The organism is Paucibacter hankyongi (genome assembly GCF_037482915.1).
In the GTDB taxonomy this organism is placed as follows: Bacteria; Pseudomonadota; Gammaproteobacteria; order Burkholderiales; family Burkholderiaceae_C; genus Paucibacter_A; species Paucibacter_A hankyongi.
This window is the reverse complement of sequence record NZ_JBBHJX010000013.1, coordinates 1-57,671: the sequence shown is the minus strand read 5'-3', so window position 1 is coordinate 57,671 and position 57,671 is coordinate 1. Positions and strand designations below refer to the sequence as shown.

Below are 57,671 nucleotides of genomic sequence, written 5' to 3'. Positions count from 1 at the left end.
GCGAGCAAACGCACGGTACCCGCCGCGCGCGGCACCAAGCCACAAATGGCCCGCAGAATCGTCGACTTGCCCGAGCCCGATTCCCCCACCAGGCCCAGGCTTTCGCCGGGCTCCAAGCGCAGGCTTAGGCCGTGAATAGCGGTGAATTCACCAAAGCGGACCCGCAGCCCCTCGATGCTCAAACCCATGCGATATGACTCGCTCATGCAGCCCCCTTCCAGGCCTCTTGCCGCTGCAAGGTCGGCAGCGGGTGGCGCGGCTCCTGCAAGCGCGGCAGGCAATTCAACAAGCCTTGGGTATAGGGGTGCTGCGCCTCATGCAGACGGCTGGCGGCAATCTCTTCGACCACCCGACCGGCATACATGACCAGGATGCGGTCGCAAAAAGTCGAGACCAGGCGCAGATCATGCGAGATGAAGATCAGCCCCATGCCGCGCTGACTCACCAGCTTGTCGAGAATGCCCAGCACCTGCAGTTGCACCGTCACGTCCAGCGCCGAGGTGGGCTCGTCCGCGATCAAGAGCTGCGGCTCGGCAATCAGCATCATGGCCATCATGACCCGCTGGCCCATGCCGCCCGAGACCTCATGCGGGTAGAGGCGGCTGACGCGCGCCGGGTCCTCGATGGCAACATCGCTCAAGGCCCGCAAGACCCGCGCCTGCACCTCGGCCCGGCTGTAGCTGTGGTGGGCCAGCAAGGTCTCGGCGATCTGTTCACCAATGCGCATGACCGGATTGAGCGAGTACTTCGGGTCCTGCAAGACCATTGCAATGCGTTGCCCTCGCAGCGCGCGGCGCTCGGCCGGCTTGCAGCGCAGCAGATCGATGCCCTCAAAGCTCAGACGGTCGGCACTGATACGGGCCTCCGGGGCCGACAAGCCCATGATGGCCCGGCCGGTCTGCGACTTGCCCGAACCCGACTCGCCCACAATGCCCAGCCGCTCGCGCCCCAAGGTGAAGGACACGCCGCGCACCACCTCATTGACGCCGCCATCGCGCAGCGGAAAGGCCACGCGCAAGTTGTCTACGCTCAACATCGCTGCTTCACTCATCATTCACCCGCCTTGGGGTCGAGCGCATCGCGCAGGCCGTCGCCGAGCAGATTGAAGGCCAGGCTGACGATGAAGATGGCAAGACCTGGCCCCGCGGCCACCCACCATTGGTCCAAGACATATTGGCGGCCGGCCGCGATCATGGCGCCCCACTCCGGCATCGGCGGCTGCGCGCCCAGGCCCAGAAAGCCCAGGCCGGCGGCGGTCAAGATAATGCCGGCCATGTCCAGCGTGACCCGCACGATCACCGAAGGCAGGCACAGCGGCATGATGTGGCGCCAAACGATGCGCGCCTTGGAGGCTCCCATCAGCTGCACCGCTGAGATGAAGTCGGCATGGCGAATGCTCAGCGTCTCGGCCCGAGCAATCCGCGCATAAGGCGGCCAGGAGGTGATGGCGATGGCCAGCACCGCGTTCTCGATGCCTGGGCCCAATGCGGCAACAAAAGCCAGTGCCAGGATCAAGCGCGGGAAAGCCAGAAAGATATCGGTCACGCGCATCAAGACGGCATCCGCCCAGCCGCCCAGAAAGCCCGCCATCGTGCCGACCAATAAACCGATCGGCGCGGCCAGCAAGGCCACCAAGGTGACCACAAACAAGGTGATGCGCGAGCCATGCAAAAGGCGCGACAAGATGTCGCGGCCCTGGTCATCGGTGCCCAGCCAATGCGCGCTGGAGGGCGGCAACAAGCGGCTGCTCATCAGGTCCCCCACGTCGGGTCGGTAGGGCGCCAGCCAAGGTGCCAGCGCGGCCACCAGGGCCAAGCCCAGGATGATGAACAAGCCCAGCAGTGCCAAGCGGTTGCGCGCAAACGCGCACCAGCCGGCATAGGCCCGCCCCAGCGCGGCTTGGCGCCGCGAGGCCGGGCGCTCACTCATCAGCCAGTCTTTCAAGCCCGGCACAGCTTTGCTTTCCATCGTGGTCTTCATCGTGTGCGCGGATCCAGCAGTCGGTACAGCAGGTCGGACAAGAGGTTCAGCGCGATAAAGACCGAGCCCACCACCAGCGTGCCGCCCAGCACGGCATTCATATCGGCGTTCTGCAAAGAGTTGGTGATGTAAAGCCCCAGGCCTGGCCAGGCGAACACCGTCTCGGTCAACACCGAGCCCTCCAGCAGGCCGGCATAGCTGAGCGCAACCACGGTCACCAAAGGCACGGCCGCATTGCGCAAGGCATGGGCCCAGATGATGCGAGCCTCACTCAAACCCTTGGCGCGCGCGGCCACGATGTACTCCTGGCTCAGCTCCTTCAGCATGAAGCTGCGCGTCATGCGGCTGATATAGGCCATGGAAAAGTAGCCCAGCAAGCTTGCAGGCAGGGCCAAGTGCGCCAGCGCGCTACGCATGGCCTGCCATTCACCGGCCAGCGCCGCGTCCACCAGCAACAAGCCGCTGCGCGTCGGCACGCTGTAGGCGAAACCAATGCCGATGCGGCCCGGGCCGCCGACCCAGTCCAGCTTGGCATAAAAGATCACCAGCCCCATCAGGCCGAGCCAGAAGATCGGCACCGAATAACCAACCAGACCCATCACCCGCACCAGCTGATCGGCCAGGCGGCCGCGCCGCACCGCGGCCCAGACACCGAGCGGAATGCCCAGCGAGGCCCCGATCACGATGCCGACCGTGGCCAACTCCAGCGTGGCCGGAAACACACGGGCGATGTCGTCCAGCACCGGCCGCCCGGTCAACACCGAACTGCCAAATTCGCCGCGCAGCACCTTGCCCACATAGTCGCCAAACTGGCGCCACAGCGGCTGGTTCAGGCCCATGGCTTCGCGCATCTGCGCCATTTGATCCTCGGTGGCGCGGTCGCCCAACACGGCCAGCACCGGGTCCACCGGCACCACCCGGCCGATGAAAAATGTCACCGCCAGCAGGCCCAGATAGGTCAGCAACACCACCGGGATAAAACGCAGCGCGGCGGCGGCGAGGCCCTGCCAATGAGAGGTCTTGCTTGTGCTCATGCCTTGCTCACCGGCGCCATCAAGGTCGTGTCCGAAGTCGGCCCGATGCGAAAGCCCTGCACCTGCCGGCGCACGCCGGCCACCTGGGTTTGCTGATAAATCATCACAAAGGGACTGCTGCGCCGAAACTCGGCCTGCAAGGCCTCATACATCTGAATGCGGCGCTGCGGGTCTTGCTCCAGCACGGCGGCATCGCTCTGGCGGGTCAGTTCGGGAATCTCCCAGCTATTGCGCCAACTCAACGGCCGGTTCTTGGCGTCGTCGCGGTTGTCGGGGTTGCGGGTGAAGGTGTCGGCATTGGTGTGCGGGTCCCAATAATCGCAACCCCAGTCACCGATGAAGAGTTCATGGCGACGATTGCGGTACTTGGTCAGCACCTGCTTGCCATCACCGGGGATGATCTCGATCTGTATGCCTGCGCGTGCGGCGGTCTGCTGAATCGCCTCGGCAATGCCCTGCACCGGCTGCACCGTGCGCACATCCATGCTGATCTTGAAGCCCTGCGCCAGCCCGGCTTTGGCCAGCAGCGCGCGTGCGCGCTCCACATCCAATCGGAAGGGCTGCTCCTTGCTGGCTCCGAGCAGGCCCAGCGGCAGAAAGTTCTGATGCGGCACGCCAATGCCCTTGATCAAGGTGGCGCCGATGGCCTCGTAATCGACCAGCCACTTGAAGGCCTCGCGCACCTCGGGCTTGGCCAGCAAGGGATGGCGCTGGTTCAGGCCCAGGTAATAGAGCGAGCCCTTGGGCGTCTGCGTCAACTGGATGTTCGGGCTCTGGGCCAGCGCCAGCAAGTCCTGCGGCGCCAGATTGCGGGCAATATCGACATCGCCTTTTTCCAGCAGCAGGCGCTGGGTCGCGGCCTCCTTCACATGGCGGTAGATGACCCGGGCCAGGCTTGGCTTTGTCCCATGGAATTGTTCGTTACGCTCCAGCACCAAAATCTCATTGGCACGCCAGTCGCGCAAGGTCCAAGGGCCGGAACCCGCATGATTGAGCTTCAGCCAGGCCGCGCCCCAGTCCTCACCCTGGGCCTTGGACAAAAGCAATCGCTTGTCCACCACCGAGGCCACCGTGGCGGTCAGGCAGTTCAGCACAAAGCTGGGCGCAAAGGGTTTGGCAATTTGCAACTGCAAGGACAGCGGGCCGGTTTGGCGCACCCGCTCGCCCACATTCGTTTTGCTCAAACCAAGTTGGGTCAGGATGAAGGCTGGCGCCTTGTCCATACGCACCGCACGCTGCCAGGAGAACACCACGTCCTCAGCCGTCAAAGCATTGCCGGAGGCAAAACGCAGCCCTGGCTTGAGCACGAAGTTGAAGACCAGGCCGTCCTCTGACACCTGCCAGCTTTCGGCCAACACCCCGAAAACCTGGCCCGGCGCGTCCAGATTCAGTCCCACCAGGCGCTCATAAGTATTCCCCAGCACCTCGCCACCCGAGACCTCAAAAGAGGCGGCCGGGTCCAGGGTGATGATGTCGTCGAAGGCGAAGGCCTGAACCAGCGTGTCCTTGGGCGTGCCCACGTGGCTGCATCCGGCCCAGGCGCCCAGGCCCAGCAAAGCTGTGCTGGCAAGCAGGGCGCGGCGGTTGGGGTCTTGTGCGGGCATGGACGGGAGAGGTGGCGGGGAGGATGGAATTGAAACGCCCGCATTGTGCTGCAAGCGCAAGCCGGGCTCTCTTTTTGCGAACCCCTGTTCAGCAGGGCTCAACCCCGCCGGGGTCAGGTGTGAACCCGCCGGACCGAGGGATTCGCCGGCGCCGCGGCAAGCCGAGCTACATGCTCGAGATCAGGCATCGCCACTCATCAGGGCTGTTCAAGAAGATGTGACACCACCTCCGCACCGATCAGCATCGTCAGCGGTGCGGGCCGGTGCAGCAAGAAGCCTTGCGAGAAATCGACGCCGATCTCGCGCAAACGCTGCAGCACCGCCGGGTTGTCCACGTACTCGGCCACGGTTTGCATGCCCACCACCTGGGCCACATCGACAAAGCAGCGTACGGCAGCCTCATCCAGCGGATCGCTGACCAGGTCACGCACGAACTGACCGTCAATCTTCAGGTAGTCGACCTGCAGATTCTTCAAATAGCCAAATGAGGACGCGCCGGCACCAAAGTCGTCCAAGGCTCCTCGCACGCCGAGTGCGCGGGCCTGCTCGATGAACAGGGCCGCATCGGCCAAGCTGGTGATGGCCGCGGTTTCGGTGATCTCCAGGCACAGGCGGCCGCAAAGTTCCGGGCCAGCCTCGCGCAAGGCCTCCAGCGCCCAGCGATGGAAGGCCCGGTCGCCAATCGACTGCCCAGACAAATTGACGCTGAGCATCTCGACCTCATGCAAACGCGGCTCGGCGCGCATCCAGTCCAACACCCGGCTCAGCACCCAGCGGTCAATGCGGGTGGCGAGGTTGAAACGTTCGGCCGCTGGCAAAAATGCCCCCGGCAAAATCATCGCGCCATCGGCGTCCACCATGCGCAGCAAGACCTCGGCATGCAAACCCCGTGCAGGCGCTTCGTTCTCGCCCTGCAACTGCATGGTTTCGATGCGCTGCGCGAACAGCACAAACAAGTCTTCGTCCAAGGCGCTTTCGATGCGGGAGGTCCACTTCATCTCACCATGCCGTGCATGCATGGCCTGGTCGGTGTCGAACCAGGTGTGCACCCGGTTGCGCCCCGAGTCCTTGGCGGCATAACAGGCCGTATCAGCGGCCTGCAAAATCGCCGCCGTATTGGGCCAGCGCTTGTTGATGGGCACCAGGCCAATGCTGGCGCCAATACGGAAACGACGCTGGTCATGCACGAAGCGGAAGTCTTCCATGCGGTCACAGACCTGCTGCGCCACCCGCTGCGCCTGCGTCGGCGAGCAATGCTCCAGCAGCGCCGCAAACTCATCACCGCCCAAGCGAGCCAAGGTGTCGCGCGTGCGCACCGCCTCACCCAAGATGCGGGCCACCTGCTGCAGCAGCTGATCGCCCACCGCATGGCCGCAGGCATCGTTGACCAGCTTGAACTGGTCCAGATCGATGTAGAGCAGCGCATGTTGGCTGCGGTCGCCCTGCGCCTGTTCCAACACCCGACGCAGGCGCAATTCAAATTCGCCACGGTTGATCAAACCGGTCAGCGGGTCATGGGTGGCCCGGTAGGTCATCTCACCACTGAGGCGGCGCTGCTCGGTCACATCATGGAAGACCAACACCACGCCAAACACCTCGCCGCGCTCATTGCGGATCGGCGCCACCGAATCCTGCACGCCGTATTCCTGGCCTTCTCGGGAGATGAGCAGGCTATGGCGCGCCTGCGCCACCGTCTTGCCCTCGGCCAGACAGAGCTGCACCAGGTTTTCAGCCGGTGCGCGGCTGTGTTCATCGATGACGTGAAACACTTGCTCCAGCGGCCTGCCCCGGGCCTCATCGGCGCCCCAGCCGGTCAACCGTTCGGCGGTGGGATTCATCCAGACCACCTGCCCGGTCGCGTCGGTGGTGATGACCGCATCGCCAATGGAGCGCAGCGTTACCAACAGCAGCTCATGTTGCTCCGCCAACACGGCGCTCATGCGCGCCGCCATCTCCTCGGCCAGTTGGCGAATTTGGGTCAGATCCCAATTGGCCCCGACCATGCGCAAGGGGCGACCCTGCGCGTCGGACACCAGCCGCGCCGAGCCGCGCAGATGGTGGACGCTGCCATCCGGCCAGATCACCCGGAACTCCGTGTCAAAAGGCTTCAAGCCCTTGATGGCTTGTTGTACCTCTCGGTCGGCGCGCTGCAGATCATCGGGATGCAGGCAGGCCGCCCAACTGCCGTAGCTCATAGCTTCAGTGCGGGGCTCCATCCCGTAAAGGCGATGCATCCACGCATCCCAGACCAACGCTCCGCTGTGCAAATCAAGTTCCCAGATGCCGATATGGCCGCTGTCCAGGGCCATGTTGAGCCGGGCCTCGCTGGCCTGCAGCTTCTCTTGGGCACGCACCTGTTCGGTGATGTCTTCCACCGCGCCGACATGGCCGATCAACTCGCCGCCCTCACCGAGCACAGGCCGGCTGCGCGACAGAACATGGCGCAGGCCGCCCTGCGGCGACTGCACGCGGAACTCCTTTTCAAAGTCGCGCTGCGCGCGCGCGCAGTCCAGCCAATGCTTGAACACGCCGGGCTGGTCTTGCGGATGAATCGTCTGCGACCAGCCCTGCCCCAGGCTTTGCGCCAGGCTCAAGCCAAAGATCTCTTGCCAGCGCGGGTTGGTGTAGGTGCAAGCACCGCTGGTATTGGTATGGAAAACGCCGATGGGCGCGGCCTCACTGAGGGTGCGAAACCAGGCCTCGCGCTCGGCCAGTTCGGCGGCCAGGCGCAACTCTGTCAGCACACCGCGGCGCAGTTCCAAGGCATGCACCACGGCATCGGCCAAATGGATCAAGACCTCGCGCTGGTTGTCGGTCAGACGCCGCGGCTGGGTGTCCATCACGCACAAGGTACCGACCGCTTCGCCATCCCGCAGGCGCAAAGTGGCCCCGGCATAAAACCGCAAGCCCACCGTCCCACGGACCGCGGGCGAGTCGCGGAAACGAGGGTCGAGCCGAGCATCCTCGACTTCAAACACGGCGCCCGCCACGATGGCGTGGGAACAAAAAGCTTCATCGCGGGGCAGCTCGTCCAAGCCCTCCAGGCCCACGCCCGCCTTGAACCAGACCCTGTCCGCATCAACCAGGCCAATGCGCGCGATCGGCGCACCGCAAGCCAATGCGGCAGCCTGCACCAAGGCGTCGAATTCGGGCTCAGGATGGGTGTCCAGTACCCGCAAACGGCGCAAGGCGCTCAGTCGTTCAGCTTCGCGATCGGGCACTGGTGCTGCCGGCATCTTCAACTCCCAAGAGCGCATAGCACGCGGTTTCAACGGCATATTGTCCGTAGGCGCCACTGTTTTTCTACCCGTATTCGCCCCAAGGCCTGCCGGCGCATGCCTCGCCGGAGGAACACAGGGAATACGCGCAGACAGGCCCGTAAGTCGCGCAGGATCGCCGGCAGCTGGCGATGACTTTTGTCACCGTGAGCCATGGCCGGCGATCATGTGAGCAGGCAGCGCAACACCGCCTTGCGCCGCCGCACCTTCAGCAACCCGTCCGTCCCGAATTGAGCCCGATGAAATCAGCCCTTGCCTTCAAAGCAACCCCCTTGCCCGCCGCCCTGATCTCCGCTTTGCTGTACTGCGCCGGCGCGCAGGCCGCTGCCCCGGCCCTGCCGGAAGCCATCAAGACGCCGGCCGGACAGGTTCAGACCTTGGAATTGCAGGCCTATGGCGTTCAGATCTATGAATGCATGGCCAACAAGGACGATGCAAGCCGCTTTGAGTGGAGTTTCAAGGGACCGGAGGCCGAGTTGTTCGACGACAGCGGCCGTAGCGTCGGCAAGCATTACGGAGGCCCGAGCTGGGAGTCCAAGGACGGCAGCAAGGTGATCGGCGAAGTGAAGGGACGCGACAACGGGCCCGACGCCAACGCCATCCCCTGGTTGCTGCTGGCCGCCAAGTCGAACAGCGGCACGGGCGTGTTCGCGCAGACCCAGAGCATCCAGCGCATCAGCACCAGCGGCGGCAAGGCTCCGGCCGGCGGCTGCACGCAGGCCCAGGCAGGCCAAGTCGCCCGCATCGCCTACAAGGCGGTCTACCTGTTCAACTCGGCCAAGCCCTGAGTTGAATCGCCGGGTGCGCGAGGCTCATCAGGGCCTCGCGCACCCGGTGGCCGATCAAGGTTTCAGCGGCAGATGCCCGACGCCCAGATTCATCGCGTTGAGCAGATCGCCGTTGTCCTGGCTAAGTTCCCAGGCGAACAGGCCGGCTAGACCGTTCTTGCGCACGTACTCGCCCTTCAACAACACAGCGCGCGGGTCGTCGTAGCCCATCCACAGCTTGTGTTGGGGGTGAAACAAATTCCAGGCCTGCGTCTGGGCATCAAACAGCGGCTTGTAGCCGTTCAGGCCCCGGCCCTTGGGGCCTAAATAGCGGGCGGCGATGTCCCGATAACCGGCCGAACCATCGGCGCCGGGGTAAGCACCCGACTTCGCCGCGCCCGTCACCGGCTTGTCCACCCCCATGAAACCGCGCCCATACATGGCCACGCCCGCCACCATCTTGGCGCGCGGCACGCCGGCGTCGTCGAGGTTTTTGACGGAACGCTCAATGCTGTCATCGGCCTCGGGCGCGGAACTGCGCAGCGTGCTGTGATTGCCTGCCACCGTAGACCAGCTGCCATAGAAGTCATAAGTCATCATGAAGACCAGATCCAGCGCCTCGGCCGCGCGCTTGAAGTTGATGCGTTTGACGACGGCTTGCGTGGTGTTGACGGCGGTGGTCACCAGATAGGGACGGCCGGTCTCGGCGGTGAGCCTATCAAGCGCGCGACGCAAGTCATGCATCAGGTCTGCATAACCCTGACCATCGGCAGCACTGCCGAGCTGCACGCCATTGGAGGCGCCGTTATCGCCGGGGTGTTCCCAGTCAATGTCGATGCCATCAAAGCCTGGGTGATCACGCAGAAACTGAGCCGCCGAGGCGGCGAACACCGCCCGCCGCGCCGGATCATTGGCCAAGTGGAAGAAGCCGTCCGAGCCGCCCCAGCCGCCCACCGAGGCCAACACCTGCACATGCGGCTCGCGCGCCTTCAGCCGGGCAAAGGCGGCATCAAAGCGCTTTTCCACCCCGGCGCTGGTCAGTTGGTAGTCCTGCTTGCCCTCGCACTTGGCGGCATCCTTGGGCAGTTGGCCGGGGCCACACAGGCGCAAGAAGGCGTAGAGCAGATGGGTCACGCTGCCGGGCTGGATGCGGTCAACCACCGCGGTGCTTTCCCACATCGGCACATAGACCCCCACCACCTTGGCGCTGCTGCGCTCAAAGGCCATCGGCTTGGCGCCGAAGAGCATGGCGGAGTCCTTGGGCACGGCTGAGGGGGCGGGTTCAGCCGCCCACGCGGTCGGCATTGCGGGCAGGCCCAGGCTGAGGGCGAGAACAAGGGCTGAGGTCTTCAAACGGCTACTCCTGAAAGATGGCGCTAGCCTATCACCACAAGAGATGCCAATCTGATACCAATTCTCAAGTTCGGCTTAAGACCCGGGCGCAACTCGCCCGAGCTTGACTCAAAGTCAAGGCGCCAAGTCGGCGCGGATCTGCAACTCGCGGCTGCGCTGCCCTTCGGCGTCGCGGCTGCTGATGACGCCGCGCTCGGGCGTGCGGACACTGGCGCCGCTACGCGCCACCGTGACCCATTCACCCAAGGGCGCGGCCACGGTGCTGACGACGGTGGTCTGCGCACTGCCGCCTTGTCCGCCTTGTACGGCTTGCGCATTCATGACGGGGGCCTGGGCCCGCACCTCCAAGCGCACCGGCGCTTGCCCGCCCGGCCACTGGGGCGTGACGGTGAACTCCTGCGTTTGCTCGGCAAAACCACTGCGCGGCACCGCCCAGGCCTTGGCCGCGCCTTGCGTCGGCGGGGCACCACCCGGCTGAGCGTCGATCTGGATGCCGACATCCACCCATTGCATCGGTACTTTTTCGGTGAACTGCACCGAGCCCGGGTGGCCGTTCAGCACCAGCAGGCGCTGCACCCGGCTGGCGCTATCGTCCTGTCGCTGGGTGCTGAGGCTGGCCCCACCTCGCGGCGACACCGAACCGGCCGTGCCCAGCACTACCGCGCCCTCGCGGACCCCGCTCATGACGGCGCCGCTGACTTGGATGTCGACCCAGCGCAACTCGATCAAAAAATTCTTGGCCGGCAAGCCGCTGGCTTTGGTACTCGTCTGCGCCCAGGCCTCACCCGGGCCGCCCCAAGCCAAAGCCAGGCTCAAACCAAGACCGGCCAGAACAGCCCCGCAGGAGCCCGACTTGAAGGGGAGTGTGCTTCGCATAGCGGCCAGCATACGCCCTAGGCCCCTGCCCCGTCACGCTGAATTGACGCCACTTGGGGCGCGCCAAGGCCGCAGCGGCCACAGCAGGTTCAAGGCCAAGCCACTCAGCACCAAGGCGGCGGCAATCAGCTTCCAGGCCGGCAGACTCTCACCCAGCACCAGCGCTGCCGTGCTCATGCCAAACACCGGCACCAGCAAGGCCATCGGCACCACGGTGGCTGGCGCGTGGCGAGCCAATAGCCAACCCCAGGCGGCATAGCCAAACAAGGTGTTGCCGACGGCTTGCCACAAAACGGCGGCCCAGGTCCCTGCATCTGCCCGGGCCAGGCCAGCCGCCATCGCTTGCGGCCCCTCCACCAGCAGCGACAAGAGCAGCAAGGGTGGCACCGCGAACACGCTGGTCCAAACCATATAGGCCAGCATATTGACCCGTCCGGCCCGCTTACCCAAGATATTGGCGCAGGCCCAGCTGAAGGCGGCGACCAGAATCATCAGCAGGCCCAGTGGTGTGGCGCTGCCATCGGTGTGGCTGGCGATCAAGGCGATTCCGCTGGCCGCCAACAGCAGCGCCAACCATTGATAGCCCTGCACGCCCTCTTTGTTCAGGCGCATCGACAGCATCAGCGTGAAAAACACCTGGGTCTGAATCACCAAGGACGCCAGTCCGGGCGAGATCGCCGCATTCGGCCCGCGCATGGCCAAGAATAAAAGTCCAAATTGGCCGACACCGATCAAGAGTCCATACTTGGCCAGATTGCGCCAAGGAAGATCGGGCTTCTTCAAAAAGAAGATCGCCGGCAGCACCGCGAAAGAAAAACGCAGCGTGGCGAACAGCAAGGGCGGCAAGGCATTCAGCCCCAGCCGTATGACGACGAAATTGCTGCCCCATATCGCCACCACGGCCAAGGCGAGCAAGAAATGCTTGAAGGGAAGGCGTGCGCCGTGACTCATGGCCGAAGAACTCATCGCTGATGCTGAAAGGGCGAACGCAGACTAACAGCTTGTTTGATCGGCCGCCGAAGCAAGGTTTGGAAAGCCCCGACAAAGCCACGAGAGTCGGGCGCAGTGCGCCCAAATCGGCAGGCTGCGCCGGTTCTGACCTCAGCCGCAGGCGTCAAGCCGCAGCGCTGTCGCTGTGATGCTGCGGTGCCACGCGCGGGATGAGGAGCCGGAACTGGGCGCCCTGGCCCGGCTCGCTGCTGACGCTGAGGCTGCCACCCAGCACCGCCTGCACAATGTTGTAGCAAATATGCAGACCTAGGCCGCTGCCGCCCTGGCCCAGGCGCGTGGTGAAAAAGGGCTCGAACACATGGTTCAGATGGCGAGCTGCGATGCCCTTGCCGTTGTCGCTGAACAGCAGCTCGACCTGCTCGCCATCCACGGCCCTGACCGCCAGACTCATCTGACCGTTCTTGCGCCCTTCAAAACCATGCAGCATGGCATTGAGGATCAAATTGCTGATCACCTGGCCCAGCGGGCCGGGGTAGCTGTCCATCAGCAGGCCTGCCGGCACGTCCAGACTCAAGCTGTGCTCGGCCTGGCGGATGCGCGCGCCCAAGGTCAGCGCAACCTCGCCACAAAAGCCCTGTAAATCAAAGCAACGCCGCTGCTCGGATGTTTGGTCCGCGGCCACCTGTTTGAAGCTCTGCACCAGCCCAGCAGCTTGCCCCAGGCTGCGCACCAGCAGGTCACCCGAGGTCTCGGTGGCTTCGCAGAAGGCGCTCAGATCAGAGCGCCTGATTTGGCCGCCCTCCACCCGCTGGGCAAACTCGCGGCTGCTGTCGCGCAGCGTGCTGGCAATCAGCACGCTATTGCCGATGGGGGTGTTGAGTTCATGGGCCACGCCGGCCACCAAGGAGCCCAGCGCGGCCAGCTTCTCTTGCTCGACCAGCTTGCGCTGGGAGGCCTCCAGGCTCACATAGGCGCGTGCGTTCTCCAGCGCCACGGCCGCATAAGCCCCCAGTGTGCGCAAGATGTCGAGGTCATGCGCGTCGTAGGCGTCCTCCTGCATGCTCAGCGCCGAGATCACCCCGATCACCTTGCCCTTGATCAGCAAGGGCACATAAATGCCGCTGCGGGGGTCGCGCGGATGCTCTGGGATCACCAAGCGCAGCCCTTGCTGAGACCGCATCTGGCTGTCCACCAGGCGGGTGTCGTGGCTGAAGCTGGAGATCAGCAGTTCGCGCCCCGAGTGCACGCACTGCGCCGACGGCTGCTCGGGCGCATCCAGGCTGCGCTGATAGGCGGCCACCGGCTTGCCGGCCGCGAACACATGGTCAAAGTTCACCGTGCGCGCGCTCCAGTCCACCAACCCGACACCGAACACCTCGGCGTCGATCAACTGCTGCAAGTGATGATGCAGTTTGCCCACAACGGTGGCGATATCCAGGCTGCTGCCGAGCTCTCGCCCCATTTCACTGAGTTCGGCGATATCACTCCGGGCCCGCTCGGTCTGCTCGACCTGGCTTTGCAACTCGCCCTGTTTGTTCAGCAAGTCCTCGGTACGCTTGGCGACCATGCCTTCCAGCCTCAGCCGCGTCTGTCTAAGACTGGCAGTACGCCAACGATAGCCGGCCGCCAGGGCAAGCAAGGCGAGCCCCAAAGCACCCAGCCTGGCCCACCACGTCCCCCACCAAGGGGGCAGCACGAGCACCTCCAGGCTCAGCGCTTGCGCATCGTCACGCCCCCAAGCGCCATCCGGGTTGGCCGCCTTGACGCGCAAGGTGTAGTGGCCAGGATCCAGATTGGTATAGGTGGCCACGTTCTCGCCGGCCTGGCCCTGCACCCAGTCCGGATCAAAGCCCTGCAGTTGCCAGGCATAACGATTCAGCTCATGGCGGTCGAAATGCAAGGCCGAGAACTCGAAGCTAACCATGCTTTCACGGTGACTGAGCCGGATCTTGCGGGCGCTTTGCAACTGCCCCTGCACGCCCAAGTCGGCCAATTGGAGCGCCGGCCTTGATGAGGTCGGCCTGGCCGTGGCCCCCGCCTGCGCGCCCTGATTGGCGCTAGGCGAATTGGCCGCTTGCCCAAGAGGCCGATTGAAGATTCGCAGGCCGGACAGCAGCACGGTCGGCGCTTGCATGTTGTCGCGCAACAAGTCGGGGCGCACGCGCAAGAGGCCATTGCTGCCAAACAGCAGGCTGCCGTCACCGGCGCGGTCCACCGCGCCGAAGCCGAAGCCTGTGCCCACATGGCGGGCGCCGGACGGGAAAATGCGCACCCGCACGGCACGCTCGGGCCCCGTCCACTGCACTTGAATCAAACCAACCTGGCTGCCCAACCACAGTTGGCCGGCGTCGTCCTCCACCGCGACATTCATGCCGCTGCGCGGCAGACCCATGGGCTCCGCCCGAGCCTGCAACTCAAAGCCCGGCCCATCTCGCGACCCGTCTTTAGGCCCTTTCTGCACCAATTGGTAAAGCCCCCGGCCGGTGGCCGCCCAAATGCGCGCGTCACGCGCCTGCAGCAAATGCAACACATCGAGTGGCGACTCGGGTCGCCCCTCGGCGGTCACCACGGGAATGGGCACAAAGCGCTCACGCGACTCATCCCAAAGGTGCAGGCCTTCCTTGCTGCCCGCCCAAATTCGGCCTTGCGCGTCTTGCAGCAAGGTATCAAAGGTCTCGTTGATCAGCCCGCTCCTCGGGTCCGCCACGCGAAAGGCTCGGCGCCGCCCCTGCGGATCAAAGCGGTACAGCCCGGCCGCCGAGCCGGCCCAAAGATTGCCCTGCTTGTCCTGCAAGACGGTGGCAATCGATGCGCCGCGCGGTGAGTCCCATGCCAAGTCCATGCGCTTGAAGCTGCGCGTTTGCGGGTCAAACAGCGTCAAGCCGGTTTCGCCACCCACCCATAGGCGGCCGCGCCCATCGGGAGCCAAGGCCTTGACGATGCGGTCCCCCACTTGTTCGGCCGTGAAGCGCTGCACCTGGCCGGTGGGCAAATGCACGCGGCTCAAGGCCTCCGAAAGACTGCCCACCCAGGCATGCTCGGCACCATCGCTCAGCACCGCCGACCCCGCGTTCGGTGGCAGGCCGTTCGGGTCATTGCTGCGCCGCTGGTAGGCGCTGAATCCGCGCGACTGCAGATCGGTCAAGCTGGCGCCCGAGCCCCATGTTCCCACCCACAGCACACCGCTGCGGTCCTGCAACAAACTGGCCAAGGAGTTGTTGGCCAAACTTTGCGGCCTAGCCAGGTCATTCAAGAATTGCTGCAGGCGCCCACTACGAGCCTGCCACCGCCACAAGCCCTGGTCATAGGCGCAGGCCACCCACATGTCGCCGTCGCTGTCGCGCAGCAGGCTGTAGGGTGTGGCGGTTCGCAAACGCGCCAGCTCGGGCAATTCAATTTCACGCAGGGCCGCCGGGTGTGCAGGGTCATCCCCGACCTGAACTTCCAACACCGCCACGCCCTTGAGCAGCAGCACCCAGAGGCGCTGTTGTGCGTCGAACATCAGATTGCGGCTGATGCGATCAAGCTGGGCCGGTGCGGCGCGGCCGGCCGCAAGGTCCAGCGCTGCGCCTTTGCGGCCGGCCGCATCCACATGCTGGACCTGGGTGCCATGCGAGTACCAAACACCGCCGCGGCCATCACTCAGCAGACTGCGCACCGGGCCGGCATCGCCCGGCTCCACGGCCGTGAAACGACGCTCGCGCCAGTCAAAGATCAGCAAGCGCGCCGCCGTGGCGACCCAGAAACTGCTGTCGTCGCGTGGTGCCATGCCGACCACCCGGCGCCGGTTTTTTGCCAAGTCCTCCGGCAAGGCCAGCCGTTCGATGCTCAAGCTGGCGAGGTCCAGGCGATCCAGCCCGCGGTCAGTCCCCACCCAAAGGGCACCGTTTTGTTCAAACAGGCTGTGCACCGTGGACGCCGACAGGCTATCGGGCTTGACCGGGTCATGGGCGAAAGTCAAAAACTGGCGGCCATCCCAACGGGCCAAGCCCTGTGTAGTGCCCAACCACATCAGGCCCGTGGCATCCTGATGCATGGCCACGACACTGCCATCCGGCAGCCCCTGTTGGCGGCCGACATGGCTGAACAGCAAAGACTGCTCGGCCTGCGCCCACACCAACGCCGGCCACCCCAGGCCCAGCAGGCAGACGAACAAGAGGCCGGCAAACCAATGCCGCCCAGTTTTGCGCATCAAGAGCGAGAGCGAGGGTGTCAATTCAACGCAGCGTCAGGCAGTGAGTTGCGTCAAAGGGTAAACGTTCGGCCGCGTTTAAGCCATAGGGGAAGACAAACCCTCTTGCCCCGGCGCGCCCGAAGTTCGGCGCGCCAGGTCTATGGCACTTCTTCAGTCGACCAAGGTGGTGCCACTCTGGGCCGTGCCGGGCGGTTCGATCAGGATGAAATGCGCCTCTTCACCGTCCGCCACCACGGGCCGATGCTCCACGCCCTTGGGCACGACAAACATCTCACCTGCTTTCAGGTGGACTTGCCGGTCACGCAATTCCAGCATCAAGCGGCCGCTCAACACCAGAAAGAGGTCATCCGATCCTTCATGCTTGTGCCAGGGGTAGCTACCGCGGCCCTTGGCCACCATCACCTCATGGCCATTGAAGTGCGCCACGCTGCGCGGTGACCAGGGGTCGGAGATGGTCGCCAAGGTGGCGTCCAGATTAACGGCTTGCATTGACATGTGGGCCTTGCTGTTTGATTCGATCGGCGGAATGCTCGACTCATCTTGAGGGCACGCCGGCAGGGCTGACCAAAGTCATGCCACCAAGCCCCTGCTTGGCCAAAGTCAGCACGGACGCTTCGCGCCTTAGGGCTGCGGCCGAAACGCGCTGACCGAGAGGGTGTAATGCGAATTGCCGTGCGCATTGAGTTGGCTGAACTCCGGCGTTCGGAACAGGGCCATCACCACCGCGCCGCGGGCCATGCGTTTGATCAGGGTCATGCCGAGCCCCTTACTGCTTGAGTGTCAACTCGTCGTGGATGCTGTGAGCCCCATCGGACGCCCGCGCGATCCGTATCGCCTCGTCTATCTGAGCCTGGGTGTTTAACACCCCAATCAAGCGCACATCACCCTTCAAGGTGATCACCGTGATGTCAAAGCCCTTGAGCGCTTCATCGCTCTGCAGGGCGGTCTTGACATGCTCGGTCACATCGATGTCTGAGACATTGACCGGGCCAGCAGCTGTGGGCGGAAGATCCGGCGCGGCCGCAATGCCGGTCTCCGGCGTCTTGCTGCATGCGCCCAGAGCCAGCGCTGCGGCCACGGCTATTGCGGAGAGGACGAGACTGGATCTTGAGCGAATGCAGTACATGGTGAGCCTTTCTTGGGATCAACTCAGGCCACGCTTGGCCCGAGCCCTGCTACAGCGTGCCAGCAGGCCACGCACGCGTCTGTGCGCTGGCGTACAAGCCGGCCGTCACTTTTTTTAGCTGCGACCAATCCCGCTTTTTGACCGTCTATCCCTGCGCTGCGCCGCTTGGGCGCATGCCGCGGGTCAGCGAGCTGAAGCCCACATAGAGTCGCGCCTTACTTTCCAACACGCTGCGCTCGACTCACCCACCATGAACACCCTCTCGATCTGGCCGCAAGGCGCCTTGAAGAACGCACTCAACCGCAGTGCAGCGGCCTTGCTGCTGAGCGGCCTGAGCCTTGCCTCGATGGCTCAAGCGCCCACGGCCCCGAAGGAGCAGATGATTGATATCGGCGGCCGCAAACTGCATGCCGTCCAAATGGGTCAGGGTGAAGCGACCGTGGTTTTTGAGTCGGGTTTCAGCATGGACCTGAGCGCCTGGCGCCGGGTGGCGCCGCAAGTGGCGTCGCGCGCCAAGGTCTTGGTCTATTCGCGTGCCGGCTATGGCCAGAGCGAGCCCAGCGCGGCCCCGGTCAGCTTGCAGCAAAGCGGCCGCGACCTGTCGGCGCTTTTGCAAGCCACCCAGCTGCCTCCGCCCTATGTGCTGGTCGGCCATTCTTACGGCGCGTTCTTGATCCGCGACTTTGCCAGCCGCCACCCGGAGCAGATCGCCGGCCTGGTGTTCGTGGACCCCGCGCATGAGCGCTACGACCAAGTGCTCAAGCCGCTGGACGCGCAGCGTCTGGCCGCTGAGCAAGCGCAGCTGGAACAAGGTGCGCCGGAAAAGTTCCGCGCCGACCTGCGCTACATCCAAAGCATCATGGACGCGGGCAAGCTGCCGGCCATCGACAACAAGGCTGAAGCCAGCCTGCCCGACGTCCCCGCCGTGGTGCTGACGTCCACCAAGCGCTATGCCAAGCCCGAAGTGCTCTTGCACACGCCGGCCGGCATGGCCGCCTGGCGCCAGCTGCACACCGAGTTCTTCAGCCAATTCAGCAATGGCGCCCATGTGCTGACGCCGGTCAGCGGCCACCACATTCAGTTCGATGAGCCTCAGCTGGTGGTCGCCGCCGTCGATCAAGTAATTCGGCTGGCGCAAGAACAGGCCCAGCGCCGCGCCATCGAAGCCGCCCGCGCCAAGCTCCATCAAGACTTGCAAGCCGCCGCCAGCGCGGCCGATCCGCAAGCGGCCGTGGACCTCGCCATTCGCGCACCTAGCCTCAGTGAAGCTGATGTCAACAATGCCGGCTATGCCATCTTGGGCAATGGCCAAGTGGCGCCGCGCGTGCAGTTGGCCGCATGGGTCTTGCGCGCCAATGCCCGGCTTTACGACAAGTCAGACAACGCCGCTGACAGCCACGGCGAAGTGCTGATGAAGCTCGGCCGCCATGCCGAGGCACAGGCCGAGTTCCGCCGCGCGCTGAGCTTGGGCGAAGCCGCTGGCCGCAGCCCCAGGGTGCTGGACAGCTACCGCAAGCACATGGCTGAGGCGCAGGCGGCGCATGAGACGCAGGCCGCGCAAGCAAAACCTTGATGCGAGCGCGCGCTCACGCCGGTCGATGCGCCGGCGCATTGGCAGTGTCGTGCGTGGCCGCGCTGTAGAAGCGCTGCAGCGATTCGGTCTGCTGCTGCAACTCCGCCAAGTCGGCGCGCAACTGGCTGGCCAACTCGGCATCGTCCAACTTGGCCAGATGGCGTTGCAAGCGTCGCTGGGTGGTCTGTATCTCGGACAAGCGGTGCCCCACTTGGTCGATCAGCGCGCCGCGCGGCACCGGCTTGGGAGCTTGACGCAGCTTTTGCACGTAACGCAGCACAAACTCGATGGTGGTCCAACTCAGGTTGTCAAAGATGCCGAAAGGCTCGACACCGGCATAGTGGTTGTTCACCGTCACCATCACATAGGCGATGTCGTCGGCCCAACTCGACACGCAGAGCATGCCGCCATAAGGCGCATCGTCCTGATCTAACAAGGTGCCATCGGCGCTATAGGCCAGCATCTGCGGCCAGTTGTGGATGGGCTTGCCCTGGTCCTCATGGTGGATGCGGTAATCGCTTTGAATCTGCACCGCGCAGGCCGGCCTCTCGAAGTTGATGCGTACGGCATAGCGGTTCGTCATCAACTGAGACAAGCTAGAACCACCGCCATAGCCGACATTCAGGCTGTTGGGCTGCGAGGTCGAGAAGCGAAACTGCGGCGAGGCGCTGTCGTGAACCGCAAACACATGCGGCACTTCCCAGCTGGTGGGGTCGCTGTAGACGGGCCGAGGCTCCATGGGCTCGAAGCCCGAGACTTGGGTGGCCCAGTCGTAGGTGTGTAAGCAAGGCAGAAACTCCACCCCCTGGTCGGCCTTGTACAAGGTGTCGATGACCATGCTGGCGGCGCTGCTGGTGCTCACGAAGGGCTCGTCGAAGCTGATCTGATGCACCACTTTCTTGCGCATCGGGAAATGGCCCTTGCGAAAGCGTGTCAGCGCGTCATTGAAACTGCCGTCCAGCAGGTGCTTGAAGTCAATGGGCCCGCTCTTGGGCAGTTCCAAGATTTCGATGAGTCGCTGAATTTCGTCTCGTTCCATCATGAAGCTCCCGCAAGGTGGGTACCCATCACGACCGCGATGGGCAGCAGCCAATGCTAGGCCTGAGGCTGAGCGCGTGTTTGAGCTACATCAGCCTTGGAGCAATGAAATCAACCGTTAGGGTGCACACCGAAGCGAGTCCTTGCTGAACCGCCAGAGTTCCGCTTCCGCCAATTAACGGCCTGGGCAAATCAAGCCGGGGATCGCACGAGACGGACGGCCAGTTTGCTGAGCTTGTCGACGTCAGCACGGGCCTCGCCCGTGGTCATCTGCACGGCCCAGCCATATCGAACAGACAAGCGATTGGCGTTTTCGTTGGTTCGACCTCGGGCGATATTGGCGTAGTCGTACTGGTTGACTTGCGCGGTGTCAATGCTGGCGGTGACCGACCAGTACCAGCCCACCGGTGCGGCAGGAAAGAGCACGCCCCCCGACCCGGCTCGCCCACCGGTCTGGCTGACCAGTCGCTTCAACTCCGCCACTCGAGGCAAGCGCCAACTCTGCCCGTCCGCCTTGGCGATGCCACTGGCCCAGGCCACAGCCTCGGCGCGCGTCATCAAAATGGGCGCACCCGCGCAGGTCTTGCCATTCCACGTCATGCCGGCCGCGCAGCGTTGCCAGACCTGCTGAGTGCCGCTGTCGAGCACGTTGCGGCCATCTGCCGACGGCACCCAGGTGGCGGGCGCTTCGGGCGGGGCTGCCCAGGCTGCAGGACTCGCCCAAACAGCGATTGCTGCTACTGCAACTCCGACAGCGCTCATCCAAGATGGGTTTAGGAGTTCCATGGGCGGACGGCAAAAAGCCAAGAAAGTGAACTTCAAATGTACGGCTTGATGCCCAAAAGGGCACGCTGACAGCCCAAGCTCCGGATCACCGAGTAGCCCGGGCCGGCCGAGGCACAGATAACCCTTACCCGCCTCCCAGATGGGCCAGCGGCACACCTCCGCCGGCTTTGACCTCACCGAGCGAAAAACTGGTGTGCACATCTTTGACGTTAGGTAGATTGAGCAGCACATCGATGGTGAAGCGACTGAAGGCATCCAGGTCGGTCGCCAGGACCTGCAACTCAAAGGTGCCGGCGCCCGATATGTAGTGGCAGCTGATGACCTCGGGCAGCGCGCGGATCGCGTCTTCCAGCGGCTTGGTGGAGGCGCCGTTGTTGCGGTCGGCGTCCACGCGCACAAAGGCCAAGACGCCGAGGCCGACCTTGCGGCGGTCGATCTCGGCGCGGTAGCCGGTGATGAAACCCTGCTCCTCCAGCCAACGCACCCGGCGCCAGGTGGGCGCGGTGGACAGGCCAATGCGGGCAGACAGCTCGGCATTGGACAGGCGCGCATCGCGCTGCAACTCGCCGAGGATGGCGATGTGATAGCGGTCCAGTCCTACGCCGGAGCCCGCGCCGAGTTCGGCGTCCTCCAGTTCTGGCGCCTCAGCGCCAGGCGCTGCGCGGCCCGCAGGGGCTTTGCTGGAAGTGCTGGTTTTGGCCATGAACTGTCTCCTGCTTTGCTGCGAAGCAATGAATGCAGATGCAAATCGCATCGCATTTTCTGTATAGAAGAAACATTATTGCCCCACGCATGCAAAAACAACAGCAAAGAGAAAGCACCTGCGGGCAAGCTTTGCCTACACTCCCATGCCCGGTAATACTGCCGATATTGACGGGGGCGGCGCCGCCACAAGCAGCGAACAGCCCACCCGGATCCCCCAAGAGACAAAAGAGCGACACCACCATGAATGCACCTTTGCCCGACCACATCCTGCGCGCGCTAGAAAAAGTGACGCTGGACGACAAATACGCGCTGGACAGCGGTCGCGCGTTCATGAGCGGGGTGCAGGCCCTCGTGCGACTGCCGATGTTGCAGCGCACCCGTGACGCCATCGCCGGCCTCAACACCGCCGGCTTTGTGTCGGGCTACCGGGGTTCGCCACTGGGCGGCTATGACCAGGCGCTGCAAGCCGCCAAGAAGCATCTGGCCAAGCAAAACATCGTTTTCCAGCCGGGCGTCAATGAAGAACTGGGCGCCACCGCCGTCTGGGGCACGCAGCAGCTGGCACTCTTCCCTGAAAAGGCCAAGTACGACGGCGTGTTCGGCATTTGGTACGGCAAGGGCCCGGGTGTGGACCGCAGCATTGACGTGTTCAAACACGCCAATATGGCCGGCACCTCCAAGCATGGCGGCGTGATCGCGGTGGCCGGCGACGACCACATCGCCAAGAGCTCCACCGCCGCGCACCAGAGCGACCACGTCTTCAAGGCGGCCGGCTTCCCGGTGTTCTTCCCCAGCAGCGTGCAAGACATTCTGGACATGGGCTTGCACGCCTTTGCCATGAGCCGCTTCTCGGGCCTGTGGTCTGGCATGAAGACGATTCAAGAAATCGTCGAGTCCTCTGCCTCGGTCAGCGTGGACCCGGACCGCGTCAAGATCATATTGCCGGAAGACTTCCCGATGCCGGCCGGCGGCCTGCACATTCGCTGGCCCGATCCACCGCTGGATCAAGAAGCCCGCATGATGGACCACAAGTGGTATGCCGCCCTGGCCTATGTGCGCGCCAACAAGCTGAACTACAACGTCATTGAGACCAAGCAGGACCGCTTCGGCCTGATCGCCTCCGGCAAGGCCTACAACGACACCCGCCAGGCCCTGCACGACCTGGGTCTGGACGATGACACCTGCCGCCGCCTGGGCATTCGCCTGCACAAGGTCAATGTGGTGTGGCCGCTGGAAGCGACCATCACCCGCGACTTTGCCGACGGCCTGCAAGAGATCTTGGTCGTTGAAGAGAAGCGCCAGGTCATTGAGTACCAGATCAAGGAACAGCTCTACAACTGGCGCCCCGATGTACGCCCGCATGTGCTGGGCAAGTTTGACGACGACGCCGACAGCGGTGCGCTGGGCGGCGAATGGGGCATGGCCAACCCGAGCAAGAACTGGCTGCTGCGCCCGCAGGCCGACCTGACCCCGGCCATCATCGCCCGCGCGATTGCCAAGCGCTTGAAAAAGCTGGGCGTGGACGCCGATGTGGCCGCCCGCCTGGACGCCCGCGTCGCCATCATCGACGCCAAAGAAGCCTCGCTCAAGAACGAAGAGAAAACCGCCGGCGGCGCCGACCGCACGCCCTGGTTCTGCAGCGGCTGCCCACACAACACCTCCACCCGCGTGCCCGAAGGCTCGCGCGCCGTGGGCGGCATCGGCTGCCACTACATGGTCACCTGGATGCCCGGCCGCAACACCGCCACCTTCACGCAAATGGGAGGCGAGGGCGTGCCATGGGTGGGCCAGGCCGCCTTCACCAACGAGAAGCACATCTTCTCCAATCTGGGTGACGGCACTTACTTCCACAGCGGCATCTTGGCGATTCGCCAGAGCATCGCCGCCGGCGTCAACATCACTTACAAGATCCTTTACAACGACGCGGTCGCCATGACCGGCGGCCAACAAGTGGGCGAGCGCGCCGAAGGCCACACGGTCTTGCAGATCATGCAAAGCGTGACGTCGGAGGGCGTGGCCAAGCTGGTCATCGTCACCGATGAGCCGGCCAAGTACGAGGGCGTGAACCTGCTGCCCGGCGTCACCGTGCATCACCGCGATGAGCTCGACGCCATCCAGCGCGAGTTCCGTGAGATCCCCGGCACCACCGCCATCATTTACGACCAGACTTGCGCCACCGAGAAGCGCCGCCGCCGCAAGCGGGGCAAGATGGTGGACCCCGCCAAGCGCGTGGTCATCAATGAGCTGGTCTGCGAAGGCTGCGGCGACTGCTCGATCCAGTCGAACTGCCTGTCCATCGAACCGCTGGAGACCCCGTTTGGCCGCAAGCGCCAGATCAACCAGAACACCTGCAACAAGGACTATTCCTGCGTCAAGGGTTTCTGCCCCAGCTTCGTCACCGTGGAAGGTGGCGAGCTGAAGAAGCCCAAGAAGGACAAGCGTCTCAGCCCCTTTGATGCCACGCTGGGCACCCTGCCCCAGCCACTGATTCCTAACCCCGAGAAAGCCTGGGGCATTGTGGTCGGCGGCGTCGGCGGCACCGGCGTCATCACCATCGGCCAGTTGCTGGGCATGGCGGCCCATCTGGAAGGCAAGGGCGTGATCACCCAAGACGCGGCCGGTTTGGCGCAAAAGGGCGGCAGCACCTGGAGCCATATCCAGATCGCCAATAGTGAAGCCGCCATCCACTGCACCAAGGTCGGCACCGCCGAGGCTGACCTGGTGATCGCCTGTGACTCCATCGTGGCTGCCAACAAGACCACGCTGGCGGTGATGCGCGAAGGCCGCACCTTTGTGGCGCTGAACACCCATGGCTCGCCGACCGCTTCACTGGTCAACGATGCCAACTGGAGCTTCCCCGGCGCCGCCTGCGAAAGCGCCGTGGCCGCCGCCGTCGGCAAAGACGGCGTGGGCATGTTTGACGCCGAAGAAGTGGCCGTCAAGCTGGTGGGCGACTCGCTCTACACGAACCCGCTGATGCTGGGCTACGCCTGGCAGCAGGGGCGCGTGCCGCTGAGCTATGCCGCACTGATGCGCGCCATCGAGCTGAACAATGTGCAGGTCGAGAACAACAGACAAGCCTTCGAGTGGGGCCGTCGCTGCGCCCATAACTTGGCGGCTGTGCAGGCTTTGTTTGCTGCGACGCAAGTGATCCAGATCGTCAAGCGCGAGAGCCTGGACGAGATCCTGTCCAAGCGCGTTGACTTCCTGGTCGACTACCAAGACAGTGCCTACGCCGAGACCTACAAGGCCTTTGTCGAGAAGGTGCGCGCCGCTGAAAGCTCGCTGGGCAGCAGCAAGCTGAGCGAGGCCGTGGCCCGCTATCTGTTCAAGCTGATGGCCTACAAGGACGAGTACGAAGTCGCCCGCCTGCACACCGACCAGAAGTTCCTCGACAAGGTGGCCGCGCAGTTCGACGGCGACTACAAGCTGGTGCACCACCTGGCCCCGCCGCTCTTGGCCAAGAAGAACGCCAAGGGCGAGTTGGTCAAGCAGCAAATGGGCGCCTGGATTCGCCCGGCCTTTGGTCTGCTGGCCGGCCTGAAAGGCCTGCGCGGCGGCAGCTTTGACATCTTCGGCTACACCGCCGAGCGCAAGATGGAACGCGCGCTGATCACCGAGTACCGCGCCAGCATCGAAGCCATCCTGGCCAAGGGCTTGAGCGCCGAGCGCCTGAATCTGGCCGTGGACATCGCCCGCATCCCCGAAGAAATTCGCGGTTACGGTCACGTCAAGGAGCGCCATGTGCACGCCGCCCGCGCCAAGTGGGATGGTTTGATGAGCCAGTGGAAGGCACTGGTTTGATACCGGCCCATCCCTGAGCCCAAGCCCGCAGCGCGCAAGCCCTGCGGGCTTTGTTTTTTCTGCCCTCAACTGCCTAGCAGTGAGAAGCGTCAATCAGCGATCTTGAAGCTATGAAATACTGAGCCGAAACGGCCTCTTCAAACCGCGATGCAAGCGCCTGAAACCCCAATACCATCCCCACCACTGCCCACGCTGCGACAGCGTTTGTCCATGCAGATTTTGGGCTTGCTTTTTGTCGCGGTCGCCGCTTACGGCTTGCTGTTCTATTACCTGCAGGCCCGGCCGCTGCTGATCAACTTGGCGGCGAACGATGCGGAGCGTGCCGCCACCCAAGTTGAAAATCACATCAACGAAGCCACGGGCAGCCTCAGCAAGCTGGCCGCCATTGCCGGGGGCTGGGGCCGCAGCGGTTTGCTCGACATCGACAAACCCCAGGCCTTCAATCAGATCCTGAGGCAGTTGCTGTTGCAGCACCCCCTGGTTGATAGCGTTCACCTGGCAACACCCGAAGGCGAGGAGCTCAGCCTCCACCAAAAGGAAGGTAATCGCGGCTGGTTGAATCGGCAAGTGAGGCCAGATCAACAGCCGCGAAGCCTTTGGCTGAGCCATAACTCAGAATTGACGCAGACCGAGACCCGTGACGATGACACGGACTACCGCGTGGGTGAACAGCCATGGTTCAAGGCAGCGATGGCCGCGCAAGAAGAGCAACAACTTGTTTGGACCGCCCCTTACCTGAACGCTCTCAGCGGTGAGACGATCGTGTCCGCTGCAATGCGCTGGCGCAAGCCGAACGGCCAGATTCAAATCCTTGCCTTTGACCTGTCTTTACAAGACTTTTCCGACGTCACCAGCCGGCTCAGCATCGGGAATTCCGGGCGCGCCGCCGTGCTCTTGCCCGACGGCCGAGTGATTGGCGTGCCCAAGCATCCGAGCACAGATTCGCCTGCGGCGGTGAAAAGCATGGTGCTCAAGCCGATTGATCAGACACCGTTTCAAGTGATTCAGGCCGCCCACAAAAATTGGCAGCAAGGCGGACAGCAAGACATCGGTCTGCTGCGATTTGCCGTCGGCGCCGAGAACGATCGCGTTTGGTTTGCACGGGCTCAGAGAAGCAGGCTGCACGGCGGTTTCGAGTACCTGGTCTTGACGGTGGTGCCCGAGTCTGACTTTGTCAGCCTGGGTGGCGAGTTCCTGGCCCAGGCACTGCTGATGCTGGCTGCGCTCAGCTTGATGGGCTATGGCATGGCCCGACGATTGGCCACCAAGCTCAGCCGCTCGATGGCGGCGCTGGCAAAAGAGTCGCAACGCATCGGCCGCATGGACCTGAAGGAGCCGGTTCGCATTGAAGCGCGCTTCGCCGAAATGCAGCGCTTGGTCGAAGCGCAGGAGACGATGCGCCAAAGGCTTTTGCAATCCACCACCGAATTGGCCGAGGCGAATCACACCTTGGAGGCCAAGGTCGCGCAACGCACCGCGCAGTTGGCGGCCAACGAAGCGCGCTTGCTGGCCATCTTGCAAGACAGCCCCATCGGCGTGGGCATCATCGGCAAAGACGGCCAGGTGCATTTTTGCAACCGACAACTGGCGCGTCTCTTGGGCATGGCCACCGAGCAGGTGCAACAACATAATTTCACGGAGTTCTGGACCGAGCCCGGCGCGCGCGATTCCTTCTTGCAAACGCTCAGCTGCGGGCAAGATGTGTTGGACCAAGAGGTGCAATTCCAAGGCCTGGATGGTCGCAAGGTCTGGGTGCTGTTGAATGCACTCAATCTGGAGTTCCAGAATCAGCCCTGCCACATCTCCTGGTTCTATGACAGTACCGAGCGCCACGCCGCCATGCTGGCGCTGAAGCAGGCGCACGACTTGGCGGAAGAAGCCGCCAAGATGAAGGCCGACTTCCTGGCCAATATGAGCCATGAAATCCGCACGCCGATGAACGCCATCATCGGCATGTCGCATCTGGCCATGAAGACCGGGCTCAACCCGCGCCAGCACGACTACGTCAGCAAGATCCAGCAAGCGGGCCGCCATCTGCTGGGCATCATCAATGACATCCTGGACTTCTCCAAGATCGAGGCGGGCAAGCTAAGCCTGGAGGAGGTCGATTTCGAGCTCGACAAGGTGCTCGACAACCTCAGCAATCTGGTCGGTGAGAAAGCCTCCGGCAAAGGCCTGGAACTTCTGTTTGATGTGGCCAAAGATGTGCCGGCCATGTTGCGCGGCGACCCGCTGCGCCTGGGCCAGATACTGGTGAACTTTGGCAATAACGCGATCAAGTTCACCGACGAAGGCGAAGTCCGCGTGATCGCGCGGCTGGAAGAAGACCTGGGTGATCGCCTGCGCCTGCGCTTCACCGTCAAAGACACCGGCATCGGCTTGAGCGAAGCCCAACAGACCCAGCTCTTTCAGGCCTTTCAGCAGGCCGACAGCTCCACCACCCGCAAGTACGGCGGCACCGGATTGGGCTTGGCCATTTGCAAGCAGATAGCCGAGCTGATGGGCGGGCAAACCGGGGTGAGCAGCCAACTCGGCCAAGGCAGCAGCTTTTGGTTTACCGCCGAATTCAAAAAGAGCAGCGCCTCGCCCCCGAGCTACACCCCACGGCCCGATTTGCGCAACCGGCGCGTCTTGGTCGTGGATGACAACGCCCATGCGCGCAGCGTTCTGCATGATTTGCTGGAGTCCATGACTTTTCGCGTCACACAGGCCGCCAGCGGCCCCGAAGCGCTGGAAGAAATCGACAAAGCCCGCCAGGCGGGCGACCGCTTCGAACTGGTCTTGCTCGACTGGCAGATGCCCGGCATGGACGGCATTGAAACCGCCCGCCGCATCCAGGCCGGCCCCGCTGAGGGCGCGCCGCGGCTGGTGATGGTGACTGCTTACGGGCGCGAAGAGGTGATCGCCCAGGCGCGAGAGACCGGCATCGAAGACGTGCTGATCAAGCCGGTCAGCGCCTCGCTCTTGTTTGACACTGCCATTCAGCTGCTCAGCGACCCGCAAGACAAGCCCGGTGGCGCCAACGCGCCGGCGCCGAGCTCTTTGCTGGAGCAACTGGAGACTCGCCGTGGTGCCCGCATCCTGGTGGTTGAAGACAATGAGCTCAACCAGCAGGTCATTCGAGACCTGCTGACCGACGCTGGCTTGGTGGTGGAAGTGGCCGAACACGGCGCCGCCGCGCTGGACTATCTGGACACCCATGCGCCCTACGCCCTGGTGCTGATGGACATGCAAATGCCGGTCATGGACGGCCTGACCGCCACCCGCTTGTTGCGCGAGCGGCCGGCGCTGGCCTCGCTGCCGGTCTTGGCGATGACGGCCAACGCGATGGCGGCCGACCGCGAGCGCTGCTTGCAGGCCGGCATGAACGGTCACCTCAGCAAGCCGATTGAGCCCGAAGCTTTGTGGGCCGCCTTGCTGCAATGGATTGCGCCGCAAACCCAGGCGCAGCCGATGCAGAGCGCGGCTGGGGCTGACCCTGCGCCTGCGCCCTTGGCCGCCCCAGCGCTGCCCGAGGTCGCCGGCCTGGACATGGCCTCCGGCCTGCGCCGGGTGCTCGGCAAGCCCGAGCGCTACCTGGCCTCGCTGCAGCGCTATGTGACGAACCAAGCCTCGGCCGCTACGCAAATCCGACAGGCATTGCAAGACGCCGACTGGGCCACGGCCGAACGCTTGACCCACACCAGCAAAGGCCTGGCCGGCAATATCGGCGCCGATGCGGTGCAAGCCCAAGCCGCCGCGCTGGAGCATGCACTGGCGCAGCAAGCGCCCGAAAGCCAATGGCAGCCCTTGCTGGCAGACTTTGAAGCCGGCCTGGCGGGCTTGCTGGCGGCGCTGCGCCAAGGCTTGCCGGCCGAGCCCGAGGCGGCCCCGTCCGCGCCGCCCGCCGCAAGCGATGGGGCGGTGGCCTTGCCGACGCTGCGTCGCCTGGCCCAATTGCTGGCCGAAGACGACGCGGAAGCCGGCAGCCTTTTTGCCGAACACAAGCCTGCCTTGCAGGCGGCCCTGGCTCAGCGCTTTCAGCCGCTGGAAGCCGCCATCCTCAGCTTTGACTTTGAAGAAGCCCTGTCGGTGCTGAAGGCGCATGCCGAGCAAGCCGGCCTGGCCCTGGATTGAACGGAGAACCCCATGGAACCCTTGCAAGCCGAAACCAAAGCCACGGTCTTGGTCGTGGACGACACCCCCGACAACCTCAGCCTGATGAGCGATCTGCTGAAAGATGAGTACCGGGTCAAGGTCGCCAACAGCGGCGAGAAGGCGCTGAAGATCGCGGGCAGCGCTACCCCGCCCGACCTGATCCTGCTGGACATCATGATGCCGGGGCTGGACGGCTACCAGGTCTGCGCCCAGCTGAAGGCCGACGCGGGCACCCGCCACATCCCGGTGATCTTCCTGACGGCCAAGAACGAGATTGAGGATGAAAAGCGCGGCCTGGACCTTGGCGCGGTGGACTACATCACCAAGCCCATCAGCCCGCCCATCGTGCTGGCGCGGGTGAAGACCCAGTTGGCCTTGAAGGCCAGCGCCGACTTTTTGCGCGATCAGAACGCCTATCTGGAAAGCGAAGTGCAACGACGCACCCGCGAGGTGGCAGCGATTCAAGACGTCACCATCATGGCCATGGCCTCGCTGGCGGAAACCCGCGACAACGAAACCGGCAACCACATCCGCCGCACCCAGCACTACATCAAGGCCCTGGCCCTGCAGTTGCAGAAAGGCTCGCCCTACGCGGGCCAACTCGACGACCACACCATCGAGATGCTGTTCAAGTCGGCGCCGCTGCATGACATTGGCAAGGTCGGCATCCCTGATCGCATCTTGCTCAAGCCGGGTCGCTACGAGCCGCATGAATTCGAGATCATGAAGGCCCACCCCAAGCTGGGCCGCGACGCCATCATCCGCGCAGAGCAAGAGCTGGGCATGAGCGTGCCCTTCCTGAGGCATGCCAAAGACATCGCTTACGCCCACCAGGAAAAATGGGATGGCAGCGGCTACCCCGAGGGTTTGAGCGGCGAGGCCATCCCGCTATCCGCCCGCTTGATGGCCCTGGCTGATGTTTACGACGCGCTGATCAGCCGCCGGGTCTACAAAGCGCCGATGTCCCACGAACAAGCGGTCGCTATCATCAAGGAAGGACGCAGCACACATTTCGATCCACTGCTGGTCGATGCCTTCTTGGCGATTGAAGCCACCTTCATTGATGTCGCTGCGCAGTTTCAAGACAGCGATGAGGATATGGCCGAGAAAGAGCGGCAGATCGAGGTCGCCACCGGAGGCGCGACGACAAGGTGAGCTTGCCTCAGACGAAGCCCTGTAGGCCCGAGCTCATTCAGCGGGCGAAACGTCTCGCCCCAGCCACGCAGGCAATCACCGCCACGGTCACGCCCAACATCCCAGGGCTGACCTGCTCATGCAGCAAGCCCGCCGCCAAGGCCAGTCCGAAGAAGGGCTGCAGCAATTGCAGCTGCCCCACCGCTGCAATGCCGCCCTGCGCCAGGCCGCGATACCAAAAGACAAAGCCAATCAGCATGCTGAAGACCGACACATAGCCCAGGCTCAGCCAGGCGGGTGCCGAGATGCCGCTGAACTGCGCCGGCGCCAACTGCCAAGCCAAGACCGCCATAAAGGGCCATGCCAGCAACAATGCCCAGCTGATCACCTGCCAGCCGCCCAGGGTGCGCGACAACTTAGCCCCTTCCGCATAGCCCAGGCCGCAGACCAAGATCGCCATCAGCATCAACAGATCGCCGACGGGGGCTGCGCTCAGCCCTTGGGAAATCGCAAAGCCCACTACCAAAGCACTGCCCAAGATCGAGAAAAACCAAAACACCGGTCGCGGACGCTCGCCACCGCGCAGCACCGCGAAGACCGCCGTGCTCAAGGGCAGCAGGCCAAGAAAGACGATGGAGTGGGCCGAGCTGACATATTGCAGCGCCAGCGCCGTCAAGACCGGAAAGCCCAGAACCACGCCCAAGGCCACCATCGCCAGCGAACCCACTTGCTGACGCGAGGGCCGCGGCGCCCTGAACAGCAGCAATAGGCACAGGGCCAGCAGCGCGGCGATGCTGGCGCGGGCGGCCGTCAAAAAGAACGGCGTGAACTCCTGCACCGCCACCCGGGTGGCCGGCAAAGAGGCGCTGAAGATCTGCACACCGATGAATCCGTTCACCCAGCCCTGGAGCCCACCATAGGGCCGTGGAGCCAGGCCGCTCTCGCCCACTTGTTCTTGCCGCTTCATTGCACACTCCCTTGCCCCTGTCGCCGCTCCGAAATTGCGCCGAACTAGGTATGGCACGGCATCCGCCTCGGACTTGAGGGGCTTGCTGTCCGGCTATGCTAGGCGTGATACTCATGACATTCAATTAATTGTCATGGATACATTGCCGATGGTGCACGCCCGGTACAAACAAGTGGTGGACCGCCTGGCGGCCGACATCCGGGCCGGCCAGTTGGCCCCAGGCACGCGCCTACCCACCCACCGCGAACTGGCGCGCCAGGAAGGCATGGCCTTGGTCACGGCCAGCCGTGTGTATGCGGAGTTAGAAGCCATGGGTCTGGTCAGCGGCGAAACCGGCCGCGGCACCTATGTCCGCGAGGCGCTATTGCCGAAAGGCCTTGGCGTCGACCAACAAGCCGCCCCAGACGGCATGCTCGACCTGAACTTCAACTACCCCTCGATGCCCGGCCAGGCAGAACTGCTTCGCGCCGCACTGCGCCAGTTGGCAAGCGCCGGCAATCTGGAGGCGCTGCTGCGCTACTCGCCTCATGGCGGCCGTGCTCACGAGCGCGCGGCCGTGGCGCGCCATCTGCAGCATCGTGGATTGACGGTGGACAGCAGCCAGGTCGCCCTGGTCACCGGTGCCCAGCATGGTCTGGCCACCACGGTAATGGCCTTGCTGCAGGCCGGCGACGTCGTGGCCATCGACGCACTCAGCTATCCCGGCTTCAAACTGCTGGCCGAGGCCCATCGATTGGAATTGGTGCCACTGCCAGCCGCCGGCCAAGGCCCCGACCCCGAAGCCTTGCTGGCCTTGTGCCAACGCCGACGCGTGCGCGCCCTCTACACCATGCCGACCCTGCACAACCCGATGGGCTGGGTCATGCCCGCCAGCCAGCGGCGCGCCTTGGCCGAGGTGGCCCGGCGCCATGGCCTGCTGATCATTGAAGACGCAGCCTACGCCTTTCTCGCCAACAAAGCCCCGGCACCGTTGGCGAAACTGGCACCGGAGCTGACGGTTTATGTGAGCGGACTGTCCAAGAGCGTGGCGGCAGGCCTGCGAGTGGGCTTTGTGGCGGCGCCGGCGCCATGGCTGGCAAAGATCGAGCGAGCCATCCGCGCCACCACCTGGAATGCCCCGGGCTTGATGACGGCGATTGCCTGCGGCTGGCTGGAGGACGGCACGGTGGCCACACTGGAGGACCAAAAACGCCAGGATGCCCAGGCCCGGCAAGCCCTGCTCAGCCAGGTGTTCAGCGGCCTGAGCTGCATTCAGCACCCCGCGTCCTATTTTGCGTGGCTGCCGCTGTTGGAAGAGCAACGCGCCGACCGGGTGGCCATGGCGCTGCTGTCCCAAGGTATCTCAGTGTCAACGGCGCAGCCCTTCTCGACCGGCCCCGCGCCCCAGGCCTTGCGCCTCGCGCTCGGCTCGGTGCCAATGGATGAGCTGCGCGACGCGCTAGGCAAAGTCAGACGGGTGCTGGAAGCACAAGCGTATTAACAATTACGTCAAACGCAGTCTGGCAGCCGCGCTCTAGTCTGTCAGCCTAGCTTGTGACTAAGCGACTGAATCCTGCTCCGGCTAGGCGCAGGGCCGCTGTGAGATGGGCAACCGAAACTGGACCGAACGCTGAACTCGGCTGTCCGGTAATCGGCGCCCTCAGCGTATTCCCTGGTGCATTGCTTTTGGCGCCAAGCCCGCTGCGCTGCTAGGCTGACGGCCTTGCCCAATGGGCGCCGCACTCACCTCTTTGACCATGAACCCCTTACACAAGAAACTGAGCCTGGCCCTGCTGCTCGGCGCCTGCAGTCTGATGGCCCAGGCGCACAGCCTCAAGCCCGTCACCTCGGTCGAAGGCATCACCGAGTACCGGCTGCCCAACGGCTTGCAGATTCTGTTGGCGCCGGATGATGCCAAACCCAGCACCACGGTCAATGTGACCTACCGCGTCGGCTCCAAGCATGAAAACTATGGCGAGACCGGCATGGCCCATTTGCTGGAGCACCTGATTTTCAAGGGTAGCCCGAAGACGCCCGACCCCTGGGCCGAGTTCTCGCGCCGCGGCCTGCAGGCCAACGGCTCGACCTGGTTCGACCGCACCAACTACTTCGCCGCCTTTGCCGCCAATGATGACAACCTGAAGTGGTACCTGCAGTGGCAGGCCGACGCGATGGTCAACAGCTTCATTGCCCGGCGCCACCTCGACACCGAAATGACGGTGGTGCGCAATGAAATGGAGATGGGCGAGAACAACCCCGAGGGCATCACCACGCAGCGCATCTTGGCGGCCATGTACCAGTGGCACAACTACGGCAAAGACACGATTGGCGCGCGCAGCGATGTCGAGAACGTTGACATCCAGCGACTGCAGGCCTTTTATCGCAGCCATTACCAACCGGACAACGCGACGCTGACGGTGTCCGGCAAGTTTGACAAAGACAAGGTGCTGGACTGGGTTGAGCAGGGTTTCGGCAAGCTGCCTAAATCAAAGAAGCGCCCCGCTACCCTGTACACCGTGGACCCGGTGCAGGACGGGGAACGGATGCTGACGGTGCGCCGCGTCGGCGGCAATCCGCTCTCAATTGCGGCCTACCATGTGCCGCCGGGCGCGCACCCCGACTATGCGGCGATTGAGCTGCTGAATCTGATCCTGGCGGAAGCCCCAAGCGGACGCTTGCACAAGCGTCTGGTGGAAGAAACCCGGCTGGCAGCCTCGGTCCGCAATTTCGGTTTGGCCCTGGCGGAGCCGGGCTTCAGCATGCTGATCGCCGAAAGCGCCCCCGGCGCCTCGCAAGACGCCCTCAACCAAGAGTTGGTGGCGGTGACCGAGGGCCTGGCGGCCCGCCCGATCACGGCCCAAGAACTGAGCCGTGCCAAGACGCGCTGGCTGAACCGTTGGGAACGCAGCTTCACCAGCCCGGAAGAGGTGGGAGTGACCTTGTCGGAGACGATTGCCCAAGGCGACTGGCGCTTGTTCTTCCTGCTGCGTGACCGCATCAAGGCCATCAGCCTGGCCGAGGTGCAGCGCGTCGCCAACGAGCGCTTCCTGCCCGCCAACCGGACCCAGGCGCAATACATCCCGACCGATAAGCCGCTGCGCGCACCGGCGCCGGCGATGGTGAATCTGAACGAACAGATGCAAAGCTTCAAGCCACAGGCGGCCGCTCCCGCCGTGGCCGCTTTTGATGCGTCGCCCGCAGCCATTGATGCCAAGACTCTGCGCCGTCGATTGCCCAATGGCATGCAGCTGACACTACTGCCCAAGCCGACCCGAGGCCAGGCCGTGCACGGCATCATCAGCCTGAAGCTGGGCGATGCACAAAGCCTGTTCGGCCAACAAAGCGTGGCCCAGATTGCCGCAGCGCTGCTGAGCAAGGGCACGCAAACACTGGACCGCGAGCAGCTGCGCGACGCACTCGACGCAGCCAAGGTGGAATTGGCCGTCAGCGGCTCCGACAGCGGCGACCGGGTGACTGTGAACTGGAGCAGCAAGCGCGAACAAGCGCCTCGCGCGCTGGCCTTGATCAGCGAAATGCTGCGCCAACCACGCTTTGATGCTGCCACCTTGGAAGAAGTACGCAGCCAGGCGCTGGCCGCCATCCAAGCGCAGCGCGACGACCCCGAGGGCGTGGCCGGCAAGGCTCTGGCCACGGCGCTGGACCAATACCCGACCGGCGACCCTCGCCACGCACGCAGCTTTGATGAAGAAGTGGCGGATCACAAGGCCGTGACGCTGGAGCAGGTGCGCGCCTTGCATGCAAGGCTTTATGGCGGGCAGCAAGCCCAGCTGAGCCTGGTGGGAGACTTTGACCCGGTCGCCATCGAAGCCGAGGCTCAACGTTTGTTGGGCGACTGGCGCGCCAGCACTGCACACCAACACCTGGCGCGTAGTGCCTCCGCCGCGCCTGGGCGCCTGCAGCTGATCGGCACACCGGACAAGCAGAACGCGATGATGCTGGGCACCTTGCAGTTGCCGCTGACCGACACACACGCCGACCGCGCCGCACTGGCCATGGCCAGCTACCTGGTCGGCGGCTCCAGCAGTTCACGCCTGTGGGTGCGCATCCGCGAGAAGGAAGGCCTCTCATACGGCGTTGGCGCCGGCATCCGCTTCGGCGAGCTTGATGCGGTGTCACCGCTGTGGGTTTATGGCATCTTTGCGCCGCAGAATCGAGCCAAGGTCGAGGCCGCCATGCGCGAAGAGTTGAGCCGAGCGTTGAAAGACGGGTTCAGCCCCCGCGAAATCGGCGAGGCCAAGCAGGCACTCTTGAGCGACCGTCGCCTGGCCCGTGCGCAAGATGACGCGATGAGCGCACTCTTGGTCAACCATGCCGAATTGGGCCGCACGATGGCGCATGAGCAGCAGTTGGATCAAGCCCTGAATGCATTGAGTCAAGAGCAGGTCAACGCGGCCCTGCGCAAGTACTTCAAGCTGGACGATTTCCAGCTCATCTTCGCCGGCGACTTCAAGTAAGCAAGTGCTGCAGTCGGCACTTAGCGGACATCCGACTTGGAGCGACTGCTTGCCGGTCTTAGCGAAAGAGCAAAGGCTGTGGTTGAGCAGGCCGACTGGGCACTCTGCCCCGGGCTTGCACCCGGGTCTCCGCCTTTACCTCGCGGTTCAGAGTGCCCAGCCGTCCTGCTCCGGCAGGATGGGCTGTTGCGCAAGAACAATCGCCGAGGGCGTCGGGGGTACGGTGAAGCGAAGTAAAGGGGGAGGGTCTGGCGCAGCCAGAGCCGGAGGACTGAGGCTGGACATGAACAGTCCTGAGGACTGTTCGTGCCTGCCGAAGGCTCAGGCCTATGGCCTGAGCATGAGCGGAATCGTGCACCCGATGGCCTCGGCAAGAGGAACACTAAAGTCCGCTAAGTGCCGCATTCCGTCACATCACGCCGAAGTTCAGCGCTGAGCCCATGTCTAAGCAGCCCCTAATCTCAAGGTAGTGATTGATGCGGAGATGCCCGTGGTCGGTCTACACTGCAAGCGCCCCTGTGTAGCAACTCGCTCGCAGGCCCACCAGACCTTGACGGTTGAACATCGGATTCGCACCCTTCATGTCCCCCGCCAACGCCCCAAGACCCTGCCCCTACTGCGATCACGTCAGCCCGCCTGATTCGAAATTCTGCAATGAGTGCGGCGCGGCCCTGCATCTGCAGCCCTGTCCGCACTGCGGCGCAGTCAACGACATCACCAAAAGCACGGTCTGCGGTCGCTGCCAAGGCGATCTGCATCCGCCGCAGGATACGCAACCCGCAGAAGATCTACCGGTCCTGAGCGTCGAAGTCGAGCCACCGCCGAGCCCGGCCTCGTCGAGCAGCGCCACACCACCAACAGCGCCTGCGGCCGCGCCTTTCAGTGCTTCGCTGTACAGCCCGCCGCAACAACGGCGCTCTCCGGTGCTGTTGCTGGGTTTGCTGACGCTGGCTCTCGGCGCCGGCGGCTATTACGCCTACCAAAGCTACCTGGCGCCTACAGCTGACCCACGCCATGCAACTGAAGGATCGCCAGACGCCTTGCAGCCCCAAGTCCAGGCGCCGACCCAGACCGGCACGGCAAGCCTGACGCCCTCCCCGAGCGGCACTGAGCAAGCGCCGAGCGCCCCAGCCATCGCGCCCATGACTACGACGCCATCAGCCGGCCAAACGCCCGCGGTGGACTCACCGCCTGTAGCCAAGGCGGACGCCTCTTCAGCGGCTGCGGTCGAAGCGGCAAACACTGCCGAGGCAACGGCGAGCGCCGGGGCGCTCAACAAGCCCGCGGCACCCGCCAGACTTGCTGCCAAGCAGTTGCCCCGACCTGAAGCTTCGAGCCCAACAGGCGCGAATGCCTCCGCAACGCCAGCGCCGCTGGTCAGCAGCCGGCAGCGCAGCGAAGCGCAACAAGGCCTGGACCTGAAGAAGCCGCAGATCAATAGCTGTACCGACGCGGTCGCCGCGCTCGGCCTTTGCACCCCAGACACCAAGCCCAGGAGCCCCTAGATGATCGTTCTCTCACGCCCGACCCTGTTGCGCACCGTCATCCTTGCGGCCCTGGCGCTGGCCGGTGGGTTGGCCCAGGCCGCCGCCGAATACAAAATCGTCACCGCCTCTGAAAAAGGCACCTACTTCGCCATCGGCAAGGACTTGGCCAAGTTCGTCGCGCCGGACGCCGATATCCAACTGGAAGTGCTGCCCACCTCGGGCTCGGCGGCCAACGTCAAACTAATGCGTTATGAGCCTGGCGTTAAATTGGCCGTGGTGCAGGCCGATGTGTATCAGGCCTTTTTGGACCGCGCCAGCGCGGGCAATGCCGAAGCCGCCCAGATCATCAAGCCGCTGCGCGTGGTGCTGCCGCTCTACAACACCGAGATCCACTACATCGTTCGCTCCGATTCGGAGATGAACTATCTGCACGACATTCGCGGCGCCAAGATCAATGGCGGCCTGGTCGGCAGTGGTGCGGCCCTGATCACCCACACGCTCTACAAAATGATGTTCGGTGGCGCGATGCCCGATGAACAGGCCAGCTTTCTTTCCAACGAAGAAGCGCTGGTCAAGCTGATCGGCGACAAGTCGGTCGACGTGGTGGTGGTGGCAGCGGGTCAACCCGCCCCGTTGATCGCCAATATGAAACCGGAAGCGCAAAAATTCATCAAACTGCTGAAGTTCGACCCCAGGCATGCGTCTGCCCAAGCGGCCTTGAACGTCTACGCACCGGCCACCGTGCAGGCGGCCAGTTATCCGAATTTGCTGACCGAGGACTTCACCACCATTTCGGTCGGCGCCTTCTTGGTCACCTATGACTACAACCTGAAGGACACGCTGGCGCATTTCTCCATGTTGGGCAAGTCGCTGTGCCAGAACTTCTCCCGCCTGCAGGCCGAGGGACATCCAAAGTGGAAGGAAGTCGACCTGTCGCTGCCCAAACTGCCTCCGGGCTGGACCTATTACGCCCCCACCTACCGGGAGATGCGCAACTGCGTGGTCAAAAAGCCCAAGAAATGCTCGTCCGAAGAGCGCATTCTGGGCCTGTGCGGCGCCTGAGTCTCGGTACGCTTCAGCGCCGGATCAAGCCGATGCCGGCGCGCTGAACTGACGTCGATACAGCGCCGGCGTCTGCCCGGTGGTTTGACGAAAACAACGGCTGAAGTGTGCCTGGTCGCAAAAACCCAGGGTCACCGCCAATTCAGCCAAGCTCGGGCACTCGGCTTGTGCCAGCGCCTGCAGCGCATCCTGCAAGCGTGCCCGCTGAATCACCCATTTTGGCGACACGCCAATCTGCTCGGCAAAGCTGCGCTGCAAGGCCCGCTCACTCAAGCCCAACAAGGCCTGCAGCTGAGCCACCCGGATCAAGCCGGGGTCTCGCATCACCTGTTGCACCGCAGCGTCTAACTCGAGCGGGGCAGAATCAGCGGCGGGGAGCTGCGTCAATAGCAAGGCCTCGGCCATGTCGACCGCCTGCTGATCACTGTGGGCGGCCATCAACGCCGCCTCGACCTGCTGCACCCGCGCGGCGGTGATCCCGGTCATGCCCTGGTGCACGAGCAACTGGCGGCCGGTCAAGGACTGCACCGACTGGTTCAACCAAGGTCGCAAGCCGCCACATTTGAAGCGCAGCCCGTGAACCCGACCGCGCCCTTCCAGGCGGCGCACAAAGACGCCGCGCGCCACGCCATGCAAAGCGGTCAGCCCGGCCTCAAACACCAAATGGGTGTTGGGATAGGGCAGCACGCGCTGCACATGCACTTGGCCGGGCGGCAGGTCCCATTCGATCAGCCAATGAAAATCCAACCAAGGGGCCAAGGCCGGGCCGACCGGGTAGCGATGCAGTTGGAAGTCGGCCGGAGCCTCTGCATGCAGCAAGGCCCGCTCATTCAGCTGCCGGTTTTCTGGCGCGCCGAGACCCTCGGCCGAAGGCGATGGACTTGTCGGATTTGTACAAGCCGGCGCACAGCCGGTAGGCGATGATGCTTGCATGCAGAACGGTAAACCCCAACCCAAACGCCGAGCCTGCTTGAAGCGCAGCGCCGGCCTGATCGCATTGTGGAGCAACTTGATGAGTACAAGCGCCCGGGCACAGAGCCCTGAATTGCAGCGCGCCAGTGGGCGTTTCGAGGTCAAGATTGGTGCGCCTCAGGCCATGATTAGCCCGCCAGGCGCCACCGCGATGTTTCGGCGCAGCCTCGACAAGCAATACAGCGGCGATATGAGCGGAGCCGCCTTGGGGGAGATGCAAATGGCCGGCCAGCCGCAAGCGGGCGAAGCGGCATACACCGCCATCGAATCCTTCATCGGCCAATTGAACGGGCGTAGCGGTAGCTTTGCGCTGGCGCACCTGGGTTTGATGAATGGCGGGCAGCAGGACCTGCGCATTGCCATCGTGCCAGGCTCGGGCAGTGGCGAGTTGGCCGGCATCAGCGGTGAGCTGACGCTGCGCATCGACGCCGGTGTGCATCACTATGAATTGAATTACCGGCTGAAGGCCGCCGGCTAGTCCGAAGTACGGCGCGTCGGCATGTGCTCCCTGCGAGCACAGGGCCTGCCCTCTTGACCCCCGCGGGTGTCTCACGCAGCATCGCTACCATGCTGCGACAGCCCCGCCCCCTCACCGCCGCGCCGACTTGGCGCGATAACAAGCGCTGGTGGTGGCTGTTGTCGGCGATCTTTCCCGGTCTGATCTGGAGCCATCTGTTCAAGTACCAAGAGACGGGTCAGATCGCTTGGCTCTGGCTGATGAGCGTGGTGACCTATGTGGTGGTGCCGCTGCTGGATGGGCTCTTGGGCCCGGACACCAGCAACCCGCCGGAAGAGGCTCTGGCCGACTTGGAGCAACAGCGCTGGTACCAAGTGCTGCTGCTCGTCTTTGTGCCGCTGCAATACGGGTTGACCATGCACGGGGCTTGGCTGGTCGCGCACCAAACGCAAATGCCAGGCGGATCGCTAGGCTTGCTGGGCTGGCTGGGTTTGATCCTGACCGTCGGCGGCGTCAACGGTATTGCCATCAACACCGCACATGAACTGGGGCACAAGCAGCCGGCCTGGCAGCGCTGGCTGGCCCGCATCACCTTGGCGCCGGTGGCCTACGGGCATTTCTTTGTCGAGCACAACCGTGGCCATCACCGCCGCGTCGCCACCTTGGAGGACCCCGCCAGCGCACGCATGGGCGAGAGCTTCTGGGCCTTTTTGCCGCGCAGCATGATCGGCAGTCTGCGCTCGGCCTGGGCGCTGGAGCGCGCCCGCTTGAAAGGCCATCGTTTGCCGGCCTGGCATTGGCGCAATCAATGCCTGCAAGCCTGGGCCATGACGCTGCTGTTCTACGCCGCGCTATGCCTCTGGCTGGGCTTGGGCGTGCTGCCGTTTTTGCTGATCCAGGCCTTTTATGGCGCCTCACTGCTGGAGGTGGTGAACTACATCGAGCATTACGGACTCTTGCGTGCGCTAGGCCCGGATGGCCGCCCGGTGCGGTGCGAGCCCGAGCACTCCTGGAATTCCAATCACCGGGTCTCGAATCTCTTCTTGTTTCATCTGCAGCGGCACAGCGATCATCACGCCCACCCGACCCGCCCCTACCAAGCGCTGCGCCATTTCGAGAGCAGTCCACAGCTCCCCACGGGCTATGCCGGCCTGCTGCTGTTGGCCTATCTGCCGCCACTGTGGTTCCGTTTGATGGACCCCAAGGTACTGGCGCATTACGGCGGCGACATCAGCCGTGCCAATCTACAGCCCAGCCGGCGTACCGCGCTGCTGCGGCGTTATGCCAAAGGTGTGGAGCTGAGGCCCTGAGCGGAGGCAGTTGGGGAAATTTTTGGCCACCTCGCATCCCGCGAGCCTCAGAAAAAACTAAGCCGACAAGCGCCACTCTGATGAGTTTTGCTTGCCGGCGTAGCTCCTCTCCCCTTTGACCAACGCGCTGAGGTCCAGGCAACGCGTCAATCAGGTAACAAGTATCCTGATCGGGGCCCGGCTTGACCATCCCTCTTTATGGGGATGACTGCCGCCACCCAATGAAAACCCGATCAGGCGACGCTCAGCCGCGCCGCTTGGCTACTTTCACGCAAGACATCGTCGAGCAAATTCAAGTAGTAGGCCAGCGGCGGCGTGCGCTTGCCCGGATGCTTGGCCAGATCGTCCCAGCGGCGCAGTTGCAGTGCACGGCTGGCCTGCGGCTGCGCCATAAAAATCAGCCGCTCCTCGGCATTCATGGGGCCGCCCTGCAGGCCGAGTGAGTGCCGCGAAGCCAGCGACAAACCATCGGCGTAACGGATATCGGTCGCCACCAGATAGCGCTTGGCCTGCACATGCAGCGCGATGGGCTCCAGCACGGCCGGGCCGAAGCCACCCGCAGCCAACAAGCTCAAGGCACGCTCCTCATGGTGATCGTCGTTCAGCGCATCATCAGGAGAGCCGTCCAGCAACTGGCCCAGGTCATGCAAGAAAGCCGCGGCCACCAAGGCATTGTCAGCATGCGCCCATTCCGCCAATTGCGCGCATTGCAGCGCATGCTCGAGCGCACTGACGCTTTCGCGCCGAGCCAAGTGTTGACCGATGTAGAGACTTGCGCCCCGGCGCTCAAACAAGGCCTCGACTTTGCACACCACATCCATCGCACAGTTCCCAATATCTCAGACCCGGCATCTTGCAGCCTGGGCAATGACCGCACCGTGACAAAGCGGCGATGAGAGTGTGAATGTGAAAGCTCACCGCGGTTCTCATTCAAATTGAATGAACTGTGGCGTCAACAGGGCTGAACCTCCTGGGCCAGGCCGAAGGGCACACTGCGTGGAGCGCTGCAAAGCCTAAGCCCACCACTCGGTCCTTGAAACCCTTCCATGCCACTCGACTCAAATACGCCCCCAGCCTCGGCTCGCTACAGCCTGCTTGCAGTCGCCCTGCATTGGCTGCTGGCCCTGGCCATCGTCGGCGCCTTCGGCATGGGCGTTTACATGACGGACCTGCCCTTCTCGCCGTCGCGGCTGAAGCTGTACAACTGGCACAAATGGGCCGGCGTGACGATTCTTTTGCTGTCGGCGCTGCGCCTGTTGTGGCGCCTGAGCCATCGGCCGCCGGCGGACCTGCCGATGCCGGCGTGGCAGGCGCGCGCCGCCCACCTGACCCATGTGCTGATGTATGTGCTGTTCTTCGCCTTGCCGCTGGCCGGCTGGGCCTACAGCTCGGCGGCCGGCTTCCCTATCGTCTGGTTCGGCGTACTGCCCCTGCCGGACTGGGTGCCGGTCGACAAGGCCTTGGCCGACACCCTCAAGCTGAGCCACAAATTGCTGGCCTTCGGACTCGCCGGGCTGGTGCTGATGCACATTGGCGCGGCCTTGAAACATCAATGGATTGACCGCGACGGACTACTGGCCCGCATGTCGCCGCTGCCCAAATCAGGAAAGAAAAAACAATGAACGCAACAACCATCAACGCCGGCTTGATCGCCCTGGCCGGCTTTGCCAGCCTGGGCCTCGCAGCACCGGCGGCAGCACAATCAAAGCCCGCCGCCAGCAGCCTGGCGGCCAGCCCCGCCCAGTTGCAGAGCGCTCAAAGCGAGCTCGGCTTCACCAGCCGACAGATGGGCGTGCCGGTGGAGGGGCGCTTCAAACGCTTTGATGCCAAGCTCAGCTTTGACCCCAAGAAGCCCGAGGCGGCCCAGGTCGCCTTCACCATCGACCTGAACAGCGTGGCCCTGGGTGCACCCGAACTCGAAGCCGAGTTGGCCAAAGCACCTTGGTTTGACAGCAAAAAACTGGCCCAAGCCAGTTTCGTCAGCACCGCAGTCAAAGCCACCGGCGCGGCCAAGTTCGAGGTCACCGGCAGGCTGACGATCAAGGGCCAGACGCGCGACATCACCGTGCCCATCGGCCTCAGCCAAGCGGGTACTGCCACCACCGCCAACGGCGGCTTCGTGCTGAAGCGGCTCGAATTCAAGATCGGTGACGGCGAATGGGCCGACACCTCGATGGTGGCCAATGAAGTGCAGGTGAAGTTCAAGCTCGCCTTCACCGGCATTGCCGCCCTTTAACTCACCCTCACCCCTTTTTAACCCAGACTGAGAACTCACCCCATGATGAAGAAAACTTTGATCCTGGCCGCCCTCGGCCTCGCCGCTAGCCTGGCCCAGGCCGAATCCGCCACCTACGCGATCGACCCGACCCACACCTTCGTGACCTACGAGATCAGCCACTTTGGCACCTCCACCAACCGTGGCCGCTTCGACAAGAAAGAAGGTTCGGTGAAGTTTGACCGCGCCGCCAAGACTGGCCGCGTCGAGATCAGCTTCCCCTTGGCCTCGGTCAGTACCGGTGTGGGCCCGATGGACAAGCATCTGCAGAGCGAAGACTTCTTCCTGACCGAGAAATTCCCGGTCGCCACCTTTGTCGGTGACAAATTCGTCTTCAACGGCGACAAAGTCAGCGAAGTGCAGGGCCTGCTGACGCTGCGCGGCAAGACCAACCCGGTCACCCTGAAGGCCAATGCCTTCAATTGCTATGACAACCCGATGTTCAAGCGCGAAGTCTGCGGCGGTGACTTTGAAGCCACCATCGACCGCACCCAATGGGGCATCGACTACGGCCTGGCCTGGGGCTTCCCGAAGAACGTCAAGCTGATCATTCAGGTCGAAGCCGTCAAGCAGTAAAACCGAGGCAATAGGCCGCGTTTCGCGCCGTACCGACGCGCCGCCGCCCCCTCGAGAAGCCCACCCGCCCCATGGCCGGTGGGCTTTTTTTGCGTCCAGGGGCGCGCCGACTGTCGCGTTTCGATGCATTTCGCCCCGCCGACTCGACGCTGTATCGCGCACGCATCGCTCAGCCCTTGGCGCTTGCGTACAGTGCGAGGCATGGAACAAGGTCCCTCTCCCATGAAAGCCACGCCGCCCCGCGCGGGTTCGCCAACGCCGTATCAACGCTGGTTGAATTTTTCTGCTGCCGTCATGCGCGGCTTTCATGTCTACGCCGGCTGGCTGGTCAGCATCAGCTGGAAGCGCTTCATCGTTTTGGCCGTGGCCTTGCTGATTGGCGTCAACATCCTGCAGGACCTGCCGCCCTTCACCTGGCGCATGACCTCCAGCATCACCGCCGACGAAGACCCAGAACCGGCCGCCGACCCGGAACCCGCCGCCAAGGCGGCGCCCAGCAGCGCGGCCAAGACCAAGCCGATGATGGGTTCGGAGGGCGGGGTTCACTACGAAGTCAGCATCGACGAACGCGGCGTGCGGGTGATTCCACGCAAGGCCCGGGCCGCCCCGGCATCGGCGGCATCCGGCACGGCCGTCGGCGAAGAAGATGGCAGCGACGTCGACCCCGATCTGCCGGCCATCACCATCAAACTGCCAAAAGACGCCAATAGCGGCGAGGTCAACCGCGCCATTGAGCAAGCGCGCCGCGGCGTGCAGGACGCCTTGGAGCAGGCCAGCAAGGCCTCACAAGAAGCCGCCGTGGCGGCCGCCAGGGAAGCGGCCCGCGAGGCCGCACGAGAAGCCGCGCGCAGTGCGGCGCGCCCCCCGCGCACACACACCACGGTGGTGCACTTTGGCGACTTCCTGATCAAGCTGGCGGTGTTCTGGATTCTGGGTTCGGCCCTGATCAAGGTGACCTACAAGGGCCGCTTGCAAGCCGAGGTGAAGGCCGCCCAAGCCACCGAGACCGCCGAGGCCGAGTCGCTGAAGCGCCAGGTCGTGGAGGCCCGCATGGCCGCCATGCAGGCCCAGGTGGAGCCGCACTTCCTCTTCAATACCTTGGCCTCGATCGACCATTTGATCGAGACGGACCCGCCGCGCGCCTCGCAGATGCAGAAGAACCTGATCTCGCTGCTGCGCGCCTCCATGCCGACGATGCGCGAGGCGAATGCCAGCGGCGTGCGCGATCTGGCACGCGAGTTGGCGGTCATCAAGCCCTATCTTGAGATTCTCAAGATGCGCATGGAAGAGCGCCTGCAGACCGAAATCGATGTGCCGGAAGGCCTGCTGTCGGCCGAGTTCCCGCCGATGATGATCCAAAGCCTGGTCGAGAACGCCATCAAGCATGGCCTGGAGCCCAAGGCCGAGGGCGGCAGCCTGCTGGTCAAGGCCGAAGTCAGCCACGGGAAACTGGCCGTGACGGTGGCCGACACCGGCCTGGGCTTTGGCCGCGCAGCCACCAGCGGCACCGGCGTCGGCCTGGCCAATATCCGCGAACGCTTGATGCTGCTGTACGGCGCCAAGGCCAGCGTGACCGTCAGCGAGAACCAGCCGAGTGGCACCAAGGTCACCATCACCGTCCCCTACCGCAGCCGCGGCCACGATGAACAAGGAGCAAACACATGAAAAACGTTTTCAGATGGTTCTTGATTGCCGGCGCCGTGGTCGGGCTGTTGGCGCTGTGCAGCGGTTTTGCACTCTGGCAGGGCTTGCATGAATTTGCCATGCACCCCGATGTGAGCCTGAGCATCAATGGTGAAGACATCGACATTCAAGGCCTGCGCGACCTGGGCTCGACGCCCTGGTACGAGGTGATGTTCGGCATGACGGTGGCCGGCCTGGTGGTCTGCCTGATCCTGCCCATCGTGTTGGTGTTCAGCATTGGCCTGCCGATCCTGCTGACGGTGATGATCCTGGGAGGCGTGGCCTTTGGCCTGCTGAGCCTGGGCAGCCTGCTGTTCTCACCCTTCATCATCTTGGCGCTGTTGCTGTGGCTGGTGTTCCGAAACAAGCGGCGCCCGGCCCAGGGCATGCCCCAGGCCGCGCCGCGCGCCTAAGCGCTAGCATTGATCCCATGAACGACACAACGATGCACGAAACTCACGCAGCGAGCACCAAGGTGCGCGCCGTCCTTGCCGATGACGAACGACTGATGCGCGAACAGCTGCGCAGTCGCCTGAGCGAGGTCTGGCCCGATCTGGAGATCGTGGCCGAGGCCAAGAACGGGCTCGAAGCCGTCGAACTGGTCGGGCAGCACCGCCCGGACTTGGTGTTTCTGGACATCCGCATGCCCGGCCTGACCGGCGTGGACGCGGCCCGCCAGATCGCGCAACTGCCGGAAGACGACAGCTGGCTGGCGCCCGAGATCGTTTTCATCACCGCCTACGACCAATATGCGGTCGAGGCCTTTGAGCAGGGCGTGGCCGACTATGTGCTGAAGCCGGCCGAACGCGAGCGCCTGCTGGTGACCGTGCAGCGCATCAAGAAGCGCCTGGCGCAACGCCAAGAAGGCGCAGACAGCGGCGACGCACCCGAAGCCTCAGGCCCCGGCGGCGCGCCACTGCAGCAATTGCTGCACAAGCTCTCGGCCCAGATCAACCCGGGCGCCGCGCCCAAGTATCTGCAGTGGATCCAGGCCACCGTCGGTCAGGCCATCCAGATGATTCCGGTCGAAGATGTGCTGTTCTTCATCAGCGACGAGAAATACACCCGTGTGCAGACGGCGCGTGTCGAAGCGCTGATCCGCAAGCCGATCAAAGAGCTGGTGGACGAGTTGGACCCGAGCCTGTTCTGGCAAATCCATCGCTCGACCCTGGTCAATGCGCGCGCCATCGACGGCATCACCCGCGATTTCCGCGGCCGCCAGATGGTCGGCGTGCGCGGCCTGAGCGAAAAGCTCGAGGTCAGCCGCAGCTACACGCATTTGTTCAAGGGCATGTAAAGGCCCCAAGGCCGGCGGCCGCTCCGCCGCCCAGCCTGCCCTTCTTTCAAGGGCTTTGCTGGACTTGTTGCTCGGGAGCGCCAATGGCCTGGTTCAGTTCCGCCACGATGCGGTCCAGGCTGCCCTCCCCATAGCCTTTGAAGACCCGTGTGATTCGGCCGTCACGACCGATGATGACCAAGTGTGGGATGCCCGACACACCATAGGCCTGCGAGCCGATCTTGCCGGCGTCCCAGGCCAGTTGCAGGCTGAGTCCCTTCATGGCCCGCGCCACCTTTTTGTACACATCGCGGGCTTCGGTGTTGATGGCAATCACCTGCACCTGCTCACCCCCTGTTTTTTGAATGCCCTCCAAGATGGGCAACTCCTTCAGGCAGTGTGGGCACCAAGTGGCCCAGAAAGACAGCACCACCACCTTGCCGGCATAGGGCGCCAGCGAGACCGTGTCTCCGTCCAGCGTTTTGCCCACCACCTCAGGGGCCTTGTCACCCACCGCCGGCACGGCCCAGGCAGTACCTGCGAGCCCATTCAAACCGACCAGCATCCCGAAGGCCACGCACAAGCGGCGCGCATATGTTTTCAGCGTCTTCATTGGCTCTCCCTTTTTTATCGGCGCATTGCTGCCGGCCCGGTGCGGTGTTGCCCTCTGCGTTTACCCCAGCGTTTGGGCCGCGGTGAGGGCCTGATTTGCAGTTCAGCCGAGACTTCGTGCAGAACATCGCAGCAGGCGCGCGCCGCGACGCCGATTTCGAGACACTGCGTTCAGTTTCATTCGAACTCCAACTTTCTCTCGCGCAGGATCATCCCCCATGCTCAAGCTCAACGGTCTTACCCACGTCTATCCCAACGGCACCAAGGCGCTGGACGATGTGAACCTCGATATTCCCACCGGCATGTTCGGCCTCTTGGGCCCCAACGGCGCCGGCAAGTCCTCGCTGATGCGCTGCATCGCCACGCTGCAAACGCCCACCACCGGCAGCATCCGTTTTGGCGATATTGATGTGATCCAGCAGCCGGAAGCCTTGCGCCAGACCCTGGGCTATTTGCCACAGGACTTCGGTGTCTATCCGCGCGTCTCGGCCTATGACTTGCTCGACCACCTCGCGGTGCTCAAAGGCATTGCCAACAAGGGCGAACGCAAAGACACGGTGGAGACACTCTTGGCCCAGGTCAATCTCTGGGGCGTGCGCAAGAAGGCCGTGGCCGGCTATTCCGGCGGCATGCGCCAGCGCTTTGGCGTGGCCCAAGCGCTGATCGGCAACCCCAGCCTGATCATCGTCGACGAGCCTACCGCCGGCCTCGACCCCGAGGAGCGCAACCGCTTCAACAATCTCTTGGCCGCCATTGGCGAGAACGTGGTGGTGATTTTGTCCACCCATATCGTCGAAGACGTGGCCGATCTGTGCCCGCGCATGGCCATCATCAACAATGGCCGCATCGTGCAAAGCGGCGCGCCGCTGGCCTTGATGCGGGAGCTGAATGGTCGCGTCTGGCGCCGCACGGTCGACACCGATTCGCTGCCGCGCTACCAGATGGAATTGAACGTGATCTCGAACCGCCTGCGAGGCGGCCAGACCGTCATCCATGTCTTGGCCGATGCCGCGCCCGACGCGGGCTTTGAGGCGGTTCCCGGCGATCTGGAAGACCTCTACTTCGCGACGCTGAGCCGCTCGCGCAAGAGCCAAGTGGCCGGAGGATCATCCGCGGCCGCGGCCACGGCGGCCAACGCAGCCTAAGGAGCCGGCCATGCTGACCCAAATCGCCGCCTTCGAGGCGCGCTACCAGCTGCGCTCACCGCTTTTCGTGATGAGCTTCTTGATCTTCTTCCTGCTGACCTTCGGGGCGGTCACCGTTGAAGACATCCAGATCGGCTCGCGCGGCAACACCCATGTGAACTCGCCCTACATGATTCTGCAGACCATGGGTCTGATGAGCATGATGGCCATCTTCATCGTCACCGCCTTTGTCGCCAATGTGGTGATACGCGACGACGAAACCGGCTTCGCGCCGATCTTGCGCACCACCCGCGTCGGCAAGCTGGACTATCTGCTCGGCCGTTTCTGCGGCGCCATGCTGGTGGCTTTGACGGTGCTGAGCGCGGTGCCGCTGGCCATGCTGATTGGCTCCTTCATGCCCTGGGTGGACAGCGAGAAGCTCGGTCCCTTGGTGATCGGCCACTATGTCTGGGCCTTGCTGGTGTTCGGTCTTCCGACCCTCTTGGTCATTGGCGCGGGCTTCTTTGCCTTGGCCACCGTGACCCGGTCGATGGTGTGGAGCTATATCGGCGCCGTGGCTTTCTTGGTGCTGTATGGCAGCTCGCGGGCACTGTTGAAGGACCCGTCGCTGGACATGGTGTCCGGCCTGGCCGACCCCTTTGCCGTGGGCACCTTGATGCGGGTGACCAAGTACTGGACCACCGCCGAGCGCAACACCCTATTGCCGGATTTGAGCGGCATGTTGCTCTACAACCGTTTGATCTGGCTGGGCGTGGCTGCGGCGCTGTTTGCGCTCAGCGTGGCCTTGTTCCGCTTCGAAGTGAAGGGCAAGTCGCCCAAGAAGCTGGGCAAGGAGACGGCGGCGAAGGCTGACCCGGCGCCGGCGCCCCAAGCGCTGGCCATGCCCAGCCGCAGCGCTGGCGCGGCCTGGGAGCAGTTCAAGGCCTTGGTGCGTTTCGACATGGCCTATGTCTTCAAGAGCCCGGCCTTTTTGGTGCTGCTGGTGCTGGGCGTGGTGAATGCCCTGGTGGCCTTGCTGCTCACGGTGCATGAGCGCGGCGTGGACTTCCTACCGGTCACCCGCACCGTCGTCGGCGCCCTGGACGGCAGCTTCTCGCTCATCCCCGTCATCATCGCGGTGTTCTATGCCGGCGAGTTGGTCTGGCGCGACCGCGAGCGCCGCATGCACGAGATCATCGACGCCAGCGCGGCGCCGAACTGGGCCTTTATGTTGCCCAAGGTGCTGGCCTTGAGCGGCGTGCTGCTGGCTTGCTATGCGGTCGCCAGCCTCACCGGCGTGCTGTTCCAACTGGCCCATGGCTTCACCGACTTGATGCCGCAGGGCTACTTGCTTTGGTTTGTGTTGCCCAACTTGATCGGCGTGGTGCTGCTCGCCGCGCTGGCCATCTTTGTGCAGGCCCTGGTGCCGAACAAGGCGGCCGGCTGGGGCGTGATGCTGGTCTTCATGGTGCTGAGCATGGCGCTCAGCAGCGCCGGCTTCGAGCACAAGCTCTACAACTACGCCGCCACGCCTGAGGTGCCGCTGTCCGATATGAACGGCATGGAGCGCTTCTGGATCGGTCGCGCCTGGTTCCAGTTCTATTGGCTGGCCTTTGCCGCTATCTTGTTGCTGGGCGCGCATCTCTTGTGGCGGCGAGGCAGCGAGACCCGGCTGGCGCCTCGCTTTGCTCGGCTGAAGCATCGCCTGGCCGGCACATCCGGCCTGCTGCTGGGCATCGCCACCCTGGCCTGGGTCGGCAGCGGCGCCTTCATCTTCTACAACACCAATGTCTTGAACGTCTACGAGACCGGCGACGACGTGGAGAAGCTGCGCGCCGACTACGAGAAAACGCTCTGGGCCTTTGCTGAGCTGCCGCAGCCCACCATCAAGCATGTGCAGATGAAGGTGGAGCTTTTCCCCCGGGAGACCCGCGCAGAAATCAGCGGCAGCTATTTGATCGAGAACCGCAGCGGCGCGCCCTTAAGCCGTATCGACCTGCAGTGGGACAACGATTTGCAACTGCTGCAATTCGAGATGCCCGGCGCCACGCTGCAGAAAGATTTTGGCCGCCTGGCCCACCATGTCTACGCCTTGAGCCAGCCCATGCAGCCGGGCGAAACCCGCCGGGTCACCTTCCGCACCCGCTTGGCCCAGCAGGGCTTTGTCAACAGCCGGCCACTGACCCGCATCGTCGCGAACGGCAGCTTCTTGGCCAACTACATGATTGCGCCCGAGTTCGGCGTTAGCGACCGCGTCTTGTTGCAAGAGCGGGCCAAGCGCCGCAAATACGGCCTGCCGCCCGAAATGCGCCCGGCCAAGCTGGAGGACAACAGCGCCAATGGCCACAGCTATGCCCGCCGCGACAGTGACTGGGTCACTGCCGAGTTGACCCTGGTGACCGACGCCGACCAAACCCCGGTGGCACCCGGCCACACGGTCAGCGACGAGGTGGCGAACGGCCGCCGCACCTTGATGACGCGAGCCGACACGCCGATCAACAACTTCTTCTCGATGCAGTCGGCCCGTTTCCAGGTCAAAAACGACAGCTGGGTCGGCAAGGATGGCCAGCGGGTGCAGCTGCAGGTCTATCACCACCCGCAGCATGATCACAATGTGCAGCGCATGTTGGACGCGATGAAGGTCTCGCTGGACGTCTTCAGCACGGCTTTCACGCCCTACCAGTTCGAGCATCTGCGCATTCAAGAGTTCCCGGCCTATGAGCGCTTTGCTCAGGCCTTTGCCGGCACCGTGCCCTTCTCTGAAGCCATCGGCTTTCAGCAAAAGTTCGACGAGACCGAGGCCGACGAAAAAGTCGACCAAGTCACCTTCGTCACCGCCCATGAGGTGGCACACCAATGGTGGGCACATCAGCTGATCGGCGCGAACAAGCAAGGCATGACCCTGCTGAGCGAAACCTTCGCCCAGTACTCGGCGCTGCTGGTGATGGAACGGCTCTACGGCAAAGAGCAGATCCGCAAGTTCCTGAAGTTTGAGCTGGACCGTTACCTCAGCAGTCGCAGCGGCGAGTTGGTGGAAGAGCTGCCGCTGGCCCGCGTGGAGAACCAGCCCTATGTCCACTACCGCAAGGGCGCTGTGGTGATGTACGGGTTGAAAGAAATGGTGGGCGAAGAGGCCGTCAACCGCACGCTACGCAAGCTGCTGACCGAGTTTGCGTTCAAGGCGGCGCCCTACCCCGACAGCCGCGACTTCTTGCGCCTGCTGCGCGCCGAAGTTGGCCCCGCGCATGAGCAGCTGATCAAAGACTCCTTTGAGAACATCACGCTTTACGACCTGAAGGCCAGCGAGGCCACGGTCAAGCGGCGTCTCGACGGCAAGTACCTGGTCAGCCTGCAGGTCGAGGCCAAAAAGCTCTACGCCGATGGCCATGGCAAGGAAAGCGAAAGCCCGCTGAACCAAGAGCGCTTTGACATCGGCGTCTTCAGCGCCGAGCCCGGCAAGAAGGGCTTCAAGCGCGAAGCGGTGCTGGCGATGGAGCGACGCGCACTGCAGTCCGGCAAACAGACGGTGCAGGTGCTGGTGGACCGCGAGCCGCTCTGGGTGGGGGTGGACCCCTACCATCTGCGCATTGACCGCAACTCGGACGACAACTTGGTCAAGGTGACAAGGCAGCCTTGAGGCAAGCGCTCGTATTCGCTGGTCGCTGGTCACTGGCCTGCGCTTGCAGGCCAGCCCGCGGCAGATTTCTCGCGGGCTGGGCTGAGCCATACTCCCAGCCGAACATTCGACCCCAAGCACGAATATGGATCAGAGCGACCCCTGCCTCTCCACCGCCCAGGCCTTTGGCAGCGTTGCGCAGCGCTATACCGACAAGTACTTTGAGCTCAGCGATTACCAGCCGCAGCTGGACCGTTTCATCGACGGCTTGAAGCCCGAGCAGATCGAGGTGCTGGACCTGGCCTGCGGCCCCGGCAATGTCAGCGCCTATCTGCTGCTGCAGCGCCCCGGCCTGCGCATCCACGGTCTGGACTTGGCCCCAGAGATGATTGAGATCGCGCGCAACAAGGTTCCCGGCGCCGTCTTTGAAGTGGGCGACTGCCGTGAACTGATTGGCTTGGGCCGCTGCTTTGACGCTGCCGTCTTCTCCTTCGGCCTGAGCTATCTCAGTGACGAGGACGCCGAGCGCTGCCTTCGAGCCCTGCACTCCCAGCTTCGCCCCGAGGGGCTGCTCTACCTCAGCAGCATCACCGGCGACCCTGCCCAGTCCGGCAGCACCGAAGTCAATGGCCATCAGCTCCACACCCACTACCGCAGCGCCGAGGACATCTTGGCCCTCATCAGCAATGCGGGCTTTCACCTGCAGTTCAGCGCGATCGTCCCCAGCCCCGCGAATGCGAGCGTGCTAACGCAGGACTTGGTGCTGATCGCAAAGCGATGATGCGGCGCACGCGCAGCAGGGCGGGCCGCTGGAGTCGCGACCGCCGCTCACCGTCAGCCCAGCTTGTTATGCTGGGCCGATGAACCTCCACCCCGCGCCCGCCACCCTCAACCTCGCTTTGCAAGGCGGCGGTTCACATGGAGCTTTTACCTGGGGCGTGCTGGATGCGTTGTTGGAAGACGGGCAATTGCAGCTGGAAGGCATCAGCGGCACCAGCGCGGGGGCGATGAACGCCGTTGCGCTGGCCCATGGTTTTGCGCAGGCCGCAGGTGGCGCCCACAAAGCCGATCCGCTGGAGCGGGCGCGCGAGTCGCTGGCCGCCTTCTGGGAAGGCGTGATCCAACTCGGCGCGCTCAGCGAGGCGCAGCGTGCGCCGTTTGCCTTGCTCTTCGGCCATTGCGGCGATCAGCAGGCGCCGCTGGCCTCGATCTGGATGCAGGCCATGAGCAGCTTTTGGACGGCTACGGTCTCGCCCTACCAAAGCAACCCGCTGGACCTGAACCCACTGCGCGACTTTGTCAGCCGCCACATCGACTTTGAGCGACTGCAGAAAATGAGCGTTAGCAAGAGCTGCGCACTGGTCCCCAAGGTGTTTGTCGTGGCGACCCGCGTGCGCAGCGGCAAGGCGGAAATTTTCTCGGGCAAGCGCCTGAGCCTGGATGCGGTGATGGCCTCGGCTTGCCTGCCCACGCTGTACAAAGCCGTGGAGATCGAGGGTGACCATTTCTGGGACGGCGGCTATGCCGGCAACCCGGCCATCCACCCGCTGATCTACGAATGCGCGGCGCGTGATGTGATGCTGGTGCAGATCAACCCGATCCAGCGCGACAAACTGCCCACCACGCCCAGCGAGATCATGGACCGGCTCAATGAGGTGAGTTTCAACGCCGGCCTGATCGCCGAGATGCGCGCCATCGACTTCGTCAAACGCCTGCTGGCCGAGGGGCGCCTGGACCCAACCCATTACAAAGACGTGCTGATGCACCGCATCGACGGCGGCGAGGCGCTGGAGGCCTTTGCCGCGTCGAGCAAAAGCTCCACCAGCGCCAGCCTGATCCATGAACTGCGCGATCTTGGCCGCGCGCAGGCTCAGGCCTGGCTGCGCCGCAACCGGCGCTCCTTGAGCCAGCACAGCACGGTCAATATCAAACAAGACTATCTGGACGACTTGCGCCTGCCGGTGCATCTGCGCTCTTGAGCGGGACCGGCCACGGCAACAGCCGGCCCGGCATCCACCGGGCCGCTTGTCAGGGTGTCACGATGCCCAGCAACTCCACCTCGAACACCAAGGGCGTGTTCGGCGGGATCTCGCCGCCACCAGCGCCGCGCTCGCCATAGGCGAGGTTGGCGGGGCAATGCAGCATGGCCTTGCCGCCCACCTGCATCAGCTGCACACCTTCGGTCCAGCATTTGATGACACGCGAAAGCGGGAACTCGGCGGGCACGCCGCGCTTCAGGGAACTGTCGAACTCCCGGCCATCAAGAAAGCGGCCCACATAGTGCACCCGCACCTTGTCGGCGGCGGTCGGATGCGCGCCCGTACCTACCTTCAGCGGCTCGTAGCGGAGGCCTGAGTCAGTGGTCAGCGGCTGCGCCGCACTTGCCGCAGCGGCCGGAGCGGAGGACGCAGCGGCGGCGGACGCAGCAGCGGCTGGTTTGCCTGCGGCCTTGGCCGGGTTCTTGGCCGCGGCGGACGCCTCCAACGCAACGAAGGTGCCGAGCAACAAGGCCGCGGCGGCGATGAGACTTGTCTTGATCATGAAGGACTCAATGAAAGTAAACCGCCATCATCGCAGTGTCGGCGCAGGCATGGAGGACTAGCGACGGTGGGCACTTGAGCGCACGATGGGTCGGCCCTAGACTGCGCTCCTTCGACCAGTTTGACCACCAACCTCAGATCAAGCGCTCAAAAGCCCAGCCATGATGAAACAAAGAATTGCCGCCTGCAGCTGCGGCCAATTGAGCGTCACCACGCGGGGCGAGCCGCGTCGGGTTTCGGTCTGCCATTGTTTGGCCTGTCAACGACGCAGCGGCAGCGTGTTTGCGGCGCAAGCCAGATTTCCACGCGACGCGGTGCAGATACAAGGCGAGTCCCGCCAGTACACCCGCACCAGCGATGACGGCAACGGTGTCGTCTTCAGCTTTTGCCCGCAATGCGGCGCGACGGTCCATTACGCGGTCGAGGGCTACGACGTGGACAACATCGCCATCCCCGTTGGCGCATTTGCCGACCCCACATTCCCAAGCCCTTCGGTCTCGGTGTACGAGGAACGGATGCACCGCTGGGTGACGATGCCGGGCGAGATGGAACATTGCGCCTAAGTCAGCGCTTAGGTGTGCAGGTACTGGCGCGCCGGATTAACGCTTGGCCTGATCCGCGGCCTTGGCCGCATCCGACGCGGCACCCTTGGCAGCCAGCGATTCGCGTAGGCGCTTGAGTTTTTCGCGCGGGTCTTCTTTCGTACCACCTTCGTTCAAGCGCATCTCGGTGATAAAGCGGCTGGGGATGCCCATCACCAACTCGCGCGACTTCTTGCGGCGGCGCAGCGTGCCCACCGCCAAGGTGGTGCGGGCGCGGGTGATGCCCACATACATGAGGCGTCGCTCTTCTTCCAGGCGCTGGGCCGTCATCTCTTCATCGTCGGCCTTGAAGGGCAAGAGGCCCTCGTTGACGCTGGCCAGAAACACATGCGGCCACTCCAGGCCCTTGGAGGCATGCAAGGTGGTCAGGGTGACCTGGTCCTGCTCTTCCTCGCGCTCGTTCAGCGAGATGATGACGCTGATGGTTTGCGCCACCTGCAAGACGCTTTGCTTCTCGGCCTCAAAAGTGCTGCCGCCGTCTTGCGTGACCTGGCCGCCGCAGCGCTTGGCCACCCAATCGACAAAGTCCAGCACATTGTTCCAGCGCGCGATCGCGACGTTCTCGTTGTCTTCGCTGCCGAGCAGATGCTCTTCGTAGCCAATATCCTTGAGCCACTCCAGCAGCAAGGCCTTGGCCGGCTCGCTGCCCTCGGTGTGCTTGGCACGGAACTCCAAATCAGTCACATAACGACCAAACTCATGCAATGAGCCAATGGCCTTGGCGCTCAGCACGGTGGCCAGCGAGTCGGAGAACAGCGCCTCGAACATGCTGCACTTCCACTTGCCGGCAAACTGACTCAAGGCACCCAGCGTGGTGTGGCCAATGCCGCGCTTGGGCGTGGTGATGGCGCGCAAAAAGGCCGGGTCGTCGTCTTGGTTGACCAAGAGTCGCAGCCAGGCGCACAGGTCCTTGATTTCGCTCTTGTCGAAAAAGCTCTGGCCACCGGAGACCTTGTAGGGAATTTCGGCCCGACGCAGCGCTTTTTCAAAAGTACGAGCCTGGTGGTTGGCACGGTAGAGGATGGCAAAGTCGGCGAACTTCTGCGCCTTGCCTTCGGCGCGCAGGGCCTGGATGCGCGCCACCGCGCGCTCGGCCTCATGCTCTTCACCGTCCGACTCGACCAGGGAGACCGGGTCGCCATCGCCGTACTCACTCCACAGCTTCTTCTCGAATATCTTCGGATTGACCGCGATCACATTGTTGGCAGCGCGCAGGATGGCGCCGGTGGAGCGGTAGTTTTGCTCCAGCGGAATCACCTTCAGCTCCGGGTAGTCCACCGGCAGGCGCTTCAGGTTCTCGATGGTGGCGCCGCGCCAGCCGTAAATGCTTTGGTCATCGTCACCCACGGCAGTGAACATGCCGCGTTTGCCGACCAACTGCTTGAGCAAGTCGTACTGCACCGCATTGGTGTCCTGGTATTCATCCACCAGCACATAGCGCAATTGATCCTGCCAGCGCCCGCGCGCCTCGGCGTTCTCGGTCAACAAGCGCAGCGGCAGACTGATGAGGTCGTCAAAGTCCACCGCCTGATAAGCCGCCAGACGCTCTTGATAACGCTCCATCACGATGGCAGCCGCGCGCTCGTGGTCGTCCTTGGCCATCACCAGCGCCTGCTTGGCGGTCAGCCCCTGGTTCTTCCAGAGCGAGATGGTCCACTGGTAGGCCTTGGCCTGATTGGCATCGACGGTGCCGCCGGCATCGCGCAGCACGCCCATCACATCGTCGCTGTCCAGAATCGAGAACTGCTCTTTCAAGCCAACCAGCGGGCCTTCTTGCCGCAGGATGCGCACACCCAGCGAGTGAAAGGTCGAGATCACCAAGTCCTTGGCCGCGCGCGGGCCGATCAGGCTCTTGGCGCGCTCGCGCATTTCCTGCGAGGCCTTGTTGGTAAAAGTGATGGCGCCGATGTTCTTGGCCGCATAGCCGGCCTGCAGCAGGCGCGCAATCTTTTGCGTGATCACGCTGGTCTTGCCCGAGCCCGCCCCGGCGATCACCAGACAGGGGCCGTCCAGATGATGAACGGCCTGCATTTGGGCGGGATTGAGGGTGGTAGCGGGCTTGGCAGACATGGCAGCAATCGGGGGCAGCCCAGCATGATAGCCAAGCCGGCAAAACTGAGAGCCTATACGCGATCAAGTGACCGACACAGAAACCGGTTACAAAGCAGCAGGTCAAGCAAGCGTGGCGCCAATGCGCCGACGCTTGGTGTCTGTTTTCGTCCCGGAGAGGTCTGCGATGCAACTGCCTACTCATCGCGCCGCTGCGTGCAATGGAGTCAGGGCAACCCCTTACGTTGACGGCCATTGAATGGTGATG

General features: G+C 63.7%; 44 protein-coding genes (1 of these 44 running past the window's edge). 22 read left to right on the top strand and 22 right to left on the bottom strand.

What is annotated here, in order from left to right:
* From WG899_RS17180 to WG899_RS17155, 6 genes are all read right to left on the bottom strand, one after another.
* Positions 1-206, bottom strand: the 5' portion of a protein-coding gene (locus WG899_RS17180) for an ABC transporter ATP-binding protein (RefSeq protein ID WP_444718863.1). 580 nt of this gene lie to the left of the window's left edge; only the first 206 of its 786 coding nucleotides appear in the window; its start codon is at positions 204-206; the stop codon falls past the left edge of the window.
* Complete coding sequence (locus WG899_RS17175; protein WP_339596875.1) at positions 203-1,051, bottom strand: ABC transporter ATP-binding protein; 849 nt, start codon at positions 1,049-1,051, stop codon at positions 203-205. Before WG899_RS17175 ends, WG899_RS17180 begins: the two co-directional genes overlap by 4 nt.
* Positions 1,051-1,968, bottom strand: a complete 918-nt coding sequence (nikC, locus tag WG899_RS17170) for a nickel transporter permease (protein ID WP_339596874.1) — start codon at positions 1,966-1,968, stop codon at positions 1,051-1,053. Before nikC ends, WG899_RS17175 begins: the two co-directional genes overlap by 1 nt.
* A gap of 8 nt (positions 1,969-1,976) precedes the next feature.
* Entirely contained in the window at positions 1,977-3,014 is a 1,038-nt protein-coding gene (locus tag WG899_RS17165; protein WP_339596873.1) for an ABC transporter permease, read from the bottom strand.
* Complete coding sequence (locus WG899_RS17160) at positions 3,011-4,618, bottom strand: ABC transporter substrate-binding protein (protein WP_339596872.1); 1,608 nt, start codon at positions 4,616-4,618, stop codon at positions 3,011-3,013. Before WG899_RS17160 ends, WG899_RS17165 begins: the two co-directional genes overlap by 4 nt.
* Positions 4,619-4,815: 197 nt before the next feature.
* Entirely contained in the window at positions 4,816-7,890 is a 3,075-nt protein-coding gene (locus WG899_RS17155; protein WP_339596871.1) for an EAL domain-containing protein, read from the bottom strand.
* A 245-nt stretch (positions 7,891-8,135) separates the two neighbouring features.
* Between WG899_RS17155 and WG899_RS17150 the strand changes: the two genes are divergently transcribed.
* Entirely contained in the window at positions 8,136-8,684 is a 549-nt protein-coding gene (locus tag WG899_RS17150) for a DUF3455 domain-containing protein (RefSeq protein WP_339596870.1), read from the top strand.
* 54 nt (positions 8,685-8,738) lie between these two features.
* Here WG899_RS17150 and WG899_RS17145 read toward each other — a convergent pair whose 3' ends face one another.
* The 7 genes from WG899_RS17145 to WG899_RS17115 form a co-directional block, all read right to left on the bottom strand.
* Entirely contained in the window at positions 8,739-10,016 is a 1,278-nt protein-coding gene (locus WG899_RS17145; RefSeq protein ID WP_339596869.1) for a glycoside hydrolase family 18 protein, read from the bottom strand.
* Positions 10,017-10,130: 114 nt separating this feature from the next.
* Positions 10,131-10,892 carry a hypothetical protein gene (locus WG899_RS17140; protein ID WP_339596868.1) on the bottom strand — a complete coding sequence of 254 codons (762 nt, stop codon included), beginning with the start codon at positions 10,890-10,892 and terminating at the stop codon, positions 10,131-10,133.
* 33 nt (positions 10,893-10,925) lie between these two features.
* Positions 10,926-11,858: an EamA family transporter gene (locus WG899_RS17135; protein ID WP_339596867.1), complete on the bottom strand. Its 933-nt coding sequence runs from the start codon at positions 11,856-11,858 to the stop codon at positions 10,926-10,928.
* A gap of 148 nt (positions 11,859-12,006) precedes the next feature.
* Positions 12,007-16,035 (bottom strand): two-component regulator propeller domain-containing protein, encoded by a 4,029-nt coding sequence (locus WG899_RS17130; protein WP_339596940.1) that lies wholly within the window; start codon positions 16,033-16,035, stop codon positions 12,007-12,009.
* A 153-nt stretch (positions 16,036-16,188) separates the two neighbouring features.
* Positions 16,189-16,533: a cupin domain-containing protein gene (locus tag WG899_RS17125; RefSeq protein WP_339596866.1), complete on the bottom strand. Its 345-nt coding sequence runs from the start codon at positions 16,531-16,533 to the stop codon at positions 16,189-16,191.
* Positions 16,534-16,659: 126 nt separating this feature from the next.
* Positions 16,660-16,794 (bottom strand): hypothetical protein, encoded by a 135-nt coding sequence (locus tag WG899_RS17120; protein ID WP_339596865.1) that lies wholly within the window; start codon positions 16,792-16,794, stop codon positions 16,660-16,662.
* Between the two features lie 10 nt (positions 16,795-16,804).
* On the bottom strand, positions 16,805-17,116 hold the full coding sequence (locus tag WG899_RS17115; RefSeq protein ID WP_339596864.1) for a BON domain-containing protein: 312 nt from the start codon (positions 17,114-17,116) through the stop codon (positions 16,805-16,807).
* 298 nt (positions 17,117-17,414) lie between these two features.
* Between WG899_RS17115 and WG899_RS17110 the strand changes: the two genes are divergently transcribed.
* Entirely contained in the window at positions 17,415-18,737 is a 1,323-nt protein-coding gene (locus tag WG899_RS17110; protein ID WP_339596863.1) for an alpha/beta fold hydrolase, read from the top strand.
* Positions 18,738-18,750: 13 nt separating this feature from the next.
* Here the strand turns inward: WG899_RS17110 and WG899_RS17105 are convergent, their stop codons facing one another.
* The 3 genes from WG899_RS17105 to WG899_RS17095 form a co-directional block, all read right to left on the bottom strand.
* Positions 18,751-19,776 (bottom strand): hypothetical protein, encoded by a 1,026-nt coding sequence (locus WG899_RS17105; protein ID WP_339596862.1) that lies wholly within the window; start codon positions 19,774-19,776, stop codon positions 18,751-18,753.
* A gap of 191 nt (positions 19,777-19,967) precedes the next feature.
* Complete coding sequence (locus tag WG899_RS17100) at positions 19,968-20,537, bottom strand: Lcl C-terminal domain-containing protein (protein ID WP_339596861.1); 570 nt, start codon at positions 20,535-20,537, stop codon at positions 19,968-19,970.
* A gap of 148 nt (positions 20,538-20,685) precedes the next feature.
* Complete coding sequence (locus tag WG899_RS17095) at positions 20,686-21,264, bottom strand: Lrp/AsnC family transcriptional regulator (protein ID WP_339596860.1); 579 nt, start codon at positions 21,262-21,264, stop codon at positions 20,686-20,688.
* A gap of 242 nt (positions 21,265-21,506) precedes the next feature.
* On the opposite strand from WG899_RS17095, the gene WG899_RS17090 reads away from it, so the two are divergent.
* The 3 genes from WG899_RS17090 (at position 21,507) to WG899_RS17080 (ending at position 30,362) form a co-directional block, all read left to right on the top strand.
* On the top strand, positions 21,507-25,070 hold the full coding sequence (locus tag WG899_RS17090) for an indolepyruvate ferredoxin oxidoreductase family protein (RefSeq protein WP_339596859.1): 3,564 nt from the start codon (positions 21,507-21,509) through the stop codon (positions 25,068-25,070).
* A gap of 210 nt (positions 25,071-25,280) precedes the next feature.
* Complete coding sequence (locus tag WG899_RS17085) at positions 25,281-29,186, top strand: PAS domain-containing hybrid sensor histidine kinase/response regulator family protein (RefSeq protein ID WP_339596858.1); 3,906 nt, start codon at positions 25,281-25,283, stop codon at positions 29,184-29,186.
* A 12-nt stretch (positions 29,187-29,198) separates the two neighbouring features.
* Complete coding sequence (locus WG899_RS17080; RefSeq protein ID WP_339596857.1) at positions 29,199-30,362, top strand: response regulator; 1,164 nt, start codon at positions 29,199-29,201, stop codon at positions 30,360-30,362.
* 37 nt (positions 30,363-30,399) lie between these two features.
* Here the strand turns inward: WG899_RS17080 and WG899_RS17075 are convergent, their stop codons facing one another.
* Positions 30,400-31,308: a DMT family transporter gene (locus WG899_RS17075; protein WP_339596856.1), complete on the bottom strand. Its 909-nt coding sequence runs from the start codon at positions 31,306-31,308 to the stop codon at positions 30,400-30,402.
* A 148-nt stretch (positions 31,309-31,456) separates the two neighbouring features.
* Between WG899_RS17075 and WG899_RS17070 the strand changes: the two genes are divergently transcribed.
* From WG899_RS17070 to WG899_RS17055, 4 genes are all read left to right on the top strand, one after another.
* Positions 31,457-32,788, top strand: coding sequence for an aminotransferase-like domain-containing protein (locus WG899_RS17070; protein ID WP_339596939.1), 1,332 nt, complete (start codon positions 31,457-31,459; stop codon positions 32,786-32,788).
* A 256-nt stretch (positions 32,789-33,044) separates the two neighbouring features.
* Positions 33,045-35,762, top strand: a complete 2,718-nt coding sequence (locus tag WG899_RS17065) for a M16 family metallopeptidase (protein ID WP_339596855.1) — start codon at positions 33,045-33,047, stop codon at positions 35,760-35,762.
* 581 nt (positions 35,763-36,343) lie between these two features.
* Positions 36,344-37,267, top strand: coding sequence for a zinc ribbon domain-containing protein (locus tag WG899_RS17060; protein WP_339596854.1), 924 nt, complete (start codon positions 36,344-36,346; stop codon positions 37,265-37,267).
* Complete coding sequence (locus tag WG899_RS17055; RefSeq protein ID WP_339596853.1) at positions 37,268-38,311, top strand: TAXI family TRAP transporter solute-binding subunit; 1,044 nt, start codon at positions 37,268-37,270, stop codon at positions 38,309-38,311.
* Positions 38,312-38,335: 24 nt separating this feature from the next.
* On the opposite strand, the gene WG899_RS17050 is transcribed toward WG899_RS17055, so the two are convergent.
* Positions 38,336-39,130: a helix-turn-helix domain-containing protein gene (locus tag WG899_RS17050; protein ID WP_339596852.1), complete on the bottom strand. Its 795-nt coding sequence runs from the start codon at positions 39,128-39,130 to the stop codon at positions 38,336-38,338.
* A gap of 193 nt (positions 39,131-39,323) precedes the next feature.
* Here WG899_RS17050 and WG899_RS17045 point away from each other — a divergent pair, with 193 nt between their 5' ends.
* On the top strand, positions 39,324-39,761 hold the full coding sequence (locus WG899_RS17045; protein ID WP_339596851.1) for a DUF3224 domain-containing protein: 438 nt from the start codon (positions 39,324-39,326) through the stop codon (positions 39,759-39,761).
* A gap of 89 nt (positions 39,762-39,850) precedes the next feature.
* Entirely contained in the window at positions 39,851-41,050 is a 1,200-nt protein-coding gene (locus WG899_RS17040; RefSeq protein WP_339596850.1) for an alkane 1-monooxygenase, read from the top strand.
* Between the two features lie 233 nt (positions 41,051-41,283).
* Here the strand turns inward: WG899_RS17040 and WG899_RS17035 are convergent, their stop codons facing one another.
* On the bottom strand, positions 41,284-41,871 hold the full coding sequence (locus WG899_RS17035) for an HD domain-containing protein (protein ID WP_339596849.1): 588 nt from the start codon (positions 41,869-41,871) through the stop codon (positions 41,284-41,286).
* A gap of 225 nt (positions 41,872-42,096) precedes the next feature.
* On the opposite strand from WG899_RS17035, the gene WG899_RS17030 reads away from it, so the two are divergent.
* From WG899_RS17030 to WG899_RS17005, 6 genes are all read left to right on the top strand, one after another.
* Positions 42,097-42,672: a cytochrome b gene (locus WG899_RS17030; protein WP_339596848.1), complete on the top strand. Its 576-nt coding sequence runs from the start codon at positions 42,097-42,099 to the stop codon at positions 42,670-42,672.
* A complete protein-coding gene (locus tag WG899_RS17025) occupies positions 42,669-43,286 on the top strand; it encodes a YceI family protein (RefSeq protein WP_339596847.1) in 618 nt (205 codons plus the stop codon). The genes WG899_RS17030 and WG899_RS17025 overlap by 4 nt, the downstream gene beginning before the upstream one ends.
* A 45-nt stretch (positions 43,287-43,331) precedes the next feature.
* A complete protein-coding gene (locus WG899_RS17020) occupies positions 43,332-43,901 on the top strand; it encodes a YceI family protein (RefSeq protein ID WP_339596938.1) in 570 nt (189 codons plus the stop codon).
* A gap of 222 nt (positions 43,902-44,123) precedes the next feature.
* The gene (locus tag WG899_RS17015) at positions 44,124-45,566 is read left to right on the top strand and encodes a sensor histidine kinase (RefSeq protein ID WP_339596846.1); all 1,443 of its coding nucleotides are present in this window, start codon (positions 44,124-44,126) and stop codon (positions 45,564-45,566) included.
* The gene (locus WG899_RS17010; RefSeq protein ID WP_339596845.1) at positions 45,563-45,997 is read left to right on the top strand and encodes a hypothetical protein; all 435 of its coding nucleotides are present in this window, start codon (positions 45,563-45,565) and stop codon (positions 45,995-45,997) included. Before WG899_RS17015 ends, WG899_RS17010 begins: the two co-directional genes overlap by 4 nt.
* Positions 45,998-46,014: 17 nt before the next feature.
* On the top strand, positions 46,015-46,881 hold the full coding sequence (locus WG899_RS17005) for a LytR/AlgR family response regulator transcription factor (RefSeq protein WP_339596844.1): 867 nt from the start codon (positions 46,015-46,017) through the stop codon (positions 46,879-46,881).
* Between the two features lie 46 nt (positions 46,882-46,927).
* On the opposite strand, the gene WG899_RS17000 is transcribed toward WG899_RS17005, so the two are convergent.
* Positions 46,928-47,473 carry a TlpA family protein disulfide reductase gene (locus WG899_RS17000; RefSeq protein WP_339596843.1) on the bottom strand — a complete coding sequence of 182 codons (546 nt, stop codon included), beginning with the start codon at positions 47,471-47,473 and terminating at the stop codon, positions 46,928-46,930.
* Positions 47,474-47,690: 217 nt separating this feature from the next.
* On the opposite strand from WG899_RS17000, the gene WG899_RS16995 reads away from it, so the two are divergent.
* The 4 genes from WG899_RS16995 (at position 47,691) to WG899_RS16980 (ending at position 54,191) form a co-directional block, all read left to right on the top strand.
* Entirely contained in the window at positions 47,691-48,617 is a 927-nt protein-coding gene (locus WG899_RS16995; protein ID WP_339596842.1) for an ABC transporter ATP-binding protein, read from the top strand.
* A 10-nt stretch (positions 48,618-48,627) separates the two neighbouring features.
* The gene (locus WG899_RS16990; protein WP_339596841.1) at positions 48,628-52,233 is read left to right on the top strand and encodes an ABC transporter permease/M1 family aminopeptidase; all 3,606 of its coding nucleotides are present in this window, start codon (positions 48,628-48,630) and stop codon (positions 52,231-52,233) included.
* Between the two features lie 124 nt (positions 52,234-52,357).
* Positions 52,358-52,993, top strand: coding sequence for a class I SAM-dependent methyltransferase (locus WG899_RS16985; protein WP_339596840.1), 636 nt, complete (start codon positions 52,358-52,360; stop codon positions 52,991-52,993).
* A gap of 79 nt (positions 52,994-53,072) precedes the next feature.
* The gene (locus WG899_RS16980) at positions 53,073-54,191 is read left to right on the top strand and encodes a patatin-like phospholipase family protein (RefSeq protein WP_339596839.1); all 1,119 of its coding nucleotides are present in this window, start codon (positions 53,073-53,075) and stop codon (positions 54,189-54,191) included.
* A gap of 49 nt (positions 54,192-54,240) precedes the next feature.
* Here the strand turns inward: WG899_RS16980 and WG899_RS16975 are convergent, their stop codons facing one another.
* A complete protein-coding gene (locus tag WG899_RS16975) occupies positions 54,241-54,753 on the bottom strand; it encodes an FKBP-type peptidyl-prolyl cis-trans isomerase (protein ID WP_339596838.1) in 513 nt (170 codons plus the stop codon).
* Positions 54,754-54,913: 160 nt separating this feature from the next.
* Between WG899_RS16975 and WG899_RS16970 the strand changes: the two genes are divergently transcribed.
* Complete coding sequence (locus tag WG899_RS16970) at positions 54,914-55,315, top strand: GFA family protein (RefSeq protein ID WP_339596837.1); 402 nt, start codon at positions 54,914-54,916, stop codon at positions 55,313-55,315.
* Between the two features lie 36 nt (positions 55,316-55,351).
* On the opposite strand, the gene WG899_RS16965 is transcribed toward WG899_RS16970, so the two are convergent.
* Complete coding sequence (locus WG899_RS16965) at positions 55,352-57,424, bottom strand: ATP-dependent helicase (RefSeq protein WP_339596836.1); 2,073 nt, start codon at positions 57,422-57,424, stop codon at positions 55,352-55,354.
* Between the last annotated feature and the right edge of the window lie 247 nt (positions 57,425-57,671).

What these genes read in the sequence shown, in the direction of transcription:
- WG899_RS17005 (WP_339596844.1), top strand. Translation starts at nt 46,015, where the DNA reads ATGAACGACACAACGATGCACGAAACTCACGCAGCGAGCACCAAGGTG.
- WG899_RS17175 (WP_339596875.1), bottom strand. Translation starts at nt 1,051, where the DNA reads ATGAGTGAAGCAGCGATGTTGAGCGTAGACAACTTGCGCGTGGCCTTT.
- WG899_RS16995 (WP_339596842.1), top strand. Translation starts at nt 47,691, where the DNA reads ATGCTCAAGCTCAACGGTCTTACCCACGTCTATCCCAACGGCACCAAG.
- WG899_RS17085 (WP_339596858.1), top strand. Translation starts at nt 25,281, where the DNA reads ATGCAGATTTTGGGCTTGCTTTTTGTCGCGGTCGCCGCTTACGGCTTG.
- WG899_RS17150 (WP_339596870.1), top strand. Translation starts at nt 8,136, where the DNA reads ATGAAATCAGCCCTTGCCTTCAAAGCAACCCCCTTGCCCGCCGCCCTG.
- WG899_RS17165 (WP_339596873.1), bottom strand. Translation starts at nt 3,014, where the DNA reads ATGAGCACAAGCAAGACCTCTCATTGGCAGGGCCTCGCCGCCGCCGCG.
- WG899_RS16980 (WP_339596839.1), top strand. Translation starts at nt 53,073, where the DNA reads ATGAACCTCCACCCCGCGCCCGCCACCCTCAACCTCGCTTTGCAAGGC.
- nikC (WP_339596874.1), bottom strand. Translation starts at nt 1,968, where the DNA reads ATGGAAAGCAAAGCTGTGCCGGGCTTGAAAGACTGGCTGATGAGTGAG.
- WG899_RS17090 (WP_339596859.1), top strand. Translation starts at nt 21,507, where the DNA reads ATGAATGCACCTTTGCCCGACCACATCCTGCGCGCGCTAGAAAAAGTG.
- WG899_RS16965 (WP_339596836.1), bottom strand. Translation starts at nt 57,424, where the DNA reads ATGTCTGCCAAGCCCGCTACCACCCTCAATCCCGCCCAAATGCAGGCC.
- WG899_RS17075 (WP_339596856.1), bottom strand. Translation starts at nt 31,308, where the DNA reads ATGAAGCGGCAAGAACAAGTGGGCGAGAGCGGCCTGGCTCCACGGCCC.
- WG899_RS16970 (WP_339596837.1), top strand. Translation starts at nt 54,914, where the DNA reads ATGATGAAACAAAGAATTGCCGCCTGCAGCTGCGGCCAATTGAGCGTC.
- WG899_RS17015 (WP_339596846.1), top strand. Translation starts at nt 44,124, where the DNA reads ATGAAAGCCACGCCGCCCCGCGCGGGTTCGCCAACGCCGTATCAACGC.
- WG899_RS17070 (WP_339596939.1), top strand. Translation starts at nt 31,457, where the DNA reads ATGGTGCACGCCCGGTACAAACAAGTGGTGGACCGCCTGGCGGCCGAC.
- WG899_RS17030 (WP_339596848.1), top strand. Translation starts at nt 42,097, where the DNA reads ATGCCACTCGACTCAAATACGCCCCCAGCCTCGGCTCGCTACAGCCTG.
- WG899_RS17130 (WP_339596940.1), bottom strand. Translation starts at nt 16,035, where the DNA reads ATGCGCAAAACTGGGCGGCATTGGTTTGCCGGCCTCTTGTTCGTCTGC.
- WG899_RS17060 (WP_339596854.1), top strand. Translation starts at nt 36,344, where the DNA reads ATGTCCCCCGCCAACGCCCCAAGACCCTGCCCCTACTGCGATCACGTC.
- WG899_RS17095 (WP_339596860.1), bottom strand. Translation starts at nt 21,264, where the DNA reads ATGGCCAAAACCAGCACTTCCAGCAAAGCCCCTGCGGGCCGCGCAGCG.
- WG899_RS17055 (WP_339596853.1), top strand. Translation starts at nt 37,268, where the DNA reads ATGATCGTTCTCTCACGCCCGACCCTGTTGCGCACCGTCATCCTTGCG.
- WG899_RS17025 (WP_339596847.1), top strand. Translation starts at nt 42,669, where the DNA reads ATGAACGCAACAACCATCAACGCCGGCTTGATCGCCCTGGCCGGCTTT.
- WG899_RS17040 (WP_339596850.1), top strand. Translation starts at nt 39,851, where the DNA reads ATGCTGCGACAGCCCCGCCCCCTCACCGCCGCGCCGACTTGGCGCGAT.
- WG899_RS17120 (WP_339596865.1), bottom strand. Translation starts at nt 16,794, where the DNA reads ATGACCCTGATCAAACGCATGGCCCGCGGCGCGGTGGTGATGGCCCTG.
- WG899_RS17135 (WP_339596867.1), bottom strand. Translation starts at nt 11,858, where the DNA reads ATGAGTTCTTCGGCCATGAGTCACGGCGCACGCCTTCCCTTCAAGCAT.
- WG899_RS16990 (WP_339596841.1), top strand. Translation starts at nt 48,628, where the DNA reads ATGCTGACCCAAATCGCCGCCTTCGAGGCGCGCTACCAGCTGCGCTCA.
- WG899_RS17110 (WP_339596863.1), top strand. Translation starts at nt 17,415, where the DNA reads ATGAACACCCTCTCGATCTGGCCGCAAGGCGCCTTGAAGAACGCACTC.
- WG899_RS17020 (WP_339596938.1), top strand. Translation starts at nt 43,332, where the DNA reads ATGAAGAAAACTTTGATCCTGGCCGCCCTCGGCCTCGCCGCTAGCCTG.
- WG899_RS17045 (WP_339596851.1), top strand. Translation starts at nt 39,324, where the DNA reads ATGAGTACAAGCGCCCGGGCACAGAGCCCTGAATTGCAGCGCGCCAGT.
- WG899_RS17035 (WP_339596849.1), bottom strand. Translation starts at nt 41,871, where the DNA reads ATGGATGTGGTGTGCAAAGTCGAGGCCTTGTTTGAGCGCCGGGGCGCA.
- WG899_RS17140 (WP_339596868.1), bottom strand. Translation starts at nt 10,892, where the DNA reads ATGCGAAGCACACTCCCCTTCAAGTCGGGCTCCTGCGGGGCTGTTCTG.
- WG899_RS16975 (WP_339596838.1), bottom strand. Translation starts at nt 54,753, where the DNA reads ATGATCAAGACAAGTCTCATCGCCGCCGCGGCCTTGTTGCTCGGCACC.
- WG899_RS17080 (WP_339596857.1), top strand. Translation starts at nt 29,199, where the DNA reads ATGGAACCCTTGCAAGCCGAAACCAAAGCCACGGTCTTGGTCGTGGAC.
- WG899_RS17105 (WP_339596862.1), bottom strand. Translation starts at nt 19,776, where the DNA reads ATGGAACGAGACGAAATTCAGCGACTCATCGAAATCTTGGAACTGCCC.
- WG899_RS17065 (WP_339596855.1), top strand. Translation starts at nt 33,045, where the DNA reads ATGAACCCCTTACACAAGAAACTGAGCCTGGCCCTGCTGCTCGGCGCC.
- WG899_RS17010 (WP_339596845.1), top strand. Translation starts at nt 45,563, where the DNA reads ATGAAAAACGTTTTCAGATGGTTCTTGATTGCCGGCGCCGTGGTCGGG.
- WG899_RS17100 (WP_339596861.1), bottom strand. Translation starts at nt 20,537, where the DNA reads ATGAGCGCTGTCGGAGTTGCAGTAGCAGCAATCGCTGTTTGGGCGAGT.
- WG899_RS16985 (WP_339596840.1), top strand. Translation starts at nt 52,358, where the DNA reads ATGGATCAGAGCGACCCCTGCCTCTCCACCGCCCAGGCCTTTGGCAGC.
- WG899_RS17125 (WP_339596866.1), bottom strand. Translation starts at nt 16,533, where the DNA reads ATGTCAATGCAAGCCGTTAATCTGGACGCCACCTTGGCGACCATCTCC.
- WG899_RS17160 (WP_339596872.1), bottom strand. Translation starts at nt 4,618, where the DNA reads ATGCCCGCACAAGACCCCAACCGCCGCGCCCTGCTTGCCAGCACAGCT.
- WG899_RS17000 (WP_339596843.1), bottom strand. Translation starts at nt 47,473, where the DNA reads ATGAAGACGCTGAAAACATATGCGCGCCGCTTGTGCGTGGCCTTCGGG.